General features: G+C 41.5%; 57 protein-coding genes, 1 rRNA gene and 1 pseudogene (1 of these 59 only partly in view). 37 read left to right on the top strand and 22 right to left on the bottom strand.

Annotated elements, in window-relative coordinates; translation table 11 throughout:
* Window positions 1-475, top strand: the 3' portion of a protein-coding gene (gene rsmG / locus EDC51_RS05005; RefSeq protein WP_131928346.1) for a 16S rRNA (guanine(527)-N(7))-methyltransferase RsmG. It extends 140 nt beyond the left edge of the window; the window shows 475 of its 615 coding nt (coding positions 141-615); the start codon falls outside the window, past its left edge; it ends in the stop codon at window positions 473-475.
* A 54-nt stretch (window positions 476-529) separates the two neighbouring features.
* On the opposite strand, the gene EDC51_RS05000 is transcribed toward rsmG, so the two are convergent.
* Entirely contained in the window at window positions 530-1,786 is a 1,257-nt protein-coding gene (locus EDC51_RS05000) for a sigma-54-dependent transcriptional regulator (RefSeq protein WP_131928345.1), read from the bottom strand.
* Between the two features lie 377 nt (window positions 1,787-2,163).
* On the opposite strand from EDC51_RS05000, the gene EDC51_RS04995 reads away from it, so the two are divergent.
* From EDC51_RS04995 to EDC51_RS04925, 15 genes are all read left to right on the top strand, one after another.
* On the top strand, window positions 2,164-3,153 hold the full coding sequence (locus EDC51_RS04995) for an ABC transporter substrate-binding protein (RefSeq protein ID WP_131928344.1): 990 nt from the start codon (window positions 2,164-2,166) through the stop codon (window positions 3,151-3,153).
* An 18-nt stretch (window positions 3,154-3,171) separates the two neighbouring features.
* Entirely contained in the window at window positions 3,172-4,263 is a 1,092-nt protein-coding gene (locus EDC51_RS04990) for an ABC transporter ATP-binding protein (RefSeq protein ID WP_131928343.1), read from the top strand.
* A gap of 2 nt (window positions 4,264-4,265) precedes the next feature.
* Window positions 4,266-5,963 carry an ABC transporter permease gene (locus EDC51_RS04985; protein ID WP_131928342.1) on the top strand — a complete coding sequence of 566 codons (1,698 nt, stop codon included), beginning with the start codon at window positions 4,266-4,268 and terminating at the stop codon, window positions 5,961-5,963.
* Between the two features lie 21 nt (window positions 5,964-5,984).
* Window positions 5,985-7,043: an ABC transporter ATP-binding protein gene (locus tag EDC51_RS04980; RefSeq protein WP_025288701.1), complete on the top strand. Its 1,059-nt coding sequence runs from the start codon at window positions 5,985-5,987 to the stop codon at window positions 7,041-7,043.
* 244 nt (window positions 7,044-7,287) lie between these two features.
* Window positions 7,288-7,671 carry an ATP synthase subunit I gene (locus EDC51_RS04975; protein WP_064318516.1) on the top strand — a complete coding sequence of 128 codons (384 nt, stop codon included), beginning with the start codon at window positions 7,288-7,290 and terminating at the stop codon, window positions 7,669-7,671.
* A 32-nt stretch (window positions 7,672-7,703) separates the two neighbouring features.
* Entirely contained in the window at window positions 7,704-8,495 is a 792-nt protein-coding gene (gene atpB / locus EDC51_RS04970; protein WP_131928341.1) for a F0F1 ATP synthase subunit A, read from the top strand.
* 81 nt (window positions 8,496-8,576) lie between these two features.
* Window positions 8,577-8,831 carry a F0F1 ATP synthase subunit C gene (gene atpE, locus EDC51_RS04965; protein ID WP_015431458.1) on the top strand — a complete coding sequence of 85 codons (255 nt, stop codon included), beginning with the start codon at window positions 8,577-8,579 and terminating at the stop codon, window positions 8,829-8,831.
* A gap of 64 nt (window positions 8,832-8,895) precedes the next feature.
* Window positions 8,896-9,366: a F0F1 ATP synthase subunit B gene (atpF, locus tag EDC51_RS04960; protein ID WP_015431459.1), complete on the top strand. Its 471-nt coding sequence runs from the start codon at window positions 8,896-8,898 to the stop codon at window positions 9,364-9,366.
* Between the two features lie 13 nt (window positions 9,367-9,379).
* Complete coding sequence (gene atpH / locus EDC51_RS04955; RefSeq protein WP_025288703.1) at window positions 9,380-9,913, top strand: F0F1 ATP synthase subunit delta; 534 nt, start codon at window positions 9,380-9,382, stop codon at window positions 9,911-9,913.
* A gap of 12 nt (window positions 9,914-9,925) precedes the next feature.
* Entirely contained in the window at window positions 9,926-11,467 is a 1,542-nt protein-coding gene (gene atpA, locus EDC51_RS04950) for a F0F1 ATP synthase subunit alpha (RefSeq protein WP_131928340.1), read from the top strand.
* A gap of 25 nt (window positions 11,468-11,492) precedes the next feature.
* The gene (gene atpG / locus EDC51_RS04945) at window positions 11,493-12,359 is read left to right on the top strand and encodes a F0F1 ATP synthase subunit gamma (protein WP_015431462.1); all 867 of its coding nucleotides are present in this window, start codon (window positions 11,493-11,495) and stop codon (window positions 12,357-12,359) included.
* 21 nt (window positions 12,360-12,380) lie between these two features.
* The gene (gene atpD, locus EDC51_RS04940; protein WP_025267515.1) at window positions 12,381-13,754 is read left to right on the top strand and encodes a F0F1 ATP synthase subunit beta; all 1,374 of its coding nucleotides are present in this window, start codon (window positions 12,381-12,383) and stop codon (window positions 13,752-13,754) included.
* A 25-nt stretch (window positions 13,755-13,779) separates the two neighbouring features.
* Window positions 13,780-14,199 (top strand): F0F1 ATP synthase subunit epsilon, encoded by a 420-nt coding sequence (locus EDC51_RS04935; protein ID WP_064318514.1) that lies wholly within the window; start codon window positions 13,780-13,782, stop codon window positions 14,197-14,199.
* A gap of 8 nt (window positions 14,200-14,207) precedes the next feature.
* A complete protein-coding gene (locus tag EDC51_RS04930) occupies window positions 14,208-15,023 on the top strand; it encodes an MgtC/SapB family protein (RefSeq protein WP_015431465.1) in 816 nt (271 codons plus the stop codon).
* A gap of 90 nt (window positions 15,024-15,113) precedes the next feature.
* Window positions 15,114-15,941 carry a patatin-like phospholipase family protein gene (locus EDC51_RS04925; protein WP_249038473.1) on the top strand — a complete coding sequence of 276 codons (828 nt, stop codon included), beginning with the start codon at window positions 15,114-15,116 and terminating at the stop codon, window positions 15,939-15,941.
* A gap of 35 nt (window positions 15,942-15,976) precedes the next feature.
* Here EDC51_RS04925 and EDC51_RS04920 read toward each other — a convergent pair whose 3' ends face one another.
* Window positions 15,977-16,984 carry an MBL fold metallo-hydrolase gene (locus EDC51_RS04920; protein ID WP_249038472.1) on the bottom strand — a complete coding sequence of 336 codons (1,008 nt, stop codon included), beginning with the start codon at window positions 16,982-16,984 and terminating at the stop codon, window positions 15,977-15,979.
* A gap of 255 nt (window positions 16,985-17,239) precedes the next feature.
* On the opposite strand from EDC51_RS04920, the gene EDC51_RS04915 reads away from it, so the two are divergent.
* Together EDC51_RS04915 and EDC51_RS04910 are read left to right on the top strand one after the other, a co-directional pair.
* Window positions 17,240-18,253: an MBL fold metallo-hydrolase gene (locus EDC51_RS04915; protein WP_131928337.1), complete on the top strand. Its 1,014-nt coding sequence runs from the start codon at window positions 17,240-17,242 to the stop codon at window positions 18,251-18,253.
* 51 nt (window positions 18,254-18,304) lie between these two features.
* A complete protein-coding gene (locus EDC51_RS04910; protein ID WP_249038471.1) occupies window positions 18,305-19,174 on the top strand; it encodes a DMT family transporter in 870 nt (289 codons plus the stop codon).
* Here the strand turns inward: EDC51_RS04910 and EDC51_RS04905 are convergent, their stop codons facing one another.
* Window positions 19,175-19,753 carry a flavin reductase family protein gene (locus EDC51_RS04905; protein WP_131928335.1) on the bottom strand — a complete coding sequence of 193 codons (579 nt, stop codon included), beginning with the start codon at window positions 19,751-19,753 and terminating at the stop codon, window positions 19,175-19,177.
* Between the two features lie 70 nt (window positions 19,754-19,823).
* Window positions 19,824-20,207: a nuclear transport factor 2 family protein gene (locus tag EDC51_RS04900; RefSeq protein WP_131928334.1), complete on the bottom strand. Its 384-nt coding sequence runs from the start codon at window positions 20,205-20,207 to the stop codon at window positions 19,824-19,826.
* Between the two features lie 114 nt (window positions 20,208-20,321).
* Here EDC51_RS04900 and EDC51_RS04895 point away from each other — a divergent pair, with 114 nt between their 5' ends.
* The 4 genes from EDC51_RS04895 to EDC51_RS04880 all read left to right on the top strand — a co-directional run bounded on the left by EDC51_RS04895 (window position 20,322) and on the right by EDC51_RS04880 (window position 23,691).
* Complete coding sequence (locus EDC51_RS04895; protein WP_131928333.1) at window positions 20,322-21,242, top strand: LysR family transcriptional regulator; 921 nt, start codon at window positions 20,322-20,324, stop codon at window positions 21,240-21,242.
* A 95-nt stretch (window positions 21,243-21,337) separates the two neighbouring features.
* Window positions 21,338-22,012, top strand: coding sequence for a DsbA family oxidoreductase (locus EDC51_RS04890; protein WP_131928332.1), 675 nt, complete (start codon window positions 21,338-21,340; stop codon window positions 22,010-22,012).
* A complete protein-coding gene (locus EDC51_RS04885; RefSeq protein ID WP_131928331.1) occupies window positions 22,003-22,674 on the top strand; it encodes an alpha/beta hydrolase in 672 nt (223 codons plus the stop codon). Before EDC51_RS04890 ends, EDC51_RS04885 begins: the two co-directional genes overlap by 10 nt.
* Window positions 22,675-22,704: 30 nt before the next feature.
* On the top strand, window positions 22,705-23,691 hold the full coding sequence (locus EDC51_RS04880; RefSeq protein WP_131928330.1) for a helix-turn-helix transcriptional regulator: 987 nt from the start codon (window positions 22,705-22,707) through the stop codon (window positions 23,689-23,691).
* Between the two features lie 36 nt (window positions 23,692-23,727).
* On the opposite strand, the gene EDC51_RS04875 is transcribed toward EDC51_RS04880, so the two are convergent.
* From EDC51_RS04875 to trxA, 4 genes are all read right to left on the bottom strand, one after another.
* Complete coding sequence (locus EDC51_RS04875; RefSeq protein WP_131928329.1) at window positions 23,728-24,051, bottom strand: thioredoxin family protein; 324 nt, start codon at window positions 24,049-24,051, stop codon at window positions 23,728-23,730.
* 65 nt (window positions 24,052-24,116) lie between these two features.
* Entirely contained in the window at window positions 24,117-24,443 is a 327-nt protein-coding gene (locus EDC51_RS04870; RefSeq protein WP_131928328.1) for a carboxymuconolactone decarboxylase family protein, read from the bottom strand.
* 21 nt (window positions 24,444-24,464) lie between these two features.
* Window positions 24,465-25,250: an SDR family NAD(P)-dependent oxidoreductase gene (locus EDC51_RS04865; protein ID WP_131928327.1), complete on the bottom strand. Its 786-nt coding sequence runs from the start codon at window positions 25,248-25,250 to the stop codon at window positions 24,465-24,467.
* Between the two features lie 11 nt (window positions 25,251-25,261).
* A complete protein-coding gene (gene trxA / locus EDC51_RS04860; RefSeq protein ID WP_131928326.1) occupies window positions 25,262-25,585 on the bottom strand; it encodes a thioredoxin in 324 nt (107 codons plus the stop codon).
* A 130-nt stretch (window positions 25,586-25,715) separates the two neighbouring features.
* Here trxA and EDC51_RS04855 point away from each other — a divergent pair, with 130 nt between their 5' ends.
* Entirely contained in the window at window positions 25,716-26,627 is a 912-nt protein-coding gene (locus tag EDC51_RS04855; protein WP_249038470.1) for an AraC family transcriptional regulator, read from the top strand.
* A 49-nt stretch (window positions 26,628-26,676) separates the two neighbouring features.
* On the opposite strand, the gene EDC51_RS04850 is transcribed toward EDC51_RS04855, so the two are convergent.
* On the bottom strand, window positions 26,677-27,519 hold the full coding sequence (locus EDC51_RS04850) for an N-acyl homoserine lactonase family protein (RefSeq protein WP_131928324.1): 843 nt from the start codon (window positions 27,517-27,519) through the stop codon (window positions 26,677-26,679).
* Between the two features lie 130 nt (window positions 27,520-27,649).
* Between EDC51_RS04850 and EDC51_RS04845 the strand changes: the two genes are divergently transcribed.
* Window positions 27,650-28,195, top strand: a complete 546-nt coding sequence (locus tag EDC51_RS04845; protein WP_131928323.1) for a TetR/AcrR family transcriptional regulator — start codon at window positions 27,650-27,652, stop codon at window positions 28,193-28,195.
* A 118-nt stretch (window positions 28,196-28,313) separates the two neighbouring features.
* Here the strand turns inward: EDC51_RS04845 and EDC51_RS04840 are convergent, their stop codons facing one another.
* The 7 genes from EDC51_RS04840 to EDC51_RS04810 all read right to left on the bottom strand — a co-directional run bounded on the left by EDC51_RS04840 (window position 28,314) and on the right by EDC51_RS04810 (window position 35,002).
* Complete coding sequence (locus EDC51_RS04840; RefSeq protein ID WP_249038469.1) at window positions 28,314-29,270, bottom strand: LysR family transcriptional regulator; 957 nt, start codon at window positions 29,268-29,270, stop codon at window positions 28,314-28,316.
* Window positions 29,242-30,096, bottom strand: a complete 855-nt coding sequence (locus tag EDC51_RS04835; RefSeq protein ID WP_131928322.1) for a DsbA family protein — start codon at window positions 30,094-30,096, stop codon at window positions 29,242-29,244. The genes EDC51_RS04840 and EDC51_RS04835 overlap by 29 nt, the downstream gene beginning before the upstream one ends.
* Before the next feature lie 2 nt (window positions 30,097-30,098).
* On the bottom strand, window positions 30,099-30,452 hold the full coding sequence (locus EDC51_RS04830) for a phenylpyruvate tautomerase MIF-related protein (RefSeq protein ID WP_131928321.1): 354 nt from the start codon (window positions 30,450-30,452) through the stop codon (window positions 30,099-30,101).
* 299 nt (window positions 30,453-30,751) lie between these two features.
* Window positions 30,752-32,110, bottom strand: a complete 1,359-nt coding sequence (locus tag EDC51_RS04825; RefSeq protein WP_131928320.1) for an NtaA/DmoA family FMN-dependent monooxygenase — start codon at window positions 32,108-32,110, stop codon at window positions 30,752-30,754.
* A 166-nt stretch (window positions 32,111-32,276) separates the two neighbouring features.
* Entirely contained in the window at window positions 32,277-33,029 is a 753-nt protein-coding gene (locus tag EDC51_RS04820) for an NADPH-dependent F420 reductase (protein ID WP_131928319.1), read from the bottom strand.
* Between the two features lie 6 nt (window positions 33,030-33,035).
* Window positions 33,036-33,950: an alpha/beta hydrolase gene (locus EDC51_RS04815; RefSeq protein WP_131928318.1), complete on the bottom strand. Its 915-nt coding sequence runs from the start codon at window positions 33,948-33,950 to the stop codon at window positions 33,036-33,038.
* A 101-nt stretch (window positions 33,951-34,051) separates the two neighbouring features.
* Window positions 34,052-35,002, bottom strand: a complete 951-nt coding sequence (locus tag EDC51_RS04810; protein WP_131928430.1) for an NAD(P)H-dependent flavin oxidoreductase — start codon at window positions 35,000-35,002, stop codon at window positions 34,052-34,054.
* Between the two features lie 200 nt (window positions 35,003-35,202).
* On the opposite strand from EDC51_RS04810, the gene EDC51_RS04805 reads away from it, so the two are divergent.
* A complete protein-coding gene (locus EDC51_RS04805) occupies window positions 35,203-36,069 on the top strand; it encodes a LysR family transcriptional regulator (RefSeq protein ID WP_131928317.1) in 867 nt (288 codons plus the stop codon).
* Here EDC51_RS04805 and EDC51_RS04800 read toward each other — a convergent pair.
* Window positions 36,047-36,925 (bottom strand): alpha/beta fold hydrolase, encoded by an 879-nt coding sequence (locus EDC51_RS04800; RefSeq protein ID WP_249038468.1) that lies wholly within the window; start codon window positions 36,923-36,925, stop codon window positions 36,047-36,049. The two genes, EDC51_RS04805 and EDC51_RS04800, sit on opposite strands and share 23 nt — an antisense overlap.
* 169 nt (window positions 36,926-37,094) lie before the next feature.
* Here EDC51_RS04800 and EDC51_RS10950 point away from each other — a divergent pair, with 169 nt between their 5' ends.
* Both EDC51_RS10950 and EDC51_RS10945 read left to right on the top strand, forming a co-directional pair.
* Window positions 37,095-37,298 (top strand): DUF4172 domain-containing protein, encoded by a 204-nt coding sequence (locus EDC51_RS10950; RefSeq protein WP_131928316.1) that lies wholly within the window; start codon window positions 37,095-37,097, stop codon window positions 37,296-37,298.
* Window positions 37,299-37,308: 10 nt separating this feature from the next.
* Window positions 37,309-37,455: pseudogene (locus tag EDC51_RS10945) on the top strand (DeoR family transcriptional regulator); the annotation flags it as partial.
* 61 nt (window positions 37,456-37,516) lie between these two features.
* On the opposite strand, the gene EDC51_RS04785 reads toward EDC51_RS10945, so the two are convergent.
* Window positions 37,517-38,659 (bottom strand): NADH-dependent flavin oxidoreductase, encoded by a 1,143-nt coding sequence (locus EDC51_RS04785; RefSeq protein WP_131928315.1) that lies wholly within the window; start codon window positions 38,657-38,659, stop codon window positions 37,517-37,519.
* A 317-nt stretch (window positions 38,660-38,976) separates the two neighbouring features.
* Between EDC51_RS04785 and EDC51_RS04780 the strand changes: the two genes are divergently transcribed.
* Complete coding sequence (locus tag EDC51_RS04780; protein ID WP_131928314.1) at window positions 38,977-40,080, top strand: MBL fold metallo-hydrolase; 1,104 nt, start codon at window positions 38,977-38,979, stop codon at window positions 40,078-40,080.
* 134 nt (window positions 40,081-40,214) lie between these two features.
* On the opposite strand, the gene EDC51_RS10995 is transcribed toward EDC51_RS04780, so the two are convergent.
* The 3 genes from EDC51_RS10995 to putP form a co-directional block, all read right to left on the bottom strand.
* On the bottom strand, window positions 40,215-41,228 hold the full coding sequence (locus EDC51_RS10995) for a transferrin-binding protein-like solute binding protein (protein WP_131928313.1): 1,014 nt from the start codon (window positions 41,226-41,228) through the stop codon (window positions 40,215-40,217).
* Window positions 41,229-41,455: 227 nt separating this feature from the next.
* Window positions 41,456-45,052 (bottom strand): bifunctional proline dehydrogenase/L-glutamate gamma-semialdehyde dehydrogenase PutA, encoded by a 3,597-nt coding sequence (gene putA / locus EDC51_RS04770; protein ID WP_131928312.1) that lies wholly within the window; start codon window positions 45,050-45,052, stop codon window positions 41,456-41,458.
* Between the two features lie 181 nt (window positions 45,053-45,233).
* Window positions 45,234-46,742 carry a sodium/proline symporter PutP gene (gene putP, locus EDC51_RS04765; RefSeq protein WP_025288731.1) on the bottom strand — a complete coding sequence of 503 codons (1,509 nt, stop codon included), beginning with the start codon at window positions 46,740-46,742 and terminating at the stop codon, window positions 45,234-45,236.
* Between the two features lie 224 nt (window positions 46,743-46,966).
* Here putP and lldD point away from each other — a divergent pair, with 224 nt between their 5' ends.
* The 4 genes from lldD to rbsA all read left to right on the top strand — a co-directional run bounded on the left by lldD (window position 46,967) and on the right by rbsA (window position 51,259).
* Window positions 46,967-48,112, top strand: a complete 1,146-nt coding sequence (gene lldD / locus EDC51_RS04760) for an FMN-dependent L-lactate dehydrogenase LldD (RefSeq protein ID WP_015431499.1) — start codon at window positions 46,967-46,969, stop codon at window positions 48,110-48,112.
* 125 nt (window positions 48,113-48,237) lie between these two features.
* A complete protein-coding gene (locus EDC51_RS04755; RefSeq protein WP_131928311.1) occupies window positions 48,238-49,227 on the top strand; it encodes a substrate-binding domain-containing protein in 990 nt (329 codons plus the stop codon).
* Window positions 49,228-49,348: 121 nt separating this feature from the next.
* Window positions 49,349-49,768 carry a D-ribose pyranase gene (rbsD, locus tag EDC51_RS04750; RefSeq protein WP_015431501.1) on the top strand — a complete coding sequence of 140 codons (420 nt, stop codon included), beginning with the start codon at window positions 49,349-49,351 and terminating at the stop codon, window positions 49,766-49,768.
* 9 nt (window positions 49,769-49,777) lie between these two features.
* Window positions 49,778-51,259 (top strand): ribose ABC transporter ATP-binding protein RbsA, encoded by a 1,482-nt coding sequence (gene rbsA, locus EDC51_RS04745; protein WP_131928310.1) that lies wholly within the window; start codon window positions 49,778-49,780, stop codon window positions 51,257-51,259.
* Window positions 51,260-51,321: 62 nt separating this feature from the next.
* On the opposite strand, the gene EDC51_RS04740 is transcribed toward rbsA, so the two are convergent.
* A complete protein-coding gene (locus EDC51_RS04740; protein WP_015431503.1) occupies window positions 51,322-51,651 on the bottom strand; it encodes a DMT family transporter in 330 nt (109 codons plus the stop codon).
* Between the two features lie 129 nt (window positions 51,652-51,780).
* Between EDC51_RS04740 and rbsC the strand changes: the two genes are divergently transcribed.
* The 5 genes from rbsC to EDC51_RS04715 all read left to right on the top strand — a co-directional run.
* A complete protein-coding gene (gene rbsC, locus EDC51_RS04735) occupies window positions 51,781-52,737 on the top strand; it encodes a ribose ABC transporter permease (protein ID WP_015431504.1) in 957 nt (318 codons plus the stop codon).
* 85 nt (window positions 52,738-52,822) lie between these two features.
* Window positions 52,823-53,695, top strand: a complete 873-nt coding sequence (gene rbsB / locus EDC51_RS04730; RefSeq protein WP_025267497.1) for a ribose ABC transporter substrate-binding protein RbsB — start codon at window positions 52,823-52,825, stop codon at window positions 53,693-53,695.
* An 87-nt stretch (window positions 53,696-53,782) separates the two neighbouring features.
* Window positions 53,783-54,706: a ribokinase gene (rbsK, locus tag EDC51_RS04725; RefSeq protein WP_131928309.1), complete on the top strand. Its 924-nt coding sequence runs from the start codon at window positions 53,783-53,785 to the stop codon at window positions 54,704-54,706.
* 109 nt (window positions 54,707-54,815) lie between these two features.
* Complete coding sequence (locus EDC51_RS04720; protein WP_015431507.1) at window positions 54,816-56,309, top strand: PTS transporter subunit EIIC; 1,494 nt, start codon at window positions 54,816-54,818, stop codon at window positions 56,307-56,309.
* 388 nt (window positions 56,310-56,697) lie between these two features.
* Window positions 56,698-56,883, top strand: a 16S ribosomal RNA gene (locus EDC51_RS04715); the annotation flags it as partial.

Below are 56,883 nucleotides of genomic sequence, written 5' to 3'. Positions count from 1 at the left end.
TGAAATGCTGGTAAAACATATTTTGGATAGCCTCGTGGTTAGCCGCCATTTACAGGGCGAAACGTTTATTGATGTGGGAACAGGTCCCGGCTTGCCGGGCATTCCGCTTGCGATTATTAACCCTGATAAGCAATTTGTGTTGTTGGATAGCTTGGGCAAACGCATCACTTTCATTAAAAACGCTCTGCGTGAGCTTGGGATTAAAAATGTCACGTCTGTGCAAAGCCGAGTGGAAGAATATACCGAGAGCCAATTTGACGGCGTATTAAGCCGTGCTTTTGCTTCACTTAACGATATGGTGAGCTGGTGCTACCATTTACCGACTGAAAACGGTAAATTTTATGCATTAAAAGGCGTATATGACGAACAGGAAATCGCTGAAATCAAACAACCGATTCAGTTGGTGGAGGTGATTAAGCTTGAAGTGCCCGAGTTAGTGGGTGAACGTCATTTGGTGGTTTTGCAAAAAAAATAATAATCTAGAGCGCTTGTCATAAAACGTGTGGTTGTTACCACACGTTTTTTATGCTTATAACTTAAATTCATTTTTATCTATGCCATATTTTTGCATTCGTAGATAGAGCGTTTTCCGAGGAATCGCAAAATAGTTTGCGACGGGATTAATACGACCCTGAAAGAATAGCAATGCATCTTCAATAAGTTGTTTTTCATATTGTGATAATTGCTTAGCAAGAGGGTTTGTTTCTTTTAGTTGGATTCTGTCTGTATCTAATGTCGGAGTATTTTGGGGAGTAAACAATCCAAGTGCATAGAGTTCTGCAGTATGAATTAGCTCAGTAACATTGCCTATCCACCGTTGAAGTCCAAGGTGTTGTAATAATTTTTTAGTTGGTGGAAAGTAGGTCTTATTAAGCTGAGAACAGCTTTTTTGTACATAGTGGATAAAAATTGCAGCGATATCGGTGGGGTGTTTATATAGTGGTAATAATTCGATTTGTGTGTGCAGAAAATGAGCATAAATTTCAGTGCTTAAATACTGTTGCTGAATAATTTGCCAAAGAGGAATATCGCTAATAACAATTAAGCGGAATGATTTTTCTTCACTATGCATCGCTGATGCAAGACGTTGTTGTTCATTTATTGATAATTGGTGCAAGTGTTTGATGACTAATGTACCTCGTTCACATTGTGTCAGTAGGTCTTCGATAGGATTAGGAATATTTTGTATGCATTCATGCAGAATGAAAGGCGCATTTTTACGAGAGCTTAATCGATGAAGATTGCTGGCTGAAAGGTACCTCCCTGTACCATTTTCACCCCATAAAAAAACGGGTAAATGGCTATTGGCTAATTTTTGTAACTGCTGACGGTGTTTGTGTAACCATTCACTTGAGCCTATAAACGTTTGATTAAGTTTATTTAATTGCCATTGGCGTTGAGATATTAATTGACGACGCTCTGCTAAAGCATTTTCTATTTGGTAAAGAAGCGCATCAAATGATATGGGCTTTTCTAGAAAATTGATTGCCCCGATTTTCATTGCATTTACCGCCATTGGTACATTGCCGTATTCTGATAGCATGATAACGGGAATTTTTTTATCCAATAGCATAATCTCTTTTAATACACTTAATCCTGAGTGATTGGTTAATTTGGTATTGCAAAGCACTACGCCAACCCAATTTGGGGGAATTTTTTGTTGAATATTTGTTGGATCTGTAAGCAATAATGGAAGGTAGTTTTTGTTTTGTAATAGTGCTTGAAATGATGTAACACTATTTGATTCGTCATCAATCAGTAGCACATTGTATTTTGTATCAAACACAGTGATAGTCCTTAATAATCAAATGGTAAAAGGGGAAATACTATCTTGGCGTGAGCGGTATCTTACTTATTTTTGATGAGAAAAATAGTATTGAAATGTGATCTGAATCACGAAAGAGAAATTTTTTGTTGAAAAATGCTTATACTCTTATGTGTTACTTTTTACTCAAATTTTATCCTCTCTAAATTTATCTCCTTTGAACTCATGAAAATGGGTTAATTTATCCTCTTGCTATCACTCAAAATGAGTCATTTTTCACTCATAAATATGCCTAACAAGCGCCCTTTTTTTCTGTTTTTTTCTCAGTATGATGCTTCAAATTTCATTTTTTAATGAAATATTTCTTGGTACTTATTCCTATAGAAAAGGAGTTCATTATGAACAAAAAAATCTCATCTCTTGTTATGGCGTTAGGTTTTGGTTTCAGTATTGCAGGATTTGCTTCAGCAAATGAAAACCTGATTGTTTACACATCAATGAAAGAATCTCTGATTGGTGCATTAAAAACAAAATTTGCAGAAAAACACCCTGAAGTTGCGATGGACTATCAATCTGCTGGTGCAGGAAAATTGATGGCTAAAATTGCAGCTGAAAAAGAGTCTGGCAAGATTATGGCAGACATTATCTGGACGAGTGAAGTGCCAGATTTCTTTAAAATGAAAGAAAATGGAATGCTAGAGCCTTATATCTCTAAAGAAGTAGAAAATATCGTAAATCCATTACCTGATTTTGACGGCTCATTTACCCCTATTCGCTTAGGTACATTAGGATTGGCTTATAACACTCGCTTTGTGAAAAATCCGCCAAGTGAATGGGCAGATATTGTTGGCAAAGAATACAAAGGGGCATTTGGTATTGCAAACCCTGCATTATCAGGTACTTCTTATATGAGCGTTGCGTTATTGAAATCGACCTTTGGTTGGGAATTCTTTGAACAAATCAAAGCAAACAAAGGTAAAGTGGGTAAAGGCTCTGGTCAGGTAGTGGATGATACCGCATCAGGCGACTTATTAGTTTCTTTAGCGGTGGATTACATTACCAACGATAAAATCAAAAAAGGGGCTCAACTAAAATTAGTTTATCCGAAAGAAATGCTGGTAATTCCAAGCCCTGCTGCGATTTTCAAAGGGACAAAAAATCTCACGGCTGCACAAAAATTCGTGGATTTCTTGCTCTCTGACGATGCACAAAAAATTGTGGCAAATGAAGGTACATTGCCAGTTAGAAAAGGTGTCGCCGTAATGGACGGTATGCCATCTGTCGAAGATGCAATGCAACGTGCAATTCCGATTGATTACAACGCTATCTTAAATGAAAAAGAAGAGACAGTGAAAAAATTCAGTCAGATTCTACAAAACCGCAATTAAATCAGTAAGGGTTTTATTATGGCAACAATTACATTTGAGAACATTAGTAAAACCTTTGGCTCGAATGAAGTGTTGAAAAATGTATCACTCGTCGTTAATGACGGCGAGTGCTTTACGCTTCTCGGTCCATCTGGTTGCGGAAAAACGGTATTGTTACGACTTTTAGCTGGATTTGATGTGCCTAATAGTGGTCGAATTTTAATTGATCAAACCGTCGTTGCAGATCCAGCCACTGGCGTAGATGTTCAGCCAGACCAACGTGGCTTGGGTGTCGTATTTCAAGATTATGCGGTGTGGCCGCATATGACCGTGTTCGACAATATCGCTTACCCACTTAAATTAAAAGAGCTAGATAAAGACACTATTTACCAACAAGTGATGGAAGTTGTTGAATTAGTTAATCTTACTGGCTTAGAAAAACGTTTACCTTCTCAACTTTCTGGCGGTCAGCAACAACGTGTGGCGCTGGCTCGAGCGTTAGTCGCTAAACCATCTTTAATGTTGTTAGATGAGCCGTTAAATAACCTTGATGCTAATCTGCGTGAAGAAATGCGTTTTGAGATCAAAGAGTTACAGAAAAAATTAGGCATTACCATTTTATATGTGACTCACGACCAAGAAATCGCTCTCGCTATTTCAGACCGACTTGCCATTATGGATAAAGATGGCGCAATTCAACAAATTGGTACACCTTGGGAAATTTACGAAAAGTCAGAGAATGAAATGGTATTCAAGTTCATGGGCTTGGCGAATTTTATTCCTGTACGTTGCGAAAATGGACAACATTTTGTTGGAGAGGGCAATCAGCAAATTTTTTGGAAAAATATACCGCTTGTAAATGGCAAATTTGGTTGTCGTCCTTCCGATATTATCCTTGCTAAATCGGGCAATGGATTAAACGGCAAAATTGCTCGTGCAAGTTTCTTAGGTGCGGTAATGGATTATATGGTGGATATTGATGGCGTGACAGTTCGTACTGAAATTTCGACTAATTATGCCTTACAAAATAATTTGATGTTTGAAGAAGGCGAAAACTGTGTGGTGAATTTCCACGATCTGCTTTGGTTCGCCGAAAATGACACACTTTCTGAAAATGATCAGAGGGGGTAAATATGTCAGCGGTTATAGAGAAAAAAAGCCCATTTAATGTGGCAAATGCGATTTTAGCTTTATCCATTGGGATTTTGGTGATCGTAGTTGCTGTTCCTGTGTTGCTCATCTTTATTAACTCATTTTGGGTTGATGGGCAATTCAATTTATCCGATGTGGTACAAATTTTAAAACAACAAGAAACCTATGAAGCATTATTAAATTCATTATTTATTGCTTCAGGGGTTACGATTATGAGTACCATCATTGGTACATTCTTTGCGTGGTTGGTGACTCGTACCGATTTACCATACAAAGGCTTTATGAAAGTGATGTTCCTTGTGCCGTTTATGTTGCCATCTTTTATCGGTGCATTGGCGTGGAAAATGTTGCTTTCGCCTCGTGCGGGGTATATTAACCGCTTCTTTATGGATACCTTTGGCTTGGAAGAGCCGTTGTTTAACATTTATAGCTATGCTGGAATTATGGCGGTTGAAACAATGTATCTCTTCCCATTTGTATTCATTCAAGTCTGCGGTGCATTGGAACGTATGGACCCGACATTGGAAGAATCTGCACGTATTTCAGGTGCAAGCCTGTTTACGATTACCCGCAAAATTACCATTCCACTCGTTATGCCAAGTATCGTGTCTGGTGCGTTATTGATTATGCTCTACTCAATGGCTCACTTTGGTACTGTTGCGGTGCTCGGGGTTGAAAATGGTATTTTCAACATTCCAACCTTAATTTATGAACGTATCCACCAAAGTGCAGGGAGCTTTGATGCAATTCGTACAGGTACAGTGTTAGCAACAGTACTTGTAGCAACCGCAGCCTTGATTATTTGGCTACAAAACAGAATCTTAAGTAAAGGTCGTTTCCAAATTATCGCAGGTAAAAGTTTCCGCCCTGTGGAAGTGAAACTACGTGGTTTGCGTATGCCGTTATTGATTATCTGCTTGTTCTACATTGCTTTCACTATCGTACTTCCTACTGCAACCATCTTCCTTGTTGGTGGCTTAAAAACCTACGGTTTACCAATTACGTGGGAAAATCTCACACTTGAGAACTACAAATTTATCCTATTTGATTGGCAACTTACTAAAGATGCTATTCGCAATAGTGTCACTTTAGGTTTAGCTGCTGCAGTCATTACCATGTTTGCTGGTGTGATGATCTCTTATGTGATTGTGAAAATGCGTGTAAGAGGTAAAGGATTCTTAGAATTTTTAGGAATGTTACCGTTCTCTGTGCCTGGATCTGTGATTGCTTTAGGGGTGATTCTTGCTTGGAGCGGTAAATTTGGTATCAATCTATATAACACCGTTTGGATCATCTTAATTGCCTATATTGCTCGCTATATGGCGTTCTCGCTCAAAGCGAACTCTGCGGCATTAGAGCAAGTCCACGATTCATTGGTTGAAGCATCTCGTGCTTGTGGGGCAAGTATGTGGCAATCCTTAAAAGATATTGTTATCCCATTGGTTCGTCCAGGTATGATCGCCGCCTTCTTCCTTATCTTCTTACCAGCGTTGCGTGAATTAACTGTATCCGTAATGCTTTATGGTCCATCAACTCGTACTATCGGGGTGGCGATCTATACCTTAAATGAAGATGGTGAAACGGTATATTCTGCGGCATTAGCAGGTATCGCGTTGATTATTATTGTGTTCGGGCAAACGGTGATTAAACGTTATGCCGAGAAAAAAACACAAAAATAACTGAAGGGTAAGGAGTAAAAAATGAGCTATATTCAACTTACAAATGTGATGAAACGGTTTGGTGATGTGATTGCTATTCCAGATCTAAACTTATCCATTGAAAAAGGCGAATGCTTTTCTATGTTAGGCCCTTCGGGTTGTGGTAAAACAACAACGCTACGAATGATTGCTGGCTTTGAAGATTTAGATGGCGGTGAAATTCGTGTTGGTGATAGATTACTATCGGCGAAAGCAAGTAACTACTATCTTCCCCCTGAACAACGCAATTTTGGTATGGTTTTCCAAGCGTTTGCAGTGTGGCCGCATATGACCGTATATGACAATGTGGCTTTCCCACTTGCATTGAAAAAACTGTCTAAACAAGAGATTGAAAAACGTACCACTGATGCGTTACGTCATACCAATTTACTGAGTGTCGCACAAAAAAGCCCTGATGATCTTTCCGGTGGTGGAAAACAACGTGTTGCTTTAGCAAGGGCGTTAGCGTTAAACCCAGATGTAATGTTGCTTGATGAACCTTTATCAAGCTTAGATCCACATCTACGTGAAGAGATGCGCTTTGAAATCAAAGCATTACAGCGTAAATTTGGTTTTTCAATAATCTACGTGACACACGACCAATCTGAAGCAATGGCGTTATCCGATCGCATTATGGTAATGCGTAAAGGTGTAGTAGAGCAGATCGATACCCCGCTGAATGTCTATAACAACCCAGCGAATAAATTTGTGTTCAATTTTATTGGGTTATCCAATCAATTAAGTGTCAATCTATCTCCACAAGGAGTTCGTTTTGAAGGATTGGCTGGTACATATGATATTCAACCCGCGCCAAGTACAGAATTGGTCAGTCAAGGTAAAGCGATTCTCGCTACTCGCCCATCAGAAATTGATTTTGTTGTAAGCGGCGGAGTTAATGGTATTGTAAAACGCCGTTCCTATTTAGGCGAAGTTGTGGATTATAGTATTTTTCTTGGCAATCAAGAATTGCGTGTGCAAAAAGGACGGCGTGATCCTGGTCCACAAGAAGGTGAAGCCTGCCAAGTTGTTTTTAATAAGCTGCATTGGTATTCCGCGGTATAATTTCTGCAACGATATGAATAGATAGGTGTTATAAATGTAGTCAGTCTTTTATATAAAAGGCTGACTATTTTTTAGCAAGTGACAAATTTTAATTTTTTTTTGTTTTTTATAAAAAAATGTTAAAAAAATATTATGCTTAAGCGCTTTACGCAGTGATATCTGTTTTAATCAATAGTTCTATAGTGTATAATCGACCGGATTTTTATAGCCGAAAGTGAAAACTTTCAATCGGAAAAGTCGGGACATGTCAGCGGTTATTTTTCAAGCTAAACAGTATTATGCGAAAGCAATTTTTATTTTTTCGTTAATTCTGTGTGCCGTATCAAGTGTGATTAGTTTGATACAAGGAAATATAGGTCTGTCTTTTTTATGCGGTTGTTTGGCTGCGTTTTTGCCTTTTTGCTTATCCGTATATTGGGTGTTTTTTCGACATCGCTCAAATAGTGTGAATGTAATGTCTGTCTTTTACCTTGCTGAAGGACTGAAATGGTTGGCAACTTTAGTCATTATTGCATTAATGTTTCGATTTATTCCTTCGCTACGCTATTTAGCTTTTTTTGCAGGCTATTTTTTTGCTTTGATGGGCAATGTTGTATTGCCATTTTTAATGAAGCGTTCAAAAAACTAGAATTTTTCATTTCTTTCATTAAGGGATAATTTATGGCTGGTCAAACTACCGCAGATTATATCGGTCACCATCTTACGTTTTTATCAACGGGAGAGGGTTTCTGGAATGTTCATTTAGATACGCTGTTTTTGGCTGTTTTTGCAGGCGTACTCTTTCTCTTTTTCTTTTATCGTGCGGCAAAAAAAGCAACACCAGGAGTGCCAGGTAAGTTTCAATGTTTCGTTGAAATGCTGGTGGAATGGGTAAATGGTGTAGTGAAAGACAATTTCCATGGTCCGCGAGATGTTGTTGCACCCCTTGCCTTAACCGTATTCTGCTGGGTGTTTGTGATGAATGCTATCGACTTAATTCCTGTCGATTTCCCTCCTCAATTTGCTGAAATGCTGGGTATTCATTACCTACGTGCGGTGCCAACTGCTGACATCAGTGCAACGCTAGGTATGTCTATCGGAGTGTTTGGTTTAATCATTTTCTATACGATCAAATCCAAAGGTTTTGGTGGTTTTGTTAAAGAATATACTTTACACCCGTTTAACCATTGGGCATTTATTCCCGTAAACTTTTTATTAGAAGTGGTAACATTATTGGCAAAACCGATTTCATTAGCATTCCGTTTATTCGGTAATATGTATGCTGGTGAGTTAATTTTCGTGTTAATTGCAGTAATGTATATGGCAGAGAGTTTTGTACCGCAAGTATTGGGCGTGCCGCTGCACTTAGTGTGGGCTATTTTCCATATTCTTGTGATTACATTACAGGCGTTCATCTTTATGATGCTAACGATTGTGTATTTGAGTATTGGCTATAATAAGGCTGATCACTAATCCTGCAAGCGGTTGTTTTTCAACAATTTTTTGCAAAAAAGTTTTATTTATTCATCTTTCCATTTTCACAGGAGAACTCTTATGGAAAACATTATTACTGCAACAATCTTTGGTTCAGTTATCCTTTTAGCTTTCGCAGCATTCGGTACTGCAATTGGTTTCGCATTATTAGGCGGTAAATTCTTAGAATCTTCTGCTCGCCAACCAGAATTAGCGGCTAGCTTACAAACCAAAATGTTTATCGTTGCAGGTCTTTTAGATGCGATCTCAATGATTGCTGTAGGTATTGCATTACTATTCATCTTTGCAAACCCATTTATCGGTTTAGTAGGCTAATTAAAGTTGGGCAAATAACTTTCGTTACTCGTAAGAGTGATAATCCAACTTTAAGGAGGCTGTTGTGAATCTAAATGCAACGTTAATTGGTCAGCTCATTGCTTTTGCCCTATTTGTGGCATTTTGCGTGAAATATGTTTGGCCACCATTTATCAAAGCGATTGAAGATCGTCAGGCAAAAATTGCCGATGCGCTTGCTGGGGCTGAAAAAGCATTGCAAGAGCAGGCTGATTCTAAAGCTATTGTTGAGCAAGAACTTGCAAAAGCTCGTGAAGAAGCACAAAAAATCATTGATTTAGCAACAAAACGTCGCAATGAAATTTTAGAAGCTGTGCAAGCAGAAGCAGAAGCAGAAAAAGCGAAAATTATTGAACAAGGTTATGCTGAAGTAGAAAGCGAACGTAAACGTGTTCAAGAAGAACTTCGTAGCAAAGTAGCTGCTCTTGCTGTGGCTGGTGCAGAGAAAATTGTGGGTCGCTCCGTTGATGCTGCGGCAAACAATGACATCATTGACAAACTAGTTGCAGAATTATAATTAAGGGGGGCAGATGTCTGAATTAACTACAATAGCTCGCCCCTACGCTAAAGCAGCTTTTGATTTTGCTTTAGAGAATGGTCAGTTGGACAAATGGCAGGAAATGTTAAAGTTTGCTGCATTAGTTTCTGAAAATAATCAAGTGAGTGAGTATTTAACATCTTCACTTTCAAGCAATAAAATCGCAGAGATGTTTATAGCGATTTGTGGTGAACAACTGGACCAATTTGGGCAAAATTTCATTCGTGTAATGGCTGAGAATAAACGCCTAAGCGCTTTATCTGCTGTATTTGCAGAATTTAATGCCTTGCGTTCGGAATATGAGTCTGTAAAAGATGTATTTGTAACATCAGCAACAGAATTGACCGCTTCGCAGGAAGATAAAATTGCAACAGCAATGAAAGCAAAATTAGGCAATGACATTCGTATTATTAAAGCAGTAGATCCATCTCTACTCGCTGGCGTGATTATCCGCTACGATGATACGGTAATTGACGGCAGTAGTCGTGGTCAGCTTAACCGTTTGAGCCAAGAGCTGAGCTTGTAAGAGGAATAGAAAATGCAACTAAATTCAACTGAAATTAGTGAATTGATTAAAAAACGAATTGCCCAGTTTAATGTGGTATCTGACGCACAAAGCACCGGGACAATCGTTTCAGTAAGCGATGGTGTAATTCGTATCCATGGCTTATCTGATGTAATGCAGGGCGAAATGATTGAGCTTCCAGGCAATCGTTATGCGATCGCTCTTAACTTGGAAAGAGATTCTGTCGGTGCAGTAGTAATGGGTCCTTATGCGGATCTTGCTGAAGGCACTGAAGTGAAATGTACTGGTCGTATTTTAGAAGTACCAGTTGGTCGAGGTTTATTAGGTCGAGTAGTAAACACCTTAGGTCAGCCTATCGATGGTAAAGGCGAAATTGAAAACGATGGTTTCTCGCCAATTGAAGTTATCGCACCAGGTGTTATTGACCGTCAATCGGTTGATCAACCCGTTCAAACTGGTTATAAAGCAGTGGACTCAATGGTGCCAATCGGTCGTGGTCAGCGTGAGTTGATTATCGGCGACCGTCAAACTGGTAAGACAGCTTTAGCGATTGATGCAATTATCAACCAACGTGATTCAGGTATTAAATGTATCTACGTTGCAATCGGTCAAAAAGCTTCGACTATCGCCAACGTAGTGCGTAAATTAGAAGAACATGGTGCGTTAGAAAATACTATTGTGGTAGTCGCTTCTGCATCTGAGTCTGCCGCATTACAATATCTTGCGCCATATGCAGGGTGTGCAATGGGTGAATACTTCCGTGATCGTGGTGAAGATGCCTTAATTGTTTACGATGATTTATCTAAGCAAGCGGTAGCTTACCGTCAAATTTCGTTGTTGTTACGCCGTCCACCTGGTCGTGAAGCATTCCCTGGTGATGTATTCTATCTCCATTCTCGCTTACTTGAACGTGCTGCTCGAGTAAATGCAGATTATGTTGAGCGTTTCACTAACGGTGCTGTAAAAGGCCAAACTGGTTCTTTAACCGCATTACCTATTATCGAAACTCAAGCTGGTGATGTTTCTGCTTTCGTTCCGACTAACGTGATTTCTATTACCGATGGTCAGATTTTCTTAGAATCAGGCTTATTCAATGCCGGTATTCGTCCTGCGGTAAACCCAGGTATCTCTGTTTCCCGTGTAGGTGGTTCTGCACAGACTAAACTGGTTAAGAAATTATCTGGCGGTATTCGTACTGCGCTTGCTCAGTATCGTGAATTAGCGGCATTTGCACAGTTTGCATCTGATCTTGATGATGCTACTCGCAAACAACTTTCTCACGGTCAAAAAGTAACAGAATTGCTAAAACAGAAACAATTTGCACCTATGTCGGTTGCTCAACTAGGGTTATCTCTAGCAGCCGCGGAATATGGTTATTTGGATGATGTTGCAGTTGAGCGAATTGGCTCATTTGAAGCGAACTTATTAGATTACGCACAAAGCAATTATGGTGAGTTTATGCAGGATTTAGCAAAATCAGGCGATTTTAATGACTCAATTAAAGATAAGCTGCATGAAATTTTAACCAATTTCAAAAAGAACAGTGCTTGGTAATCTAACTTTTTAGCGGAGAAATAATATGGCAGGTGCTAAAGAGATAAGAACCAAAATTGCAAGTGTTCGTAATACGCAGAAAATTACCAAAGCGATGGAAATGGTTGCTGCATCTAAAATGCGCAAGACTCAAGAACGTATGGCTGCGAGCCGTCCATATTCTGATACCATTCGCAAAGTAATCAGCCATATTGCCAAAGGAAACATTGATTATAAACACCCTTTCCTTGAGCCAAGAGATGTGAAAAAAGTAGGGTATTTAGTTATCTCTACTGATCGAGGTTTGTGTGGTGGCTTAAATATTAACTTATTTAAAACGGTATTAAATGAGTTAAAAGCTTTTGAAGACAAAGGCGTTCAGTGCGAGCTAGGCTTAGTCGGTAATAAAGCCGCTGGCTTTTTTGGTTCGATGGGCTTAAAAACAAAGGCACAAATCAATGGTTTGGGTGATGCTCCAACAATGGAAGATTTGCTTGGTATTGTTAATACAATGGTAAATGCCTATCGTGAAGGTGAATTGGATGAAGTTTATATCGTCTATAACCGTTTTATTAACACTATGGCTCAAAAGCCAACTGTGCAAAAACTACTTCCATTGCCAGCGTTAGATGATGACTCGCTAGAGCAGACAGGTTCTTGGGATTACACCTATGAACCAAGCCCACAAGCGTTATTAGACAGTCTATTGGTACGTTATCTGGAATCCCAAGTATATCAAGCGATTGTTGATAATCTCGCATCCGAGCAGGCAGCCCGAATGGTGGCAATGAAAGCAGCAACTGATAACGCAGGTAATCTGATTAAAGAGTTACAGTTGGTGTATAACAAAGCCCGTCAGGCAAGTATTACGAATGAATTAAATGAAATTGTTGCGGGTGCCGCAGCAATTTAACAAAGACATAGAGGAACGGTAATGGCAACGGGAAAAATTGTACAAATCATCGGTGCGGTAATCGATGTTGAGTTTCCGCAAGATGCAGTACCAAAAGTTTACGATGCATTAAAAGTTGAATCAGGATTAACCCTTGAAGTTCAACAACAATTAGGCGGCGGTGTGGTTCGTTGTATCGCACTTGGTACATCAGATGGCCTAAAGCGTGGCTTAAAAGTTGAAAATACGCATAAAGCGATTGAAGTGCCAGTTGGTACAGCAACGCTTGGTCGTATTATGAATGTACTAGGTGAACCGATTGATGAAGCAGGTCCAATTGGTGAAGAAGAGCGCTGGGCAATTCACCGTGCAGCACCAAGTTATGAAGAACAATCAAACAGTACTGAGTTGTTGGAAACAGGTATTAAAGTTATCGACTTAATCTGCCCATTTGCGAAAGGGGGTAAAGTTGGTCTATTTGGTGGTGCGGGTGTAGGTAAAACCGTAAATATGATGGAGTTAATCCGTAACATTGCGATTGAGCATAGCGGTTACTCAGTATTTGCAGGCGTAGGTGAGCGTACCCGTGAAGGTAACGACTTCTACCACGAAATGAAAGACTCTAACGTATTAGACAAAGTATCACTGGTTTACGGTCAGATGAACGAACCACCAGGTAACCGTCTACGTGTCGCATTAACTGGCTTAACGATGGCGGAGAAATTCCGTGATGAAGGTCGTGATGTATTATTCTTCGTGGATAATATCTACCGTTATACCCTGGCGGGTACAGAAGTATCTGCATTATTAGGTCGTATGCCGTCTGCAGTAGGTTATCAGCCGACACTTGCTGAAGAGATGGGTGTACTTCAAGAACGCATCACTTCAACCAAAACGGGTTCTATCACTTCTGTGCAAGCGGTTTACGTACCTGCGGATGACTTAACAGACCCTTCACCTGCAACTACCTTTGCACACTTGGATTCAACCGTGGTATTAAGCCGTGATATTGCATCACTTGGTATCTATCCAGCAGTTGATCCATTAGATTCAACATCTCGTCAATTAGATCCATTAGTAGTTGGTGAAGAACACTATAATGTGGCTCGTGGTGTACAAGGTACATTACAACGCTACAAAGAGCTGAAAGATATTATCGCAATTCTTGGTATGGATGAGCTTTCAGAAGAAGATAAATTAGTGGTAGCACGCGCACGTAAAATTGAACGTTTCTTATCACAACCATTCTTCGTGGCAGAAGTATTTACAGGTTCTCCTGGTAAATATGTTTCACTGAAAGACACCATTCGTGGTTTCAAAGGCATTTTAGAAGGCGAATACGACCATATTCCAGAACAAGCGTTCTATATGGCGGGTTCTATTGAAGAAGTGATTGAAAGAGCGAACAAGATGTAATTGTTCTTAAAAAAAGGAGAACAACATGGCATCTCAATTTCAACTCACAGTGGTGAGTGCAGAACGTCAAATATTTAGCGGTGAAGTCGTTAGTGTACGTGTATCTGGTGTAGAAGGTGAACTTGGCGTGTATGCAGGGCATACTCCATTGCTTACGGCGATTAAACCTGGAATGGTGAAGTTTACCTTTGCGGATGGCAAAGAAGAATTTATCTATGTCTCGGGTGGTTTCTTAGAAGTTCAACCTAAAACAGTTACCGTGCTTGCTGATGTTGCAATTCGTGGTGATGAACTTGATGAACAGCGCATTCTTGCAGCGAAACGTAAAGTGGAAGAAACATTGAGTAAAACTCATGATGCAGATATGACAGCAAAACTGGCTAGAGAAATTGCGAAATTACGCGTTTATGAACTCACTAAAGGCAAATTAGCGGTAAATCGCTAATAAATAAAATGGTTAAACCCCATGCATGCTATGCGTGGGGTTTATTTTTGCAAAAAATTATTCAAAATCAACCGCTTGTAAAGAGAAATTTTTCGATGGACGATCTTCTTTATTCAATCACAAGAACCTTAGCGAACTTTGATTACAATACATTAATTAAGCTTTGTCTTGCTTGTTTTTTAGGAAGCCTAATAGGCTTAGAACGTGAGAAAAAACGTAAGCCGGTCGGAATTAAAACCTGTATGATTATTTCCGTCACTACATGTTTGCTCACTATAGTATCTATTCAAGCTGCAGAGTATTATGCGGCGTTGTCAGATAATATTAGAACCGATCCTATGCGGCTTGCTGCTCAAGTTATTAGTGGTATAGGCTTTATCGGCACAGGTGTAATTATGCATCGCACCAATGATGTCGTTTCAGGTATTACCACCGCTGCGATGATTTGGGCTGCCGCCGCAGTTGGAATTTCTATTGGCGCAGGTTTTTATCAAGCCGTCATTATTGTGACTGTTGCTATGTTTTTTATTTTGAAATACAGCTCAATGATTACACGACATATTCGTAAGCAAGATAAGATTGAGCGGCTTCGAGTACAATTAGAATTGAAAGATCTTGATCATCTTCAACCTATCTTAGATACACTTGATGCAAATGATTGCACAGTAAGTTCGCTGAATATTAAAGAGCGAGAACAAGACAATATATTAAGTATTACAATTAATGCTAAAACGCCAGAAGAAAACTCGTCTTATCATATCTACCGAGATCTAAAAGTATTGGAAGGCTTACATAATATTGAAGTGAAATACGTTATGGATTAAGCGGTTTAAAATTAGCATTTTTTTGCAAAAAAATTGAAAAATCGAACCGCTTGTATTTTATTGTGAACTTGAATGGAAACGAGGGTAAAAATGGTGAACAAAACAATAGGCTTAGCACTTTCTGGTGGTGGGCATAAAGGTTTAGCTCACGCAGGCGTGTTGAAATTTTTGCAGGAACAACAGATTGATATTCAAATCATATCTGGGACAAGTGCCGGAGCGATTGTAGGTAGCTTGTATGCACTTGGTAAAAGCCCTGACGAAATTTTGGCATTTTTTCGTTCGGTGAATCTATTTAATGTGAACCATTTATCTCTGGTAAAAAGTGGGTTATTTAATGCCGATAAATTTATGGTGTATTTAGATAATATCTTTGGTGAAATGTGTTTAGGGGATTTAGCGAAAGAGCTCTATATTTCTGCAACTAATATGGAAACAGGGAGAAGTAAAATTTTTGGACGTCATACCAAAATAAAAGAAGCGGTAGTTGCTTCTTGTGCTTTTCCTGGAATCTTTTCTCCAGTTAAGGTAGAAGGCGAGATATATAGTGATGGTGGTATTTTGAATAATTTTCCAGTAAATGTCATTCAAGGGCGGTGTGATTATTTAATTGGTGTCAATTTAGATAGAGGGGCGGATTATAAATCAGCGAAAGAGTTTGCATTGTTACCGCAAGTAGCGTGGCGCGCGATTGATATTATGATGGCGCAAAATGCGGCTATGCAAAATCGCTTATGTGATTGGCTTATCAATCCTGAAAAAATCGTACAATATAATACCTTTGAAATATCTGATAAACGCCAGCAGGAGATTTTCCAGATCGGTTATCAAGCAGCAAAAAGAGAATTTCATAAAGTAAAAGATGGATTAATGCGTAATAAAAACCACCAACCCGAATTTCCTTCAAGTTGGTGGTAAAAACTCTTATCGTTTTCCGCTACGCAAAACGAAAATTAATATTCCAATGGAATATACTCAATCGGCACCCAAGAGAAGCCTTTGGATTCTTTGCGTAAATGCCCCAATCCCGGGAATGGCAAGTGTGCCCCTGCAATCCATACTTTGCGTTCGGCTAATTGAGGTAGCATATCAACACGTGCTTTTCTTGCCGCTGATGAATCTACGTCAAATTCTGCTGCAACGTCTGGCTCTGGCAGTTGCAATGCGTGATTATGTAATAAATCACCCCAGACAAACAGTGTTTCACCTTTTGAGCTCACTTCTACACTGCTATGCCCCGGTGTATGCCCAGTTGTCGCAACGGATTTGAAATTCGGAATGATCTCATCACCTAAATCATAGTATTTCACTTGTCCTGCGGCGGCATAAGGTGCAACGGCATCACGTGTCCATTGTGCATATTTTTGCGTATGCTCTGGCATCTCTTTGATAGGCGTATCTAACCAAAATGCTTTCTCTTGGTTAGCGATATAGACAGTGGCATTAGGAAATTCCATTTTGTCATTGCGAGTAACCCCACTGAAATGGTCAAAGTGTAAATGCGTTGGAATAATAGTATCCACTTGCTCAGGGCGATAACCTGCTTTAATTAAGCTCTCTGTTAATTTCCCCACTTTATCATCAAACACATCGCCCGAACCCGCATCAAGCAAGACTAAGTTTTTGCCTGTATTGATTAAGTAACCCGTTACCGCAGTTTGCACACCACCATCAGCCAACATTGGGCGGAATTGCCCTGAAATTAAATCATCTAACTCTTGTTTAGTCAGTTTGGTAAATTCTTGGTAAACAGGTGCACCGATAGAGAGATAGCCATCATAAAGTGCGGTAACTTCATAATCGCCAATCATCATACGGTAGTAACCATCTACTTGAGTACGTTTTTGTGCCACGATATTTTCTTTTGGTTGGTGTACAGCGTGTGTACCGTGTGCAAAAGCCACAGGGCTTGCCATCACAGCGGCTGCAACTAATGCTTTCATTACAGTTGATAATTTCATAATTTTCTCCAATAAAGAAACGCCCTATGCGTTTCGTTGGGCGGCATTATAGGGAGAAATTTTTTCTGAAAAATAAAGAAAACAGCAAATCAGTTTTGCTGATTTTGCAAGAATAGCGAGCTTGCTATGACATTCGCATTCAATCTCCCCTTGTTAGCAAAATGTCGTCTTTTGCTAAATACTTGTCGCTTTCTGTGTAACACCCTGTAAAAAGTTACCCTAAAATACCACCACTTTTATTATTAAGGACTTTTTATGAACAAAACATTATTAACTTTGGCAATCTCTGCCTGCATTTCTTTTATTACCCCGAACCTCTCTGCACACCCTGTACATATTCCTGCGAAAAATCCTGTACCTATGCAATTAACCCAAGTTCCTGGATATTTCCGTGTGATGTTAGGGGATTTTGAGGTAACCGCACTTTATGATGGAGCGGCATCGCTTGATAGTACTTTATTTGCAAATTACTCAAAATTAAGCAAAGCAGAACTTGATACCTTAATTGAGCACAAATTTAGCCCTAAAACCGCTACTGGTGGAGTAGATACAGCAATCATTGCGTTTTTAGTCAATACTGGGGACAACTTAATCCTTATTGATGCAGGTAAAGGTGATGTGCAAGATCCAATTTTTGTTGATGAAAAAGGAATGCTGATTGCCAGCCTTGAAGCAGCTGGCTATAAAGCTGAGCAAATTGACACTATCCTACCAACTCATATGCACGCTGATCATTTTAGTGGTGTAACCGTAGAGGGTAAAAAAGTCTTTCCAAATGCAACAATTTATCTGTCTAACCAAGAAAAAGCATTTTGGCTTGATACCCCAGAAGAAAAACTCTCTGATAATGCTAAACCGTTTGTCGCTTGGGCAAGAGAAGCAGCAGCGCCTTATTTAGCTGATAATCAAGTGAAATACTATGATTCTGGCGAGGAGGTCATTCCAGGCGTTAAATCCATTCCATTGCATGGGCATACCTTAGGACATAACGGTTTTGAGTTTACCTCAAAAGGCGAAACAATGTTGGTATGGGGAGATTTAATCCATAACCACGCTATTCAAATGGCTCACCCAGAGGTGGCAGTAGATTTTGATGCAGATTCTATTTCTGCTCGTAAAAGTCGTTTAAATGCGCTACCTGAAATTGCAAAACGTGAAATTTTAGTGGCAGGAGCTCATTTGCCGTTCCCTGGATTAGGTCATCTACGAGTAGAAAAAGACGGTGGTTATCGTTGGATTCCCGTAGAGTATCGCCCTATTCGTCAATAGTTTTTACCGCACTTTTCTACGGGAAAGTGCGGTAATTTTTAAGGAATGTTTATGATGCAAAAATATCATGGTGAATGGTTACTTTTACTAGCTACCCTTACCGCAGCATTCGGTTGGTTATTTTCCAAGAATGCCATAGTAGAACTGCCCGCAGTGGCTTTTATTGCTTTACGTTTTTCTTTCGCTACCCTACTTTTTCTGCCTTTTGCTTTACCACAACTTAAATCTCTCAATCGCCAACAATGGCGATATGCTGTATTCGTCGGGCTATCATTTTGTTTATATCTATTCTTTTGGGTGATGGGAGTCAAATACACCACAGAACTCGGAAAAGGTGCATTTTTACTGAGCTTAGCAATGCTTGCCGCTCCCTTAATTGCATGGGGATTATATCGCCAACGCCCAATACGACGTTTTTGGTTTGCATTACCATCGGCAATTATCGGAATGTATTTGCTTGCCAATAATGGTACAGAGCAATCGGGGTTTCAGTTAGATACCCTCTTCTTTTTATTTACTGCATTTTGGGCAGCTGTGCAATTTGTGCTAAATAGTCGTTATGCACAACATCTTCCCGTATTGGCATTAACGACTATTCAACTCAGTATGGTAGCAATATCTGCCAGCATCTATTCTGCACTATTTGAAACATTTCCCACTCAAATTAGTTCACCAACCTGGCTTTGGCTCACATTAAGTGTACTTATCGGGACGAATGCTCGCTTTTTATTGCAAACATGGGGACAAAAGCTTAGCGACTTAGGCAATGGGGCACTAATTATGATTTTAGAACCTGTATGGACGCTATTGCTCAGTACGCTCTTTATGGCAGAAAACTTATCTACAACGAAAATAATGGGAAGTACTTTTGTTTTATCCGCTTTGCTCATTTACCGCCTAAATGTGATGAGACAAAAATAACTACTCCACATTGGGGCCACGGCTTAAGTTAAAGCCTTTACCAATTTGATAGAATTGTCCACCTGCAACATAGTGCAACGTTTTTAGATCATCGGGCAGTTCATCAAATTTCCACCGTCCATTATCAAACATTTGATCATCAGCCCAAGCCGAAATTACTTCTCCAATAAATAAATCGTGTACTTGCTGATTATGTGGTTCATCAATCACTCGGCAGATAATCCAAGCCGCACAACCTTCAACAAGCGGAATATCAACATTCTCTAAATAAAATAGTGGCACATTATCCAATTTATGTGGATTTTCCTTACGGCTTTCGCCCATATCTAAAACCAATTCTGCTTGAGCAACTGTTGGAACCTGTACAGCAAAATAGCCACTTTGTTCAATTAAAGTTCGGGTATAAGCAGCTTTATCCACCACAATCATCATTTTCGCTTGCGGTGCAAAATCTAATGCACACACCCACGAAGCGGACATAACATTTTCAATACGGTTATGTTTGGCTGAAATCATTGCTGTTGGCCCATGATTTACCAAACGATAGAATTTTGAAATTTCAACAGGTTTAATTGCCATATCTTCTCCTAGAAACGTAACAAGCGGCTATTTTGCAAAAAATCTGCAAAATTTACCGCTTGTATAATGATTAATAATGAGTGTGGAAAATTTTACTCACAATCGTCCATTTACCATTTACTTTCAACAAATTGAAATAATCGGTAAAACCATAGCCACTGAGATTATCTGTATCCACACGAGCGGAAGCCGCTGTGCCTGTAATATCAATATAAGCAATGGCAACCACAGGGTTTTCTGATGGTTTAAAGTGATCATCAATAGTTGGGAAAAGAGTATCAGTTACTGCACCTCCTGCCAATGTGCCTTTTTCATCTACACTGTACATTGTAGCGACAGCATCAAAAGCGGGTTTCATTATTTCACTGTTTGCTTGTTTACCACCTTCACTATATTGATTTAATAATAAATCTTCAATGGCTTTGTAATCTTGAGTATAAGTGGTTTTTGTCATGATTGTTCTCCTATAAATTATTTTTTCGCTTGATTACGATGGCGTGCAGTATAGATTGAGATTGGTTATAATAGAAATTATGAAAAAGAATAATTATTATAAGGATTTGTGATAATGGTAAATTTGAATAACCTTGACCTGAATTTACTTAAAGCATTAAATGCCCTGTTAGAAGAGCGTAATGTGACACGAGCGGCAGAACGATTAGCTTTAACTCAACCAGCCGTGAGCGGAATGTTAGCCCGCTTGCGTCTCTATTTTGCCGATCCATTGCTCATTCGCACATCAAATGGCATGATTCCGACTGACCGTGCAATGACACTTGCCGCTCCCCTTAAACGCATTTTGCAAGAATTAGAAAGCTTAGTTCAACCCAATGAATTTAATCCCGCTGAATTAGCTATCACATTAAAAATTGGTGCTACAGATAATGCATTCCGAGCCATTGGCGTACCATTTATACAACAATTACAGCAAATTGCCCCTAACGTAAAAACGGCATTTTTAACCTTACAAAATCACGATATGGAGACAATGCTAGAAAAAGGGGAATTAGATTTAGCCCTATTATCCAGCCTTGCTGTACCTGAAAAGCTACATTACAAACCGCTCTATCAAGAAAATTATGTCTGTGCAATGCGACAAAACCACCCTATTTTGCAACAAGCGTGGACATTAGAAAATTTCTGCCAATATCATTTTATTTTAGGATCATTTTTCGGAGGCGGATTTTCTGGTGCAACAGATAGAGTATTACATTCATTAGGTTATCAACGAAAAGTAGCTGTTTCTGTACAAAATTTTGCATTGATTCCCGAATTACTGCGCCAAAGTGATTATTTAGCCGTTGTTCCCGAACATTTAATCCACGTAGAAGATGACTTAATTATCAAAGCACCACCTTTTGAAGCAGAACATTACACCAAAGTGATGGCTTGGCACGAGCGAACTCATCAAGATCGCATTCAAAAATGGCTACGTCAACGTTTATTTGATACCGTGCAAATGCTTGAAGCCAAAAGAAATAAAGTATAATGTCGTCTTTTGCTAAATTATTGTCGCTTTCTGCCTAACTAAGTAACCAAAACCGTCCTAAAATAGTCGTACTTTTCCCCCATCAAGGACACAAAATGAAAATTGAAATGTATTCCGATTATGCTTGCCCATTTTGCTATATTGGTAAGCGTTATTTAGAACAAGCGTTGGCCGAGTTTGAAAAGGCTGAATCGGTTGAAATTGAGCATAAAGCCTTTGAACTCTATCCACACGCAGGACAAACAGTCACCAATACCACACAAGGGCGAATTGAGATGAAATATGGCAAAACACCTGCTGATGCAATGGAGATGATTCGCCATATTGAGCAATTAGCCAGCGGTGCAGGTTTAGCGATGAACTACGAAAAGGTGCAAAATACGAATACCTTTAATGCCCATCGTTTAACCAAATTAGCCGAAAGTTTGGGTAAGGGGGCAGAAATTAATGAACGCCTGTTTCACGCCTATTTCACTGAAAATCTGCCCTTAGCAAGCCGTGAAAATCTTATCCAATTTGCAACAGACATTGGTATTCCTGCCGAACGAGTCGTACAAATGTTAGATACTGATGAATTTGTCGATCAGGTTCATGCAGATGAGCAATTAGCCCGCCAAATTGGCGTAACGGCAGTGCCGTTTTTTGTCATTGATGGCAAGGTAGCTGTCCCTGGATCACAACCACCTGCCCAATTTTTAGCAATCTTGCGTGAACAATTTGCAGAAAATCACGCAAAACCGACCGCTTGTGGAGTGGACGGATGTTATTAATTCCTCGTGCTGAGCCACTGATAATCCGCCCTGAAAAAGCGGATTCTGCGGTCATTTTTCTACACGGCTTAACCACCAGCGGTTTGCATTTTGAATCAGTCGCACGTTATTTTGCTCAACATCTACCTAACACGATGTTTATGCTACCCCACGCCCCAATTCGCCCAGTTACGTGGGCGAAGGGAAATGTCTCGGGCTGGTATGATTTACGAGGCGATAATTTTTTGGAGAATGAAGATCATCAGGGGATTTTGAGTGCGGTTACCTATGTACAATCCCTCATTGATGATTGCATTAACGAAGGGATTGAAAGCAAGCGGATCATTTTGGGCGGTTTTTCGCAAGGGTGTGCCATTTCGCTTTTGGCTGGCACGCAATATCCGCAACCATTGGCAGGTATTTTTGGCTTGTCGGGTTACTTACCACTCGCTGAAAGCTGGCAAAGCCACACTCAAAATACCCACACGCCAATTTTTCTTGCTCACGGAGAGGAGGATAATTTGATTACCCTTGCTCAAATTGAACAAGGGGTAGCTAAATTGGCACAAGAAAGATCTCTACACTTTCAACGTTATCCAATTGGGCATACGTTAAGCAATGCTGAAATAGCAGATTTAAAGCAGTGGCTTGTTGCACAATTAGCATTTTGCTCATTAAAATAGGTAATAGTCTCGCCTTTAACCGCTAATAAAATGTCTGCACCTGATAAATTTCCATTATTTCATAACGTCCTATTTCGCCTTGCGGAACTGGGATTTAACATTCCCCAGTTGTTAAAATCAGTGGGCATTTCGCCTATGGTGTTAACGGAGCCACAAGCCACACTCAATACCGCCGACTATTTTGCCTTTTGGCAAGCGGTGGAAAAAGTCAATCACGATCCCTTACTGGCATTTAAACTCCTTGATGGTAATAATCAAGCAGGCAATGAGTTTATCTTACTCGCAATGCTCCATTCAGGCACATTTAAAGAAGCGTTACAACGCTTAGCGCGTTATAAAGCGATGGTTTGTCCGCAATCAGTCATATTGCACGAAACAAGCGATAACATTCGGATTTTGTCGCAATGGCAATATAGTCAGCAACCTGAACCGCATATTATTACCGATATGTTTTTTGGGGCGGTACAACATATCTTAGATCGCAGTTTACCGAATGCACCTAAACCAAAGCGAATCGAGCTACAACGTCCTCATCTTGTCGCGGATTACAGTGATTATTTTGGTTGTGAAATTCAGTTAAATTGCCGTGAAAATGCGTTAATTTACGCCAAAAGTGATTTAAATTTACCGCTTGCCCATAGCAATCCTGAATTAATGTTGCTATTTGGGGAAAACAATACGTCCGCACTGACCACTGATTTGAACAGCCAAATAAAACAAGAAATTCGCCAATGCCTAAATGGTGAAAAACCCACGATTGAGCAAGTGGCAAAACAGCTCTTTATCACCCCTCGTACACTCCAACGGCGATTAAAAGCAGAAGGCATATCATTTGCAAAATTATTGGAAGCGGTACGTATTGAAAGTGCAGAAACATTATTAACCAAAGCGGACATTACTATTGGCGAAATCGCTTTTTATCTCGGCTATCAAGATATTCACTCTTTCAGCCGAGCATTTAAGAAATGGACAGGAAAATCACCTATGCTGTGGCGAAAAGAAAGAAAATATGCTTAGCAACATTGCAGATTTTAAGGAAAAAAAGACCGCTTGTTAGCCATATACTTCACTATATTGAACTAACCTCTCTCGTAATTCTGCCATATTGATATATCTCGCACTGCGGAATATCTCTTTACCTTCGGCAAAAAAAAGCACCGCTGGTGCAGTAAGAATATGGTAGTAAGCCGCAATTTCTGGCACTTGGCGAATATCCGTTTCAATTCCTGCAATCGTAGGTAAAGCCGCCACGATTTCACCAACTTGTTTACGAAAAACCGTACAAACCCCACAATTCGGTGCTTTAACATAAAGTAGGCTCAATTTATTTGCTTGAATATGTTGTTGAATGGTTTGAATATCATTGGCAGTTTTCATTTTATTTCTCCATTTTCGTGCGAAAACGACAAAGGCAGGAGACCCTGCCTCTGTCAATTTAAACATTAAAGTTCATCATAAGCATCAACAACGTGGCTAGAATAAACATACGCAGCCCCAGCGTTGAGTGCAATTGCCGTCCCCAGTGCCGCTGCAATTTCCTCTTTGGTTGCACCGACTTTTTTCGCTGCGTGAACGTGGGCAGAGATACAGCCATCGCAACGAGTAGTTACCGCCACCGCAAGTGCGATGAGTTCGTGCGTTTTCGCATCAAGCGGGCTATTTTTCTGTGTAGCTTCTTCTAATTGATGAATCGCCTGAGCCACATTAGGATTTGCTTTATTAAAATTCCCAATCCCTTTAACTAATTTAGAGAGTGTTTCTTTCCACATTTTTTTGCTCCTTTCATTATGCTATACATCATCACGACGAGTCATTGCACCGCCGTCCACATTCCAAATTGCCCCTGTTACCCAAGCGGCTTTATCCGACAGTAAAAACGCTGCGGTTTCAGCCACCTCACGAGGTGTACCATTTCTCCCCAGTGCGTGATATTTTTTGAAGTTTTCCAACGTAGAATCTACTTGTTCCGCATTGGCAAAACGCTCAAAAATACGAGTTTCAATAATCCCTATCGGTAACGCATTCACACGAATTTGATGTTCTGCAAGCTCAGCAGCTGCATTTTTAGTGAGGGCTTCTAAGCCAAATTTTGCCATTGAGTAGGCTGCCATTGGGGTTGATTTCACTGGCAACTGAGAAAGTGCAGCGGTAATGTTCACAATAGAACCGCCTCTTTTCGCAGAAATCATCAATTTTGCTACCTCTTGTGTAATGAAAAAGACCGCTTTATTTAAATTTAAATAACCATCGTAGGCTTTTTCATCAGTTTCCAAAAAGCGATTTGGGAAATAAACCCCAGCGGAATTGACCACTAAATCAATATCACGATGTTCTGCGGTTAATTTTTCAATTAAGGCATTGACGCTTGCCATATCTAACAAATTCGCAGTTAATGCGGTAATCTTGTCGCTACCTGCAATCTCCACTAATTGTTTACGTGCTTCTTCGGCTTTTTCAGGGCGATTGCCGACAATGACCGCCGAACCACCTTGTTCTAGCACTAATTTTGCAGTTTCAAACCCGACACCGCTAGTGCCACCAATGACTAATAATTTGTGATTTTTAAAGGTACTCATTTCTTCTCCTACTACATTGCATTTTGAATAAAACTTGCCAGTTGCGATTTTGGCATTGCCCCTGCTGAGCGTTGTTGCATTTCACCTTTTTTAAAGGTTATTAAGGTTGGAATGCTACGCACATCATATTTCATTGCTAAGGATTGGTTTTGATCTACATTGATTTTGACAATCTTCGCTTTGCCTGCAAATTCTTCTGCGAGTGCATCTAAACTTGGTGCAATCATCTGGCACGGCGGACACCAATCTGCATAAAAATCCACTAATACTGGCAACTCAGACTGCAACACCTCTTTGCTAAAATCAGCATCATTTGAATAAATAATTTGACTCATTTTGTTTCCTTAATCGGTTGTTTTGATGGCGTGTATTATAGGAAGAGAGAAAGAATGAATCTTGCCAAAAGAGAGTTGATTATTGCCTAAAATGACAAGCGATCTTAAAATAAGGAAAAAAGGATAAATGATGAAAAAGCAAATCTGCCAAGAACTGGCTGAACTCATACAACAATTTACGCAACAAACAGGCAGTTTTTCCCCAACAGAACTAACATCGTTACAACTCTGTCGCCGTAACCACTCCACGAATCCCATGCCTTGTATTTATCCATTAAGCCTCGTTTTAGTGGTGCAAGGTTCGCAACACTTGAATTTTGGTGAAACCGTGATGGTATTAGAAGCAGGGCAAACTGCCTTGACAACCGTTGAATTACCCGTAGTGTCCAATGTATTAGAAGCCAGCCAACATAAGCCTTATTTAAGTTTACGCATTGAACTTGATGTGATGTTATTGCGAGAATTAGATGAACAAATCCAATGGCAAACCGACCGTTCAGCTCTATCTGACTCCCTCTCTGTTTTTCCTGCTGATGATGATTTGCTTGATGCTGTGCTACGCTATGTGAAACTTTTACAACAACCCAAATTACAACCTTATCTTGCCCCTTTGATTGAGCGAGAAATTGCCGTGCGTTTATTAACTAGTGAGCATTTACCGATGCTACGGAAACTACTCACCAACGGAACAGTAGAACATAACATTGCAAAAATCATTGCCTATTTCAACGAGCATTATGCAGAAAAAATAGAGATTGAGCAGTTAGCCAAAATGGTGTTTATGAGCCCATCATCACTACGGCAACATTTCAAAAAAATCACTGGCGTTAGCCCATTGCAATATCAAAAACAGCTCCGTCTGCAACATGCTAGACGTTTAATGTTCAAACAACATTTTGATGCGACACACGCTGCTTTTGAGGTAGGTTATGAAAGCCCAAATCAATTTAGCCGAGAATACGCCAGAATGTTTGGTTTACCCCCTCTAAAAGATATTCAACGTCTAAAAGAAGATGAAATGTACTATGGGCGGATTGTGTAGATTTTGAGGAAAAAAAGACTGCTTGCTGATCACAAGCGGTCATTTTTCTTTAATTTTTTACCAGCGTAAACACCTTATTTTTCAGGCGATATTCACTTTTCTCATCATGGGCGAATTGCGTGATAGTCGGTTTTCTTTGGCAGAGTTCACGCATTTTCGCTGTACTTTGTTGATGTAATTTGCCATCAATACACACGCCGTCAATGTTGCCTGCGAGCATATCCGCTTCGCTGTAAGAGGCATCACCACCAATTAAAATATAGTGATCAGTCATATCAATAATCACCGCCATATGCCCCAGCGTATGTCCTGCGGTTGGTACAAGACGGATTTTGCCATCTTGGGTAAGTTTATGGCTGCTCTCAAAACTTTCAAACGCCCCATCATTAAATTGTATGCCCTGTGGTTTAAACCAATCAGGATAGTGCATTTTCAAATAGCCATTGAATACCGCATCGTTTGCTTCAATTGCCTGTTTTTCCTTTTCCGTTAAGATAAATTGGCTGTTTGGAAAGTGGGGAATACCGCCTGCGTGGTCGCCGTGCATATGGGTCATCACCACCTTATCAATCTTTAAAGGATCAAAGCCGTTTACCTTTAAAATTTCGCCCACTTCTTCGTGTTTTTTAACCCCACGTCGTTCACAAAACTGCATAAAGGGATGCCACCATGGTTGATAGCCCTTGTCGTTAGCTCGGCTACTTTCCCCAGTATCCACCAAAATCAACCCTTCATCGTGTTCAATCAGCCAGCAACCAATCGGCAATTTAGGCGACCATTTGCTATCGGTTAATACATCAAGTACACGGGCAGGACGGGCAAAAAAGCGTGCCACTTGATGATGAATTTTGATTTGTACCCAACCTGTTGTCAGACAATGTACTTTAATCATTTTGTGTTCTCATTAAAAAATCGTGGGCATATTGTAGAAAGTGCGGTTACTTTTCACAAACATTAAAAAGCTCGTATTTGGTAGGATATACAGATAAAATTACAAAAATGTATGCTTATTTTGAAAAAAGATGAACGATTTAAGAGTAATCAAAACCCATCTGGCAATCCAAAACGCTTTGATTGAATTATTAGATGAAAAACCGTTTGAAAAAGTGCAAGTACAAGAAATCATTGAAAAAGCCTTGATTAACCGCGCCACTTTTTACCGCTATTATTCGGGCAAAAGCGATTTGGTTGGCAAATTGATAAAAGAAGTGAAGGCGGAATATCAAGACCTGCTCAAAAAGCGTTTTGAAAGCGATGATTTACTGCGATTTATGCAAACCATCGGCAACCGCTTATTGAAAAAAAGACGGCTGATTTTGGCACTTTGGCAAATTAAAACCCCACGCCATCATTTGTATGATGATATGCACGCATTATTAAAAGATGCCTTCATTGCTCACGCCCAAAAAGTGAAATCTGTTGAGAAGGATTGGGATTATCAAGCCACTGTCTTTGCCACCATTGCCCTAACAAGCCACTATTACGTTTTTAAAAAAGGTGAGATTTTGCCTATTCCACAGGTGTTTGGTGAATGGGCGGAGATGATTGATATCTTGGGGGCTCGTTAATCTTTGCAGATTTTACAAAGAAAACAACCGCTTGCGTATAACAAGCGGTGTTTTTTCAGTTTAGTTTTGCAAAATCTTGTTGCTGATAAATCAGAGTTGCTAATTTGGCAATAATGGATTAGTTACAATATTCTTTAAATGTATTTAACAGCCATTCAATAAACACTTCTAGCCGTTTTGGAATAAATTCTCTTTGTGGATAGACCAACCAGACAGGACGAGAAGGCTTATGATAATCGGGTAACACTTTTACCAGTGAACCATTTTCCAAATAGGGATCAGCAAGCATACAAGACATATAGCTAATGCCAAATCCTGCTAACACCGCTTGTAATAACACATTAGAATCATTCACCGACATCACACAAGGAATTTTCATACCAACATCATTCCCTCCTTGTTCAAATCGCCACGGCATGATTTTACGGTGTTTATCCGAAAAATAGTGAATAGCACGATGGTGCTCTAAATCGTCTAAGGTTTTCGGCGAACCAAACTCAGAAAGATAGCGAGGTGCGGCACACAATACCATCGGTAAATCCCCTAAACGGCGTGCAATATACCCCGCATCATCTAACTCTCCCATACGAATCGCACAATCTAATCCTTCATCAATCAAGTTTTGAACTTTATCACTGGCACTCACGACCAACTGAATATCAGGATATTGGCGATGAAATTCAGGCAAACGGCTCATCACAAAATTAACCAATGAAGGTGGCATATCAATGCGAAGTTTGCCAACTGCTTGTTGGGCAGAGCCCGAAAGATCTTGAAAGGTATTTTCTAATTCAGCAAGTAAGGTTTGGCATTTTTCATAAAATACTTCCCCTTCGGCGGTGAGGGCTAGTTTACGGGTGGTACGATTCAGTAAGCGTGAACCAAGTTGCGTTTCCAGATATTTGATCCCTTTGGAAACTACCGAAATATGTAAATTGAGTTGATCTGCCGCTTTGGTAAAACTGCCAGATTCTACCGTACGAGCGAAAATTTGTAAGGCTTGGATTCTGTCCATATTGTGTAATAAGAAAAAATGAGTGTAAGAATTATAGGCAAATTTGCATAAAATGCCCATTACCAACTCGCTTGAATGGGATTTGGGCTTGTATGAATGCCTGCAAAATCTGATTTTCATTTGAAAATCCAAAGGCATATTGCAATTCAATCAACGAAACAAGCGGATGCTTTTGCATAAAATATTGCAAAATTTCTGCATTAAATTTAGGCAGTGTAGGTTGAATGTTTCCTTGTGTGAATTGCACGATGATGCTCGCTAAATGATCGTAGGTTAGCACACCTGAAACCAACCTTTGCTTGCCTTGATATTCAAATAGGTAAGCGGGTAATCCTCGTACCCCTAATTCCGCTCGCCATCGCCAATCTTGCGCTAATGCTTGTTGGGCTGATCCGTCATGAAAATAGTGTTTAAAACACCGCATATCTAATCCCGTTTCTTGGGCAACCGCAAAAATTTCCGCTTCTCGATTGGTTTCTCGTTGCTCGACAATGGTGGCATAGCGTAAACGGTAAAGAAATTGATCCGCTTTTAGGCTGTCGGTGAGTTGGGCAGCTTTATAAGCAAGATTCAACGGCGTGGACGAGCGTCTTTCGGCTGAGAACAGATTTAATTTATCCATTTTAATCTGCATTCCACTAATTTCTTGCTCACTTTCATAAATTTTTGCCAAGCGTGCGTTATAACGAATAAATGCTCTTTCCTCTCCTTCACGAAAATCATCGGCAATCATAAAATCTGCCACATCTCGTACCAGCCCTCCCATCACGAATTTCAACACGACCTGATCGCCAAAATAGGTTTCAAGCTGACGAAAAAACGGTTCACTTTCATAAGTCAGTCCCATCATCGGATCGGTAAAGTGGTAAATAGTAACTTTATTCATTATTACCCCCTGCGTTCAATATACTGCCCAGCCATGCCCCACGCTGTAATATCATCAAATTTGATAAAAATCCGTTCAGGGGCGATAGATAAGGTTTTATGGATTAAGCGAGTAATTTCCGCTGTAAATTCTGCGTAACCAGAATGGTGTTCATTGGCAAAAATACTCACTTGAATATAAGCAGAGGGGTGATTATCGCCAGCTAGCCACAAGTGTGCATCTTGTTCAATCTCTAATAAAAGTACTGATTCAGATTTATACGGTATAAGTCCAATTGCTTGACCAAATCCATTTTTTAAAGCAATTTCCTGTGCTGGACTGACTGGTGTACTAAATTTTGCTAAGACAAATGGCATTGTTTTCTCCATTGCATATGAATGGAGAAAGTGTAGGAGAGTTTTATTAATAGAAAAAGCAAGAATAAATTAAGAAAGTTTTGCTAATTTGGCAATAATCTAGATGAATAAACGAGTTTTGCTTTCTCATTAATTCGTTCAGGAAATTACAGTATCCGCCCATCGTTATTTTCAAGCATATAGGTGCCTTGATATTACATTAAGCCTTTGTTTGCGGGGTTATTAACTAAAGGCTTTGTGTATTTTATTTTAGAAAACGTATAAGACTGATGGGCATTAATGATTAAGATCTGCTGAACTTACCCTTTCAACCCATACTGATAACCCACGCCCAAATGCTCACGCAAGGTATTTCCTTCATAATCAAGATGATAAATGCCTCGCTCCTGCAAAATCGGCACGACTTTTTCCACAAAATCACTTACCCCTTTTTGGCTGTCAGGCGCAAGCGAAAAGCCGTCTGTTGCCCCAGCCTTAAACCATTCTTCCATAAAATCCGCCACATCGGTTGCGGTGCCGACCACCACAGGGTGATAGTTAATCACACCATTTGCCAGCACTTCTTTGGGCGACATTCCACGCTGGATCAGTTCCACCGCTCTTGGCGAACGCGGGTCGTGGGGGTGTGGGCTTGCCTGATTTTGTAGATATTCTGGCAAAGGTTCATTCACATCTCGCCCTGTCAAATCCACCCCAATCATTGCTGATAAATAGCGAATTTGCCCATTAAATTCCTCATCACTCATAAAATCAAGGAGCTGCATACGGCGAGCGAGTGCTTCTTCATAACTGTCGCCAATGGTAAACATAAATCCGCTAAACATATTGATTTCATCAGGATTTCTACCGTGGGCAATGGCACTTTGTTTGAGCACATTGCGGTAACTTCTTGCCTCATCAATACTAAACGGATTGGCATACACACCACTGGCAAAGCGTCCTGCCAACTCTACTCCTTCTGGGCTTGGACCTGCCTGAAAAATCGGTGGTTGTCCTTGTGGTGTGGCTGGAATCGGCAATGCCCCTTTGACTTGATAATGCTTGCCTTGATAATTGGCTTGTCTTATTTGGCTCATATCGGCAAATTGTCCTGACACTTTGTCGGTGATGTAGGCATTTTCGCCAAAAGTGCCCCACAGCGTTTGCACTGCTTCCACCATTTCGTGTGCCATCTCATAACGCGTGGTGGTGTCAGGCAAGGGCTTATTGCCAAAATTGTAAGCGGTCAAAGGCGTGCCTGTGGTAACGGCATTCCAGCCCATACGCCCTTTGGATAAAGTATCCAGCGTCTTCAATTGTCGGGCAAGGTTATAAGGCAAGTTGTAAGTGGTAGAAAAAGTCGCCACCATTCCGATTTTTTGCGTAGCATAGGCAACGGCAGAGAGCATTACCATCGGTTCAAGGGGAAAAGCAGGTGAGCGAGTGGCAATGTCCGTGCCACCGCCAGCCCCACCAAAGGACGGCGTATCCGCAATAAATAGCGTGTGAATTTTGCCTTTTTCAGCCGTTTTTGCCATTTCCACATAATAATCAATGTCGGTATAGGCTTTCTCATTGCTATCGGCAAGTCGCCACGATTGAAATTCGCCACCATAGCCAGAGACAAGTTGCAGGGCAAGTTTGATTTTTTTATTTGAGTTATCAAGATAATCGGTCATTTTGTTTCTCCTATAAAATAGATTGAAAGTATTATAGGATTTTGAAGTTGATAAAATAATGGCGATTTATGGGAAGATTATTTCTGAAAATGGAAAGATTTTTTTGTAAAATTTCCAAAGAAAAACACCGCTTATCATCAGAATAAACGGTGTTTTTGTTTTGGGATTAAGTATTCAAAATCCGATTGGCTTTAATTACCTTATCGTGCGAAAAATCGCCCCCTGTCAGTTTGGGTAATTCGCCCACCGCATAGGCTCGGTTTTGGCGGATGCTGTTTGGCGTTTGGGCAGAATTTGCACGGCTTTGGCGTAATTCATCGGCGGTATAATCACAACAATACCCTGCTGAATTGGGTTGTTGTTGCCACGAATTTGCTAAATCACCAGCATCTAGCGGTTCAAATCCGCATTCATCAACTAAGCTCATCACAAGCTGTTTTTGGCTTTCATTATCGCCAGCCACCCACATTGCAAGACGGTTTAGCTCTCCTTTGGTTTTGCCTAAATGGGCAAGTGAATGAGCAAGCAGCATATTAAACGCCTTGATCACACCACGTCCTACCATATCGCTTACCCACAGGCTTTCAGGCTGTCCGTTGTCAATCTCGCTAATGGCTTTATCACGAAATTCAGGGTAATAATTGCTCGTGTCCACAATCACCGTATCAGGCGACAAATTCGCCCACAAATTTGGGGGCAAATCGGCAATCGCAGGCGTGGGAATGGATAAAATCAGGACATCAATATCCACACCTACGCTGTGTAAATCCGCAGGGATTGCCCCAATTTTTTCGGCAAAATCTGCGATGCTGTCAATGCCTTTGGAATTGGCAACTTTAACCGTATGCCCCACTTGGGCGAATTTTTGGGCAATTGTGCCGCCAATTTGTCCAATGCCAATAATACCAATGTTCACCATCGCTCCTTATTTTGCTCGTTCCTCAATCCAATTCACAATATCTTGGGTGATCAGTTTGCCATTGCTATCCAACATTAACATATGCCCGATATTGGGGTAAAGACGCAGGCTTTTATCAGTCGAGTTGGTTTCATTATAAAAATCGATGGCATCTTTCGGCACAACGTACAGATCCGCATCGCCGCTGACCAATAATACTGGGGCGGTGAAATCGTAGCTGTGTGCTTTGAGATATTGCACGCCTTCTTTGAAACTGTTTGGGAAAGATACCGAGAATTTTTCCAACATCAGCGGATCGTTCGGTAGGGATAAACCAGCCCCCATATCAGGTATTGGCAAATTCAAGGTTTTGTGTGCCGCTTCAAAGCCATTCACAAAACTCTCCGCAGGCTCGGGGCGTGGCAAATACCCAAAATTCATCTGGTTATACCGCAACACACCTGCCGCCAAAATAAAGCCGTCCGCCCCTTGTGGGTATTTTGTGCCGAAAAGTGCGGTGATGTGTCCACCCATTGAATGTCCTAATACAAACACAGGCGTATTTGGGTTTTCCGCTTTGGCTTTTTCCACTACAAGACGTAAATCTTCCACCATTTCAAAATAGCTTTTGATGTGAATGCTGTCTCGCCCGTCCGATTTGCCGTGCCCACGATGGTCAAAGCGATAAACGGCAATGTCGTTTGCGTTCATCGTTTTGACAAAATCGCCAAACACCCCCGAATGGCTCGCCAAACCGTGCGAAATCACCACAACGGCTTTTGTTTTGCTTTGTGGAATGTCTTTTTGCAGGTGCAGAGTTAAGCCGTCAAGGGTTTTGATTTGGCTGATAGTTGGCTGAATAACTGTGTTAGCATTCGCTACGCCTGCAAATGATAAGGATAATGCCAGTGCGATGGCAGTGGTTTTTAAAAACATTTTCATTGCTATGCCTATTGAGTGATTAAAATTTTCAAGTCTCTTAATATTATTTTGCAAAAAGTTAATCAAAAAATACCGCTTGAATTTCTTCAAGCGTTTTCTTGCTATTCGCCCATCAACTCCTCAATCAACCCTTTCACCGATTGCACTTTGTTGATCGCTGAAATACCATTGCCTACCGACACATAACCATTTTCAAAATCGCCTTCAAGCATACCTAAACGCATTCCTGTACCGGCATTCATTACCTTAGCAATCTCCGCACGAGTTGCGCCATTTTCACTCATTTCAAAGCATTTTTTAGCCAGTTCTGTCGGCAGTGAACGGTAGTAATGGGGTTCTGTACGGAATAACAGCAGATCATTGGCATTCGCTCTCACAATCCAATTTTTCACGTTTTCACTCGCACGACATTCTTCAGTAGCAATAAATGCAGTGCCAACCCATACCCCTTCTGCACCTAAATTTAACGCTGCTTGTACCGTGCGTTTATCCGCAATGCCCCCTGCTAACATCAATGGTAAATCCACTTTCCCCACATACTCCGCAAGCACCGAGAAGCTACCGTTTTCTTTGGCAGGTAATGTACCGCCTTCATCAAACCCTGTCAGTACCAAAATATCCGCACCTAATGCTTGGGCTTTTAAAGCGTCTGCTAAATTTGGATTTGGCAAACGGCAGATGATTTTTGTCCCCGCTTGTTTGAATTTTTGATAAATCGCTTCATCAAGTAAGCCATTATCTAGCACCACAGGCACTTGTTCTTCAATAAAGAGTTCTACCATTGGTTCAATCAGCGAAAAATCGTAAGACACAATAAATGGCACACCAAAAGGTTTATCCGTCAGTGCTTTCACTTTACGGATTTCTGCACGCATACGATCTAAGACTTCCTGATTAGAGCTTGGATTGGTATTTTGCCCAGCGTGTGGCGCTAAAAAGCCTAATCCACCCGCTTCTGCAACAGCAGCAACCAGTTTTGCATCGGTCAGCCAAGACATCGGCGCTTGAACGATAGGGTGTTTGATATTCAGAATTTGAGTAATGCGGTTCATCATTTTTTCCTATTTGAATTGAAAATTTGAGCGTAGTGTAATGATTTTGGATTTGGGAGGGAATGAGTGGAAATGGGAAGCTGGTTTTCGGATTTGGAAAACAAAGTCCTGTTTATACTTAAAACTTAGTCCCTTTTAAGGAAAAGTTTTAAGTATAATGAAAACATTTTCTTACTATTTAAAAATAGGGATTGAAAACAATGAACCTCAACACCCTCCGCCTTTTCGTTGCCGTTATCCAGCACGGCAGTTTGTCCAAAGCCTCCGAACGGTTAAATGTGCCGATTGCGACCATTAGCCGTCAAATTGCAGAATTGGAGAAATCACTAAATATACAGCTGTTTGACCGCCAGAAGTCAGGGGTTAAGCCCACAATGGCAGGGCAAAGGCTCTATGAGCAAGTGCATTTAAGCATTGAAAATTTAGTGAATGCCGAGCAACTCCTTTTTTCCGAGCAACAGCAGTTGCAGGGGAAATTACGGATTTCTGCCAGCCCAGCTTGTGAGCCTGTACTTGACTGGATTGCACAATTTCAAACGCAATACCCTCAAATTCAAGTGCATTGCACAATAACCGACCGAGTATTGGATTTAAGTGCAGATGGTATTGATGTCGCATTTCGTATTGGTGATTTGCACGGTGATGGTTTTATTGCCAAAAAAGTAAGGCAACTCAGTAGCAAATGGGTCGCACACCCTGATTTATTGGCGCGTTATGGTACGCCGACTACGATAAAAGATCTTGCGTATTTTCCTCTTGCCGTGTGGGCAAAAAATGATGAAAGCACCATCAAGCTTGGCACAGGCAAACAAGCGGTTGAAATTCCTTATTTTTTTGCAAGCAATGACAGTTATGCGTTGGAATGTATGGTAAAAAGAGGTAAGGCGATTGCTCAACTTGCCGATTTTACCGTAGAGAGATTGGTGGCGGAAAATGGATTGGTAGAAGTGTTGAGGGATGTACCTAATCCGCATTTTGATTTAACGATGATCTATGCTGCTCATCGCTATCCTTCTACGATTGTGCGAACATTTGTAGATTTTATCAGCAAGCAGATGAAGCCGTAGCTTGCCATTTTTGCACTAACGCCAACAACCGATCCGCCACTTCCTGTTCCTTTTGCTGATAAGTATGCCCTGTGCGTTCAATAAAAATCAGCTCATTTTGATGAGCATTGGGGAAATGGCGGTTGATATTTTCCAAGAAACCGCACGGATCGCCATAAGTAAAACGGTCTAATGTCCCAATCAATAATGCGCCACTATGTTGTACGTTTTCCACCTGCGAAAAATCCCGTTCTTGTTCCACATGCATATTATTGAGAGTATCGGTGAACAACCATTGATACGCCATCTCCGCCGTACCACCGAGCCAGCCAAACAGTTCAAACGGCAGGACTTTTTGCCCTAATCCCTGTTCTACATACTGTTTCACCACCGCTTTTTCCTGATCGCTCACAAAATTGGTTAAATGAGTAACATTAGCAGGGCTGAGCAAAATAAATTTACTGACTCGGGGATCATGGTGGCGAGAAAGGTAATACACCACCTTGTTCGCCCCAAGCGAATGCCCTGCAAGAATAATCCGCTGATAACCAAGGCGTTCGGCAAAATCCAAATAAGCAGAAATATCGTCATCGGTCTTAGTAAAATCTTCATTCCACGAACCAATTAACTCTTTTTCGCCTGTTTTCGCATTCGTTATCGGTATTTGCCCAAACGCATTGCGAGTTTGAGCATAAATAAAATCAATGCCATTTGCCGAAAGCGTTTCACCGATATTGTAATAAAACGGATTGGAATAAAAATTGCCGTGAATGCCCGTAATCGCAATCACTACCGTATCGGCTTTATGGCGACTTTCAAATAATGCACCGTGTAAGATGGTGCCAGTGTGAGTTGGAATCGCTAATTCTTGCATCATTTTTCCTTATTTTTTCGTTGTTACGGCAAATTATAAAGAATGATTTTTGCTGAAAAAGCGATAGATTTTTAAATGAGTTTTGACTATCTGGCAATAATTGAGAATAAATAAGCGGTTTGTTTTTCAACATGTTTTGCAAAATAAGTCAAATAACGGGGAAAATTGCCTGATGACGCAATTTAACCATGAATATATTTGGCAAAAAACAAATTGGCATAAATGGGAATATGACCTTACCCGATTATCCTCATTGCTCAATCAAACCCATTATCAACAAGGCTTATTACTCGGGAAAATGAGCACGCTGGGCTTTGAACTTTCGGAACAAGCTCGGTTACAAGTGCTGACCCAGTCAGTGCTTAGAAGATTTTGAAGGCAAACTCACCAATAAAAAATATGCCGCTCTCACCAAAGTTTCTCGGGATACCGCTTTGCGGGATCTCACCGATTTGGTGGAAAAAGGCATATTACAACGCTCAGAAAGCGGCGGGCGAAGTGTGAGCTATAAGATTGTTGAAGAAACGAAGTAAAACAATAACAAGCGCACCATTTTGCAAAATTTTCTGCAAAACAGAGCGCTTGTTTTAATGGCTAAAAATGCTCCGATTTATAACGCACGCCAAGTTGTTTGCTGGGTGGATAAAAATCGTGTCCCATTCTGGTGCCGTGTAACATCGCTGGGGTATAGCGGTAAAAATCGGCTTGTTCCCAGTCAAAGGTGGTTTGGATTTCAGCTTCTAGTCCTGTTTTGATCAGTTCCACTAAATTCGGGTTAAGCATAATGCTTTTGCCGATGGAGACGGACTCCACCCAGCCTGTTTGGTAGGCGTTGAGCATATCATCTGCGGTGTAAAGGTTGCCTGAGCCAAAGAACGGTACTCGCCCTGCGATGCGGTCGTGCACAACTTGCATACGAGTTAATGCCGTATCTGCACCACGACGGACTTTTTTATAAAAATCCCACAGCGAAATGTGCAAGTATTGAATTGGCATTTCTAACAGTGTGTCCACCAGTGTCAGCGTTTCTTTCATGGTAATGCCTCGCTCGCCCGGTTCTTCGGGGGAGAAACGATAACCGATGATAAAATCAGGGCGGTTGTGTTTTTTACGCATTTCATCAATGGCTTTGACAATTTCCAGTGGGAACTTTAAGCGTTTTTCTAGGTTTCCGCCCCAAAAATCAGTGCGATAGTTTGTCGCTGCTGACACAAATTGCTGAATTTGCCAGCCATTCGCACCGTGAATCTCCACGCCATCAAACCCTGCTTCCATCACTAATTCTGCAGCACGAGCATAGCTTTGCACCATCTCCCACACTTCACTTTCGCTCATTGTACGAAAACGCCCATAGGCATCGCCTGTTGGTGCAACCACATCATACCCTTGTGTCATAGCAGGATCAGCACGTAAACCGCTATGAGCAATTTGCACCACGGCTTTGGCACTTTGTTTATGGGCAATTTCGGCGTATTCACGCAAGGTAGGTAAATGGCGTTCATCAAAGGCATTTGGGCTTTCAAAGCCGATACCGCTCGGGTGAACATTGGTAAAGGGCATAATGTATAAGCCAAATCCATTAAAGCGATCTTGCCAGAATGTGCGCCCTGCTTCGGTCATCTCGCCGTCTTCGCCTGAATCATAAATCGTTAAAGGGGCAACGGTGAGGCGGTTAGGGATTTCTACGCCATTGTTTAAGGTATAAGGTTCAAATAAAGGGGTATATTTTGGATTCATCTTTGCTTTCTCCATTAATTTCTATACGACACAGCAAGCCACTGCTTGCGATTGATAGGCACAGTATAACGATTTATTTTTGCTGAAAAATCAATGGAGCGTTAAATCACTTTTGCTTATTTTGCAATAATCTATTAGTCTCTAGAAGGCTTAAAATGGCGTAAGTAAGTAAGGAAGAATATCAGCAAAGAAGTTTGGACTTCATTCTGTTTTCTTCTTTGTTTGCACCATTTTTAAGCAATATCGTGAATAAATTTGAATTATTAACAGACCCTCAGTAAACTACTTTTTTATTCTTATTCTGTTGTGGAGAATGGATGCCCATACTGATTTTAATTTTTAAATATTTAGTTTGCATTGCTGCGATGTTTGCGCTGAGTGGCTATATTTTTATGGTTTTTCACCCTGTGTTTGGGGGTAAGCCTGATGCCCAAAGTCTAGTAAAAATTCAACGCTCGCCAAATTTTAATGGTAAGAAATTTATTAATCTGGAAGAGACGACTATACAAACCGGTGAAGAAGAGATTTCTTTATGGCAATGGACAAAAGATAAACTCATTGCCTCATCTCATAACACGCCGCGTCAGGCATTGCCAAGTGTGCCTTTAAATTTGAGTTTATTTCGAGATGGCAGCGTTGTTTGGTTTGGGCATTCGACAGTGCTCTTTCAAACACATGGTAAGCGTTTGATTACCGACCCTGTTTATTACCATGCCTCTCCGCTACCGTTTGTGGTGGAACCGTTTAAAATGCAACATACGCCAACGGTGGAGGAATTGTCTGCGTTAGATGCGGTATTGATTTCTCATGATCATCTAGACTATAAAACCATTTTGCAAATTGATGCAAAAACGCAACGGTTCATTGTCCCTCTCGGGGTAAAAGCACATTTACAACGTTGGGGGGTAGCAAGTGAGAAAATCACCGAGCTGGATTGGGATGAAAGTGTCAATTTAGATGGAGTTGAAATTACCCTCGTTCCTTCACGCCATTTTAGTGGGCGGGCGTTGAATACCCAAGATAGCACCCTGTGGGGAGGCTATGTGGTCAAGTCGCCGGATTTATCACTCTATTTTAGTGCAGATACAGGTTATGGCTCTCACTTTGTTGAGCGTGTTGCCAAATATGCTCCTTTTGATTTTGTGATGATTGAAAATGGGGCTTACAACGATAAATGGGCACTAATTCACGAATTCCCAGAGCAAGCGGTTCAAGCCGTGAGAGATGTACAGGGTACTAAGGTGATGCCTATTCATTGGGGGAAGTTTGATCTTTCCGAGCACCATTGGACAGAGCCTGTTAAGCGTTTTTTAGCCGATGCCAAACAGTATAACTTACAAGTAGCTACACCTAAAATAGGCGAGGTATTCCATATCTTTGAGCCTTTACCGCATGAAAAATGGTGGGAAAAAGTAAAGTAAGCATATTATGAAATAAAGTGCGAAGCACAATCTGCGGCATTACTGGTGAGTGCTCGTAAGCAAGCGGGTTAAAATCGGAAATTTTCTGCAAAAATAGGGGCGAAATAATCATTTGCCCCTATTTTATTTACGCGTTATTTTGTTTGCTTGGCTTGGAATACGCCGATAGCATTTTGTTGTTTAAGACTTTGCTCTGTACGCGTATAATCACCGATTAATTCTTCTGCATTTTTTCCAAAGAAGCCACCTTGTACACTAACCCCGTTTGAGCTACCTGTGAAGGTATTATTGGTAATGCTTGCCTTAATCGCAACAGGTATGAAATCGTTATCCGTAGCAGCGCTTACGGTGCCTGTTAAGGTTTTTTGATTAAAGTCTGCGACAAATTCTGCAGAACCTTCCACCAAGGAGTCAATCCCTCCAGTATTATCTTTAGCATAAATATTGAGGCTATGTCCTTTATAGCTTACAGCGCCTTCCGTTGGCATTGTTTTTGTAATATTAGTGCCAGATGTAAGTAAATATTGGTTGGTTAAATCAGTTTGTTTTACAAAGCTAATCAGGGTGTTTTCACCTTTTCGAACGACTAATTGACGGTTTGCATCTTGAATATTGATATTGTTGCTTTGAATACCTGGTTGAGACAGAGGGATACTCTTTCCTTCAATATCGAGGCTTTGTATAAGTTGGCTGTTTTGTGAAGTTAACGATGCAAATTTAATCTTATCTTCTATTGGGATAATAAATCCGCCTCCTACACTTGGAAAGTTTTTGGTGTAGGGGGTTTCTTCTTGTGGCAGAGGATCATTGGTTGCCGGTTTTGGCGCTTCTACCGGTTTTTCTGGTTCAATAGTCGTGGTTGGCTCGGCTGGTTTTGCTGGTTCAGCTGGTGTGGTTGGCTCGGCTGGTTTTGCTGGCTCGGCTGGTTTTGCTGGTTCAGTCGGTGTGGTTGGCTCTGCTGGTTTTGCTGGTTCAGTTGGTGTGGCTGATTCTGTCGGTTTTGCCGGCTCAGTTGGCGCCGTTATTTCCGTAGATTTGTCAGTTGTGCTTGCTTGATTATTGCTTGGAGAAGATGAACCGCCTCCGCTACTACAAGCCGCTAAACCGAGCGAAATTAAAATAGCGAGTGCAACATTTGTTCTTTTCATAAGAAACCTCGTTTAAAGTAGGATGAGCTAAGTTGAGTTAAAAGATGCAAAATGATCTTTAACTGGTTAAAAACCACAATAATTGTATGCACTTTTTAGTATGATATTCAAGCTAATTTTAATGATAATGAAATACTGAGTATGGGATTCGTTCTTTTGTTTGGTAGAAAAAGGCTCTAGTTGAGACTAGAGCCTTTGTGGAACGAGCGTATACAGTGTTATTCTACTTAATCCATCTCACTCATCAAACTGGCATTGCCCCCTGCGGCGGCGGTGTTGATGCTGATCGCTTTTTCGTGAACAAGCGGCAACAGTGAGAGCGCTAAATCCAGTCCTTCGAGGTAAGTCAAAATCGCCCCTTTGCGTTCGGCGTGATGTAATTTCTCATCAGCGGAAAGTGGGTCAAGCACAATTAGGCTACTGAGCTGATTTAAACTATTGAAGTCGTTCACCACTTGCAATTTCTCGCTGAAAACAGCGGCGTGTTTCGCCAGCTCGCTCGATTTTTCAACTACCGCTTGGCTTCCTACGGTCACAATTGCAATCAAGGCTTGTACCTGCGAGACCAAATCGCCTTTGCCAATCGCAATCTGCGGACGAGCCACAAACGTCATCTCGTTTTTCTCGCCGGTAATGCCCTGCATTGGGTAGGTTTTGCCGAGCGGGGAGAGACGGGCGAGGCTTTGGGCAAGATCTAATGCGGTTTGCTGTTCAACGCCGTTCAGTACCTTGCGAATTGCAGAATTTAAGTCAAAATCGACCGCTTGCGTACTGCCCTGCAAGCCGTTTAGCGTCCATTCTTGGCGGTTTACCAAGCGTTGCAGGTAAAGCGGGCCGCCGGCTTTCGGACCGGTTCCTGACAAGCCCATTCCGCCGAACGGTTGTACGCCCACCACAGCACCAACGGTGTTGCGATTGACATAGAGGTTGCCGGCGTGGACAGATTTCAGCCATAACTCAACGGTTTCATCAATCCGGCTGTGTAAACCACTGGTTAAGCCAAAGCCGGTGGAGTTGATGTCCTTGATCACCTGTGGCAGTTTGTTGGCATCGAAACGGATAACGTGTAATACCGGCCCGAACACTTCGTGTTTAAGTTGGCTGATGTGATCGATTTCCAGCACGGTCGGCGGCACAAAAATGCCATTTTCGGCAATTTCAGGTGAGATCGCCACTTGATAGCAACTTTTCGCCGATTTTTTGAGATTTTCGATATGATCGAGCAAGCGTTGTTGTGCCACTTTGTCGATTACCGGCCCGATATCAGTCGTGAGCTGCTGCGGACGCCCCACTTTCAGCTCCGCCATTGCCCCTTTGAGCATCGTGAGAATATGGTCGGCAACGTCCCGTTGCAGATATAGTACCCGCAAGGCAGAACAGCGCTGACCGGCAGAGTCGAACGCCGAGTTCAGCACGTCTGCCACGACTTGCTCGCCGAGTGCCGAGCTATCAACAATCATTGCATTCTGTCCACCGGTTTCAGCAACAAGCGGAATAATTCGCTTATTTTTCTGCAAATTACGGTTAATGCTCTTCGCCGTGTCGGTTGAACCGGTGAAAATCACGCCGTTTACACGGCTATCCGCCACCAATGCCGAACCGATCACTTTTCCGCTTCCCGGCAAGCATTGCAACGCCGCAGTCGGCACACCTGCTTGGTGGAATAAATTCACTGCATAGTGCGCCATTAGCGAGGTCTGTTCCGCCGGTTTTGCCAGCACCACATTGCCTGCCACCAATGCAGATGACACTTCGCCCACGAAAATCGCCAACGGGAAGTTCCACGGGCTGATTGCTACCACAATGCCACGAGGATTTTTATACGCATCGATGTTGTTGCGTACCTCTTTGGCATAATAACGGCAGAAATCAACCGCTTCCCGCACTTCGGCAATCGCATTGTTCAACGTTTTACCTGCCTCACGCACTGCCAAATCAAACAGTTGTGGCATATTGGCTTCCATTAAGTCTGCCATTTTTTCAAGGCTCTCGGCACGCACCGCAGGGGAAGTATTCGCCCATTCACTTTGGAACGCCGCCGCACTTTCAAACGCCTGTTCCATATCGTTTTCGGTGGCATCAATCACTTCGCCGACTAATTCAGCTTGGTTCGCTGGATTGTAAATTTTTCGGCTTTCTTGACCGCTTGTATTATCATTTGCCAGCTGTGGTTCAGCACGGTAATGCTGTTTGGTAAGTTCATTGAGGGCATTTTCTAAATTTTGTAGGCTTACTGCATCAGTTAAATCATAGCCTTTGGAATTAACACGATTGTCGTCAAATAAATCGACTGGCAATGGAATTTTCGGGTGCATAGTGCCATTGGTCAGTTCTGCTTTTTGAACAGGGTCTTGGGCGAGATCGTTCACACTTAAATTTTCATCGACAATTTGACTGACGAACGAGCTGTTCGCCCCGTTTTCCAGCAGACGGCGCACCAAGTAAGCAAGTAGAGTTTGATAAGTGCCGACAGGGGCATAAATGCGGCACTGCACATTGAGATTATCACTGCCGACCACTTGGTCATACAAGCTTTCGCCCATTCCGTGCAGACATTGGAATTCAAAGCGTTTGCCCTGCGCTAAGTGATAAATAGTGGCGAGGGTTTGGGCGTTATGGGTGGCAAATTGCGGATAGATCACATCTTGCGCCGCCAACAGTTTTTTGGCACAAACGATGTAGTTCAAATCGGTATGCACCTTACGGGAGAAGACCGGATAGCCCTCTGCACCATCGGTTTGGGCACGTTTTATTTCTGTGTCCCAATACGCCCCTTTTACCAAGCGAATCATCAACTGGCGGTTGTGTTTACGGGCGGTCTCAATTAAATGCTCAATCACATACGGGCAACGTTTTTGGTACGCCTGCACCACAAAACCAATGCCGTTGAACCCTGCCAGATCAGGGTCGGCAAGCAGTCTGTCCATCAAATCAAGCGACAATTCGAGACGGTCGGCTTCTTCGGCATCAATGTTCAAGCCGATATCATACTTTTTCGCCAGCAAGAACAGTTCTTTCAGACGTGGATAGAGTTCGTCCATCACACGTTGGTGTTGGGAAAGGGAATAACGAGGGTGAATGGCGGAGAGTTTGACCGACACGCCCGAGGATTTATACACGCCCAAGCCTTTCGAGGTGGCACCCACAGCGTGAATGGAAGCAACATAGTCGTTGTAATAACGTTTGGCATCTTCGGCGGTGAATGCTGCTTCGCCCAGCATATCGTAACTGTAACGATAACCCATTGCGAAGCGTTTTTCGCCGTTTTTAATCGCCTGTTGAATGGTTTCGCCAGTCACAAATTGCTTACCGAGCATACGCATTGCCACGTCCACGCCTTTTCGGATCAATGGCTCACCGCCTTTGGCAATCAGGCGTGAAAGGGCAGACGAGAGCGAGCTTTCGCTATGGGTTGAAACCAGTTTACCGGTAATCACTAAGCCCCACGCTGCGGCATTCACAAACAGTGACGGGCTGTTGCCGGTGTGTGAATGCCAGTCACCTTTGGCGATTTTATCTCGGATTAGCTTATCCGCCGTGGCAGTATCAGGAATACGCAACAACGCCTCGGCAAGGCACATTAACGCCACCCCTTCTTGGCTGGAAAGCGAAAATTCGTGCATTAACGCATCGACCCCGCTCGCTTTCTGGCGTGCAGTACGAACTTTGCCAACCAGTTGAGTGGTCAGCTGTTTAATGCTGTCGGCGTGCTCATCGCAACGAGCCTGTTCCAGCAGGTTTTGCACAAGGGTTTGCTCATCAAAGCGGTAATGACGGCTCAGTTCGGGGCGGATAGTGGTGTTAGGTAAAAGTTGGTATGACATTGTTTTTTCCTTTTGTGTGCAAGCGGGCGGATTTGCAGATTTTTTTGCAAAAGAGACCGGTTGTGTAGATTATTTATTGGATGCGTTCCTCTTTTTGCTAAAGAAGAGGGCGCTAAAAATTGATATTTATCATTCTATTCAACATAAAAAAACAGCCACCCCACAGGGTAGCCGTTTAATTTTATTTGCTCATTTCAACATCATAAGCTTTATCTGCTTTTTCGAATGTTGCTACAATCTCTGAGCGAGGTGCTGGAGTAATGAGAGAAACCACAATAATGGCGACCATCGCTAAGATAAAGCCAGGAATCATTTCATAGATACCACTATTGGGTACGACATCATTCCAAAATACGACAACCAGTGCGCCAGTTAGCATACCAGCGAGAGCACCTGCGCTATTCATGCGTTTCCAAAATAACGAGAGAATTACAACTGGGCCAAAAGCACAACCGAAACCTGCCCATGCATAAGAGACTAGACCGAGCACTTTACTGTTTGGATCTTGCGCCAGCACAATTGCCAATACGGCGATAGCTAACACCATTAAACGCCCTAGCCAAACGAGTTCTTTTTGGCTTGCATTTGGACGGATAAAGCCTTTATAAAAATCTTCAGTAATTGCGCTAGAGCAGATTAATAGTTGGCAACTGAGTGTGCTCATGACTGCAGCTAAAATAGCAGAAAGTAGTACGCCTGCTACCCATGGGTTAAACAGTAATTTAGAAAGTTCAATAAATACTTGCTCGTGGTTTTTATTCACGATCTCTGAAAGTTCAGGATGTGCAAAGAAGTAAGCTTGCCCGAAGAACCCAATTCCTACTGCACCAAATAGACAAACAACCATCCATACCATTGAGATTCGGCGAGCGTTTGGAATTGATTTTACGCTGTCAGCGGCCATAAAGCGTGCCAGAATGTGGGGCTGACCAAAATAGCCTAGTCCCCATGCGGAAAGACTGAGTAAGCCGATAAAGGTTGTGCCAGTGAAAATATCCGTGAAGTCTTTATTCACTGCTGCACCGGCTTGTACGATAACAGCGTGAGTTTCTTCTACACCGCCAAGTTGGATGAGAACAAAAATAGGGGTAAGAAACAGAGCGAATAGCATTAGGGTTGCTTGAATGGTGTCTGTCCAACTTACCGCAAGGAAACCACCAATAAAGGTATAGATAATAGTGGCAAGTGCGCCGTACCAAAGCGCTGTTGCATATGGCACATTAAATAAATTTTCGAATAAACGTGCACCAGCTACCACCCCAGAAGCACAATAGATGGCAAAGAAAAATAGAATGATTGTCGCAGAAGCGATTTTTAGCACTTTAGTTTTATCACCAAAACGGTGGTGGAAATAGTCGGGGAGGGTAAGCGCATTGGCATTGAATTCAGTATGTACCCGTAAACGTCCCGCTACAAATAGCCAGTTTAGATAAGCGCCAATGGTCAAACCGATCGCAATCCAGCCTTCCACTAGCCCTGCAGCATATATCGCTCCTGGTAAGCCCATCAATAACCAGCCGGACATATCTGATGCACCCGCTGATAAGCCGGTTACAAATGCGCCTAAGCGCCGCCCGCCAAGAATGTAGTCAGAAAGGTTATTGGTAAAGCGGTAGGCAATAAAACCAATGGCGATCATTCCGATAATATAAATAAGGAATGTCGTCGTTGTAGGATCAAAACCGAACATAGGTTCTCCTTAGATGAAATAAAATAAAAGGGGAGATTATAAGCAAAAAACTTTTAAAAGACTAACGAGATGCAACATGCAATGAAATTATCATAAAATAACCAAAATGCAACATTTTTTTAACAAGTTAATAGAAATGGCAATAATTATTATTTGTAAAATAGAGACATTAGTATAAAATGTAAATTCTCTTAACTTACTTATAACAAATATAGAGGTTTCTTATGATCATTGCTTCAGCCAAAGATTATCAACGTGCGGCACAACGCCGTGTTCCCCCATTTATGTTCCACTATGCTGATGGTGGTTCTTATGCTGAGCAGACTTTGCGTCGTAATGTAAGCGACTTGGAGGATATCGCTTTACGTCAGCGGGTGCTAAAAGATATGTCACAGCTAGATACTAGCATTGAATTATTTGGCGAACGTTTATCTATGCCGGTTACGCTTGCTCCTGTAGGGGCATTAGGTATGTATGCTCGTCGTGGTGAAGTGCAAGCTGCTAAAGCAGCGGATAACAAGGGCATTCCTTTTACGCTTTCTACAGTATCTATTTGTCCGATTGAGGAGGTAGCACCTGCTATTAAGCGCCCAATGTGGTTTCAGCTTTATGTTTTAAAAGATCGTGGTTTTATGAAACATGCTTTGGAAAGAGCTAAAGCCGCGGGGTGCTCCACATTAGTATTTACGGTAGATATGCCAACTCCCGGCGCACGTTATCGTGATATGCATTCTGGTATGAGTGGTCCATACAAAGATATTCGTCGTGTGTTACAGGCAATGGTTCATCCATTTTGGGCATGGGATGTCGGTATTCAGGGTAAACCACATACGCTGGGAAATGTATCAAAATATATGGGGAAACCTGTTGATTTGAATAATTATATTGGTTGGCTAACTGATAACTTTGACCCTTCTATTTCATGGAAAGATTTAGAGTGGATTCGTGAATTTTGGGATGGTCCTATGGTGATTAAGGGTATTCTTGATCCTGAAGATGCTAAAGATGCGGTACGTTTTGGTGCAGACGGTATTATTGTTTCCAATCACGGTGGTCGTCAATTAGATGGCGTGCTCTCTTCTGCCAAAGCGTTGCCAAGTATTGCTGATGCAGTAAAAGGCGAGATTAAAATTCTGGCAGACTCTGGTATTCGCAATGGCTTAGACGTGGTGAGAATGCTAGCGCTTGGCGCAGATTGCACCATGATTGGGCGCTCGTTTGTTTATGCGCTTAGTGCCGCGGGGCAAGCAGGGGTTGAAAATGTGCTAGATATTTTCTTAAAAGAGATGAAAGTAGCCATGACCCTTACCAGCAACGCCAAAATTAGCGATATTACTCGTGATGCATTAGTTGATCTAACCAAAATTTAATTTGATCAATAAATCCTAGCAAGCGCTGGATTTTGCTCTTTTTTTTGCAAAATCCGGCGCTTGTGTTTTTTGAAAAAAGGTTGAAAATACTCACGATTTATTAAGCTGCCCACAAGGGGAATTGTATGGCAACAATGAAAGATATTGCACGGATAGCGAAAGTCTCGCTTTCAACGGTTTCGCATGTGGTAAATGGATCACGCTTTGTGAGCCCAGAAATCACAGAGCGAGTACAACAGGTGATCCGAGAATTGGATTATCAGCCTTCATTGTTGGCGCGTAGTCTTAAAATCAAAGAAACTAATACAATTGGTATGATTGTCACTGCAAGTAATAACCCTTTCTTTGCTGAGGTTGTACGCCATGTAGAGCGTTATTGCGAGCGGCATGATTATCACCTGATTTTAGTGAATTCCGATAATCAGTCTTGCAATTTGGCTCGTCATTTAGCACGCTTGCTGCGTAAGCAAGTCGATGGTTTACTACTAATGTGTGCCGAACCGCAAGATTTTGAACCAGAACTGTTTGCTAAAGTGAGTTTACCCATTGTGGTGATCGATTGGTGGCAACAGCCGTTAAATGCCGATATTATTCACGAAAATTCAGAATTTGGTGGTTATCTCGCAACAAAAGCACTGATTGAGGCGGGGTATCGTGATATTGCAGTGATCACGGGTGAACTTTCTAAGCCGCTTGCATTCAACCGTTTGCAAGGTTACAAGCGGGCAATTTTAGAGCAAAATCTGCAAATTCATCCAGAGTGGATTATCGAAAGCCATTTCCACTACGATGGCGGTGTTGATGCTATGCGCAAATTGCTTGCTTTAGCTCATCGTCCCCGTGCGGTATTTGCAACCAGTGACAGTATTGCTATTGGGGCATATCAAGCAATTTGGCAGGCAGGATTACGCATACCACAAGATATTGCTATTATTGGCTATGATAATATTGAGCTTGCTCAATATCTTGCTCCTCCTCTTTCTAGCATTCACCAACCTAAAGCCCGCTTAGCAAAAGCAGCGGTAGAGCGGTTGATTGCTCGTATTCAAGAACCCAATCAAGCGCTTCAAATAGTGCAATTAGAGCCTGAACTCGTTCAGCGAATGTCGTTTTAATTATTTTGTGAGCAGGATCACATTTTTGCACTCTTTCCTTTGCTTTTCTCTCTTTTCTTTTCCATAATCTTGTTATCGAAACGTTTCGATGTTTGTTTCCTAAACAGATCGGGAGAACAAAATGAAGAAAACGACTATTTTAAATGCTCAACTTTCCCACACGATTGCCACTCTTGGGCATACCGATGGATTAACTATTTGTGATGCTGGTTTGCCTATCCCTCGAGAGCAAGTGCGCATCGATCTTGCCTTAACGGCGGGCGTGCCGAGTTTTCTTGCAACTTTGCAAGCCGTATTATCAGAAATGTTTGTAGAACGAGTCGTGCTCGCAGATGAAATCAAAAATGCGAATCCATTAATTGAAAAACAACTGCTTGCTATCATGGCGCAACTTGAGTGCCAGCAGGGAAATGCAATTCAAATTGACTACCTTCCCCACTCACAATTTAAACAACAGAGCAATCAAGCCAAAGCTGTGGTGCGCACGGGGGAATGCTCGCCTTATGCTAATATCATTCTCTATTCAGGTGTGCCGTTTTAAGGAGGGGAAATGGAAACCTTACTGAAAATTAGCGGTATAGATAAAGCCTTTCCTGGTGTACAAGCTTTGAAAAATGCTTGTTTGAATGTTTATGCGGGATGTGTCATGGCATTGATGGGGGAAAATGGAGCAGGTAAATCTACTTTGATGAAAATTCTGACGGGGATTTACAGCCGTGATACAGGCACAATTGAATATTTGGGTAAGGCGGTGAATTTTGCTAATCCCAAATCCTCACAAGAAGCGGGCTTGAGTATTATTCACCAAGAGTTGAATATTCTGGGTAATCTTTCAATCGCTGAAAATATCTTTTTAGGCCGCGAGCCAACCTTCCCATGGGGAGGAATCAATTTTGGCAAAATGTATGCTGAATCTGACCGCTTGTTGGCACGGCTTGGAGTGAGTCATTCTAGTAAGAAATCGGCTAGTGAACTTTCCATTGGTGAGCGGCAGATGGTAGAAATTGCTAAAGCATTAAGTTTTGAATCTCGCGTCATTGTGATGGATGAGCCAACCGATGCATTAACCGATACCGAAACAGAAGCCCTGTTTAACGTTATCCGTGAACTCAAAGCCGAAGGGCGTGGCATTGTCTATATTTCTCACCGTTTGAAAGAGATTTTCCAAATTTGCGATGATGTTACGGTGCTGCGTGATGGCCAATTTATTGGCGAAAGTGCCGTGGCAGATTTAAGCGAAGAACGCTTGATTGAAATGATGGTTGGGCGCAAGTTGGACGAGCAGTATCCCCATATTGAAACACCACAGGGTGAGATTCGTTTGGCGGTTGAGAATCTTTCAGGGAGTGGAGTGGAGCGGGTGAGTTTTTATCTGCGTAGTGGTGAAATCCTTGGTGTTTCTGGCTTGATGGGAGCAGGGCGTACGGAATTAATGAAAGTGTTGTACGGTGCATTGCCTAAAAGCGGTGGTATCGTGCGTTTAAATGGGCAGGAAATTCATAATCATACTCCGCAAGATGGATTGGATAACGGTATTGTCTATATTTCCGAAGATCGTAAAGGTGATGGGCTGATTTTGGGTATGTCTGTGAAAGAGAATATGTCCCTTACTGCGTTAGCTCATCTTTCTGAACATGGAAGAATTAACCATGCTAAAGAGTTGATGACGGTACATGATTTCATCGATCTATTTAATATCAAAACACCGAGTCCAGATAAAGTCATTGGTGAGTTATCGGGTGGGAATCAACAAAAAGTGGCAATTGCTAAAGGGTTGATGACTCGTCCTAATGTGTTGATTTTAGATGAACCTACTCGTGGCGTGGATGTGGGCGCGAAAAAAGAGATTTATCAGCTTATCAATCAGTTTAAATCAGAAGGGTTGAGTATTTTGCTGGTATCAAGCGATATGCCCGAAGTGCTGGGAATGTCAGACCGAATTTTAGTCATGCGTGAAGGTAAAATTTCTGCTGAATTCGACCGCTTGCAAGCAACGCAAGAGAAGATTTTAGCTGCGGCAATTGGGCATTGAAGTCACTTTTCTTTGCTACGGTATAACACAAAGAAAAGTAACCAAAAGAAGAATGAGGATATTTACGCCTCTGCTTTTGAAAACAAATTAATGACTAATACACCACCTAAAATCATTGCCATGCCGATAAAGCCGGCGAGGTCGGGTTTTTGCCCAAAAAGGAAATAGGCGACGAGGGCGGTAAGCACAATGCCACAACCGGCCCATACGGCGTAAACAATCCCAACGGGTAATGTTTTGGTGATGATGGAGAGTAGATAAAGTGATGCCGCAAAGCAAAGTAATACTGCGAGGGTTGGTAACGGTTTAGTAAAACCGTTGCTATATTTGACAGAGTTTGTGCCAATCACTTCAATGACAATGGCACAGCCGAGTAAAAACCAAGGGTTCATAATGAGTCCTACATTAAAAATTGAGATTATAAAGGGTTTTGCCGATTTCTGCACAAGCGGTGGAAAAAACGGTGTTTTTGCAAAATAAAGCGGAAAATAAACCGCTTGTACAACTAAAAAGGATGCGCGATGAACAATTTTAGCCTAAAAAAATTCTTAATTGAGCAACGTTCTATTATTGCGTTGCTTGCCCTAATTGTGGTGGTGTCTTTTTTAAATCCAAACTTTTTTACCACTGATAATTTGCTGAATATTCTGCGTCAAACCTCGGTGAATGCCATTATTGCGATTGGTATGACATTTGTTATTTTGATTGCAGGAATCGATCTTTCTGTTGGCTCTGTGCTTGCTTTAGCAGGTGCAGTCGCTGCAACTATGATCGGTATGGATATATCGATTTACTTGGTTATCCCTGCGGTACTTATTTTTGGTGGTTTACTTGGTACATTGAACGGGGCTTTGGTTGCTTTTGGTAAGGTACAGGCATTTATGGCAACGCTGATCACAATGTTAATGTTGCGTGGTGTCACGATGATTTATATGGAAGGCCGCCCGATTAGTACGGGGTTTTCTGATAATGCTGATGCTTTTGCCGAAATTGGTACAGGTGTGTTACTTGGCGTGCCAGTGCCTGTGTGGTTAATGTTTATTCTATTCGGTATGGCATGGTATATCCTTACTCAGACTCGTATTGGGCGTTATATCTATGCACTCGGTGGTAATGAAGCTGCAACAGCCCTTTCCGGCATTAACGTTAATAAGGTGAAATTATTTGTGTTTGCAGTTAGTGGAGTGCTTGCTGCACTAGCAGGGTTGATTGTGACCTCCAGATTGGGCTCTGCCCAACCTACTGCTGGCTCAGGCTATGAATTAGATGCTATTGCTGCAGTTGTTGTTGGTGGAACTAGTTTGATGGGCGGTAAAGGACGAATTTTTGGCACGTTAATTGGGGCGTTGATTATCGGTTTTCTGAGTAATGCACTTAACTTGTTAGATATTGATTCATACTATCAATTGGTGGCTAAAGCATTAGTTATTTTGGCGGCCGTCATTTTAGATAACTTTATTGGTCGGAAAAAAGTTTAAATTGTAAGAGGTGTACGCTTGCGTTCGCTATCTTGAATTTTATGGTTGCCAGCGTGGCGACCCCACATTAATAGGAGAACTTTCTATGAAAAAACTCACAACTTTAGCAATGGCACTTGGCTTAGCAATTAGTGGCTCTGCATTGGCACAAGATACCTTAGCGTTGGCAGTTTCTACGCTGGATAATCCGTTCTTCGTTACCTTAAAAGAAGGGGCTGAGAAAAAAGCGCAAGAGTTAGGTTACAGATTAGTCGTGTTAGATTCCCAAAATGACCCAGCAAAAGAACTTGCTAATGTGGAAGATTTAACCGTACGTGGCGCAAAAGTGCTGTTAGTCAATCCAACAGATTCTGATGCCGTTGGCAATGCAGTGGCAATTGCGAATAAGAAAAACATTCCTGTGATTACGCTTGATCGTGGTGCAAATAAAGGCGTTGTTGTCAGCCATATTGCTTCTGATAATGTGGCTGGTGGAAAAATGGCGGGTGATTTTATTGCGGATAAGGTTGGAAAAAATGCCAAAGTGATTCAATTGGAAGGCATTGCTGGTACTTCAGCCGCTCGTGAACGTGGCGAAGGTTTCAAACAATCTGTAGAAGCAAACAATTTTGAAGTGCTTGCTAGCCAACCGGCGGATTTTGACCGCACTAAAGGACTAAATGTAATGGAAAACTTATTGGCCAGCCACGGTTCGGCAAAAGCAGTTTTTGCGCAAAATGATGAGATGGCATTAGGTGCATTACGTGCTATTAAGGCGGCGAAAAAAGAGATTATCGTGGTTGGTTTTGATGGTACTGATGATGCAGTGAAAGCTGTTGAAGGTGGATATTTGGCAGCAACGATTGCACAACAACCAGAAAAAATAGGTGAATTAGGCGTAGAAACCGCAGACAAGCTGTTAAAAGGCGAAAAGGTTGAAGCACAAATTCCTGTACCGTTAAAAGTTATTAGCAAATAAATTTATCATTGTAGGGGCGAATTATATTCGCCCTAAATGGTTCATCAGGGCGAATGTAATTCGCCCCTACATTCAGTGGGGTAAACAATGAAAACTCTCTGCGTTCTCGGTAGTATCAATGTTGATCACGTTATTCGCGTTCCCTATTTTCCTAAATCAGGTGAAACATTAGCAGGGCATGGCTATCAAATTGCCTATGGCGGAAAAGGCGCAAATCAAGCAGTGGCAGCAGCTAGGCTAGGTGCAAAAGTAAAATTTATCGGTGCAATTGGCGATGATGCGATTGGGCAAACAATGAAATCCGCTTTTGAGCAAGATGGTATTGATACTCAGGCGATTGAAGTGATCCCTAATCAATCAACGGGCTTGGCGATGATTCAAGTTTCTGACGGGGGGGAGAATTCTATTGTTATTTCAGCAGGGGCGAATGCAAATTTAAGCACAGATAGAGTGGCACAACAACGCACAGCGATCGAGCTTGCAGATATACTCTTAATGCAATTGGAAAGCCCGTTACAAGCGGTTGAATTTGCAGCAAAAATTGCAAAAAAAGCAGGAACAATGGTGGTATTAAATCCCGCGCCAGCGCAAGCATTATCAGATGAGCTGTTGGCGTGTGTGGATATTATTACGCCAAATGAAACTGAAGCAGAGATTTTAACTGGAGTGAAGGTGGAAAATGCGCAAACAGCAGCGCAGGCTTCAGCAGTCTTTCATCAAAAGGGCATTACGACTGTTTTGATTACCTTGGGCGCAAAAGGCGTTTATTTAAGCGAACAAGGCAGAGGCGGTGAAATCATTCGCGGTTTTCATGTGCAAGCCATAGATACCACTGCGGCGGGGGATACTTTTAATGGTGGGTTTGTTACGGCATTATTAGAAGGTAAAACACTTTCACAAGCCATTCGTTTTGCTCATGCAGCGGCAGCAATATCTGTTACTCGACTGGGTGCACAAACGGCTATTCCATATAGATCAGAAACATTAACTTTTCTTTCTCAACATATTTGATTAAATGGTTATTTCGCCACAATATTTTTATAAAGATGTGAGTTTTCTCACATCTTTGCTTTTTTATTTACGCTATGATTTAGTGATTTAGTCACTCGGGAGAGGCATTATGTTTAAACAACTTCAACAGATCGGTAAAGCATTTATGTTACCGATAGCGATATTACCAGCAGCAGGTTTGCTCTTAGGTATTGGGGGAGCTTTATCGAATAAAGCCACAGTTCAAGCGTATCCAATATTAGATAATCCAACTTTGCAAGGCGTTTTTCAGATTATGTCAGCAGCAGGGAGTGTGGTGTTTGCCAATTTAGCCTTATTGCTCTGTATTGGGTTAGGAATTGGATTAGCGAAGCGGGATAAAGGTGTGGCAGCATTAGCAGCTGTAGTTGGCTATTTAATTATGACTGGCACGATTACTGCGTTAATCCCTATTTTTTCTCCTGAAACTCAAGGTATTGATACTGGGGTGATTGGGGCGTTAGTGATGGGATTGATTACAGTTAAACTACATAATCAATATCACAATATTCAACTACCTCAAATTTTGGGATTCTTTGGCGGATCTCGTTTTGTACCAATTGTTACGGCATTTGCAGCTATTTTTGTTGGAGCAATGTTTTTCCTTATTTGGCCTACTTTCCAAAACTGGTTAGTGGCGGCGGGGCAAAGCATTGCTGAAATGGGCGAAATAGGTACCTTTTTCTATGGTTTCTTAATGCGATTAAGTGGTGCTGTTGGATTGCATCATATGATCTATCCACTGTTTTGGTACACTGAATTGGGAGGCATAGAAATGGTAAACGGTGAAGCCATTGTTGGTGCACAGAAAATTTTCTTTGCTCAGCTTGCTGATCCAAATCATCAAGGATTATTTACTGAAGGAACACGTTTCTTTGCTGGGAGATTTGATACTATGATGTTTGGTTTGCCGGCGGCTTGTTTGGCAATGTATCACGCAGTCCCCAAAGCTCGCCGTAAGTTGATAGGCGGTCTATTCTTAGGCGCTGCACTCACTTCTTTTATTACAGGGATCACAGAACCCATTGAATTTATGTTCCTGTTTGTTGCTCCTTGGCTTTATATCTTCCATGCCTTCTTAGACGGCGTATCATTCTATATTGCTGATTTATTAAATATTTCTATTGGTAATACGTTTTCTGGTGGTTTTATTGATTTCTTGTTGTTTGGTATTTTACAAGGTAATGAAAACACGAATTGGGTTCGAGTGATTATTGTAGGATTGCCTTGGGCTGCATTATATTATTTCTCTTTCTTATTTCTTATTAAGAAATTTAATGTGATGACTCCAGGACGTGCAGAAGATAACGAGGAAGCTGTAAAACAGCAACATAGCTCTTTAACTGAACAGGCTCATCAAATTATCTTAGCATTGGGATCTGCAAATAATATTGAAAATGTAGATGCTTGCATCACACGGCTACGAGTGGCTGTGAAAGAGGTGAAATCTGTAGATAAAACCATGCTGAGAAAGTTAGGTGCGATTGATGTTCTGGAAGTTGGTGGTGGAGTGCAAGCCGTTTTTGGGGCAAAAGCCGTATTGTATAAAAGTGAGATTAATCAAATTCTGGGTAAAGATGATTAAAATTAAATGACACAACAACGCAATAGGCGTGTTTTTGTGAAAAATTAACCGCTTATAGTCGTTAATTTCAGCACGATGAAGAAAAGTTCGCCAGGCGGTCATTTTTTTTAGATTTTTGCAAAAAAGCGCTTGCAAAGGATTTTGAAATCTCTATAATGCACGCCATCGCAACGACGCACTGTTGCAAAGATAAATTTTCCAGTGCGTCGTTCTTTTTTGTTCTTTAACAATATATCAGACAATCTGTGTGGGCACTTGTTGATTGATTAGTTAAAAATATTTTTTAATTTTGAAGTCTTAATAGGTGCTTAAACTAGAAATTCATTACTTCTATTTAATAGAAATAAAGCGATTTATAGCTAGCAGTTATTGAGCGATTAAACTTTTTGAATTGAAGAGTTTGATCATGGCTCAGATTGAACGCTGGCGGCAGGCTTAACACATGCAAGTCGAACGGTAGCAGGAGAAAGCTTGCTTTCTTGCTGACGAGTGGCGGACGGGTGAGTAATGCTTGGGAATCTGGCTTATGGAGGGGGATAACTACTGGAAACGGTAGCTAATACCGCGTAATATC

Source organism: Bibersteinia trehalosi (genome assembly GCF_004346205.1).
GTDB classification, from domain to species: domain Bacteria; phylum Pseudomonadota; class Gammaproteobacteria; order Enterobacterales; family Pasteurellaceae; genus Bibersteinia; species Bibersteinia trehalosi.
Note: the sequence above shows the minus strand (reverse complement) of the source record. Positions and strands in the feature narration are given on the sequence as shown.

What these genes read in the sequence shown, in the direction of transcription:
- EDC51_RS04995 (WP_131928344.1), top strand. Translation starts at nt 2,164, where the DNA reads ATGAACAAAAAAATCTCATCTCTTGTTATGGCGTTAGGTTTTGGTTTC.
- EDC51_RS04990 (WP_131928343.1), top strand. Translation starts at nt 3,172, where the DNA reads ATGGCAACAATTACATTTGAGAACATTAGTAAAACCTTTGGCTCGAAT.
- EDC51_RS04985 (WP_131928342.1), top strand. Translation starts at nt 4,266, where the DNA reads ATGTCAGCGGTTATAGAGAAAAAAAGCCCATTTAATGTGGCAAATGCG.
- EDC51_RS04980 (WP_025288701.1), top strand. Translation starts at nt 5,985, where the DNA reads ATGAGCTATATTCAACTTACAAATGTGATGAAACGGTTTGGTGATGTG.
- EDC51_RS04975 (WP_064318516.1), top strand. Translation starts at nt 7,288, where the DNA reads ATGTCAGCGGTTATTTTTCAAGCTAAACAGTATTATGCGAAAGCAATT.
- atpB (WP_131928341.1), top strand. Translation starts at nt 7,704, where the DNA reads ATGGCTGGTCAAACTACCGCAGATTATATCGGTCACCATCTTACGTTT.
- atpE (WP_015431458.1), top strand. Translation starts at nt 8,577, where the DNA reads ATGGAAAACATTATTACTGCAACAATCTTTGGTTCAGTTATCCTTTTA.
- atpH (WP_025288703.1), top strand. Translation starts at nt 9,380, where the DNA reads ATGTCTGAATTAACTACAATAGCTCGCCCCTACGCTAAAGCAGCTTTT.
- atpA (WP_131928340.1), top strand. Translation starts at nt 9,926, where the DNA reads ATGCAACTAAATTCAACTGAAATTAGTGAATTGATTAAAAAACGAATT.
- atpG (WP_015431462.1), top strand. Translation starts at nt 11,493, where the DNA reads ATGGCAGGTGCTAAAGAGATAAGAACCAAAATTGCAAGTGTTCGTAAT.
- atpD (WP_025267515.1), top strand. Translation starts at nt 12,381, where the DNA reads ATGGCAACGGGAAAAATTGTACAAATCATCGGTGCGGTAATCGATGTT.
- EDC51_RS04935 (WP_064318514.1), top strand. Translation starts at nt 13,780, where the DNA reads ATGGCATCTCAATTTCAACTCACAGTGGTGAGTGCAGAACGTCAAATA.
- EDC51_RS04930 (WP_015431465.1), top strand. Translation starts at nt 14,208, where the DNA reads ATGGTTAAACCCCATGCATGCTATGCGTGGGGTTTATTTTTGCAAAAA.
- EDC51_RS04925 (WP_249038473.1), top strand. Translation starts at nt 15,114, where the DNA reads ATGGTGAACAAAACAATAGGCTTAGCACTTTCTGGTGGTGGGCATAAA.
- EDC51_RS04920 (WP_249038472.1), bottom strand. Translation starts at nt 16,984, where the DNA reads ATGAAATTATCAACTGTAATGAAAGCATTAGTTGCAGCCGCTGTGATG.
- EDC51_RS04915 (WP_131928337.1), top strand. Translation starts at nt 17,240, where the DNA reads ATGAACAAAACATTATTAACTTTGGCAATCTCTGCCTGCATTTCTTTT.
- EDC51_RS04910 (WP_249038471.1), top strand. Translation starts at nt 18,305, where the DNA reads ATGATGCAAAAATATCATGGTGAATGGTTACTTTTACTAGCTACCCTT.
- EDC51_RS04905 (WP_131928335.1), bottom strand. Translation starts at nt 19,753, where the DNA reads ATGGCAATTAAACCTGTTGAAATTTCAAAATTCTATCGTTTGGTAAAT.
- EDC51_RS04900 (WP_131928334.1), bottom strand. Translation starts at nt 20,207, where the DNA reads ATGACAAAAACCACTTATACTCAAGATTACAAAGCCATTGAAGATTTA.
- EDC51_RS04895 (WP_131928333.1), top strand. Translation starts at nt 20,322, where the DNA reads ATGGTAAATTTGAATAACCTTGACCTGAATTTACTTAAAGCATTAAAT.
- EDC51_RS04890 (WP_131928332.1), top strand. Translation starts at nt 21,338, where the DNA reads ATGAAAATTGAAATGTATTCCGATTATGCTTGCCCATTTTGCTATATT.
- EDC51_RS04885 (WP_131928331.1), top strand. Translation starts at nt 22,003, where the DNA reads ATGTTATTAATTCCTCGTGCTGAGCCACTGATAATCCGCCCTGAAAAA.
- EDC51_RS04880 (WP_131928330.1), top strand. Translation starts at nt 22,705, where the DNA reads ATGTCTGCACCTGATAAATTTCCATTATTTCATAACGTCCTATTTCGC.
- EDC51_RS04875 (WP_131928329.1), bottom strand. Translation starts at nt 24,051, where the DNA reads ATGAAAACTGCCAATGATATTCAAACCATTCAACAACATATTCAAGCA.
- EDC51_RS04870 (WP_131928328.1), bottom strand. Translation starts at nt 24,443, where the DNA reads ATGTGGAAAGAAACACTCTCTAAATTAGTTAAAGGGATTGGGAATTTT.
- EDC51_RS04865 (WP_131928327.1), bottom strand. Translation starts at nt 25,250, where the DNA reads ATGAGTACCTTTAAAAATCACAAATTATTAGTCATTGGTGGCACTAGC.
- trxA (WP_131928326.1), bottom strand. Translation starts at nt 25,585, where the DNA reads ATGAGTCAAATTATTTATTCAAATGATGCTGATTTTAGCAAAGAGGTG.
- EDC51_RS04855 (WP_249038470.1), top strand. Translation starts at nt 25,716, where the DNA reads ATGAAAAAGCAAATCTGCCAAGAACTGGCTGAACTCATACAACAATTT.
- EDC51_RS04850 (WP_131928324.1), bottom strand. Translation starts at nt 27,519, where the DNA reads ATGATTAAAGTACATTGTCTGACAACAGGTTGGGTACAAATCAAAATT.
- EDC51_RS04845 (WP_131928323.1), top strand. Translation starts at nt 27,650, where the DNA reads ATGAACGATTTAAGAGTAATCAAAACCCATCTGGCAATCCAAAACGCT.
- EDC51_RS04840 (WP_249038469.1), bottom strand. Translation starts at nt 29,270, where the DNA reads ATGGGCATTTTATGCAAATTTGCCTATAATTCTTACACTCATTTTTTC.
- EDC51_RS04835 (WP_131928322.1), bottom strand. Translation starts at nt 30,096, where the DNA reads ATGAATAAAGTTACTATTTACCACTTTACCGATCCGATGATGGGACTG.
- EDC51_RS04830 (WP_131928321.1), bottom strand. Translation starts at nt 30,452, where the DNA reads ATGCCATTTGTCTTAGCAAAATTTAGTACACCAGTCAGTCCAGCACAG.
- EDC51_RS04825 (WP_131928320.1), bottom strand. Translation starts at nt 32,110, where the DNA reads ATGACCGATTATCTTGATAACTCAAATAAAAAAATCAAACTTGCCCTG.
- EDC51_RS04820 (WP_131928319.1), bottom strand. Translation starts at nt 33,029, where the DNA reads ATGGTGAACATTGGTATTATTGGCATTGGACAAATTGGCGGCACAATT.
- EDC51_RS04815 (WP_131928318.1), bottom strand. Translation starts at nt 33,950, where the DNA reads ATGAAAATGTTTTTAAAAACCACTGCCATCGCACTGGCATTATCCTTA.
- EDC51_RS04810 (WP_131928430.1), bottom strand. Translation starts at nt 35,002, where the DNA reads ATGAACCGCATTACTCAAATTCTGAATATCAAACACCCTATCGTTCAA.
- EDC51_RS04805 (WP_131928317.1), top strand. Translation starts at nt 35,203, where the DNA reads ATGAACCTCAACACCCTCCGCCTTTTCGTTGCCGTTATCCAGCACGGC.
- EDC51_RS04800 (WP_249038468.1), bottom strand. Translation starts at nt 36,925, where the DNA reads ATGATGCAAGAATTAGCGATTCCAACTCACACTGGCACCATCTTACAC.
- EDC51_RS10950 (WP_131928316.1), top strand. Translation starts at nt 37,095, where the DNA reads ATGACGCAATTTAACCATGAATATATTTGGCAAAAAACAAATTGGCAT.
- EDC51_RS04785 (WP_131928315.1), bottom strand. Translation starts at nt 38,659, where the DNA reads ATGAATCCAAAATATACCCCTTTATTTGAACCTTATACCTTAAACAAT.
- EDC51_RS04780 (WP_131928314.1), top strand. Translation starts at nt 38,977, where the DNA reads ATGCCCATACTGATTTTAATTTTTAAATATTTAGTTTGCATTGCTGCG.
- EDC51_RS10995 (WP_131928313.1), bottom strand. Translation starts at nt 41,228, where the DNA reads ATGAAAAGAACAAATGTTGCACTCGCTATTTTAATTTCGCTCGGTTTA.
- putA (WP_131928312.1), bottom strand. Translation starts at nt 45,052, where the DNA reads ATGTCATACCAACTTTTACCTAACACCACTATCCGCCCCGAACTGAGC.
- putP (WP_025288731.1), bottom strand. Translation starts at nt 46,742, where the DNA reads ATGTTCGGTTTTGATCCTACAACGACGACATTCCTTATTTATATTATC.
- lldD (WP_015431499.1), top strand. Translation starts at nt 46,967, where the DNA reads ATGATCATTGCTTCAGCCAAAGATTATCAACGTGCGGCACAACGCCGT.
- EDC51_RS04755 (WP_131928311.1), top strand. Translation starts at nt 48,238, where the DNA reads ATGGCAACAATGAAAGATATTGCACGGATAGCGAAAGTCTCGCTTTCA.
- rbsD (WP_015431501.1), top strand. Translation starts at nt 49,349, where the DNA reads ATGAAGAAAACGACTATTTTAAATGCTCAACTTTCCCACACGATTGCC.
- rbsA (WP_131928310.1), top strand. Translation starts at nt 49,778, where the DNA reads ATGGAAACCTTACTGAAAATTAGCGGTATAGATAAAGCCTTTCCTGGT.
- EDC51_RS04740 (WP_015431503.1), bottom strand. Translation starts at nt 51,651, where the DNA reads ATGAACCCTTGGTTTTTACTCGGCTGTGCCATTGTCATTGAAGTGATT.
- rbsC (WP_015431504.1), top strand. Translation starts at nt 51,781, where the DNA reads ATGAACAATTTTAGCCTAAAAAAATTCTTAATTGAGCAACGTTCTATT.
- rbsB (WP_025267497.1), top strand. Translation starts at nt 52,823, where the DNA reads ATGAAAAAACTCACAACTTTAGCAATGGCACTTGGCTTAGCAATTAGT.
- rbsK (WP_131928309.1), top strand. Translation starts at nt 53,783, where the DNA reads ATGAAAACTCTCTGCGTTCTCGGTAGTATCAATGTTGATCACGTTATT.
- EDC51_RS04720 (WP_015431507.1), top strand. Translation starts at nt 54,816, where the DNA reads ATGTTTAAACAACTTCAACAGATCGGTAAAGCATTTATGTTACCGATA.